The sequence below is a fragment of the Candidatus Fermentibacter sp. genome (assembly GCA_030373045.1).
GTDB lineage: Bacteria > Fermentibacterota > Fermentibacteria > Fermentibacterales > Fermentibacteraceae > Fermentibacter.
Window position 1 is genome coordinate 1 of record JAUCPW010000071.1, and the last position, 46434, is coordinate 46434.

Annotated in this window: 43 protein-coding genes and 1 tRNA gene; 32 read left to right on the top strand and 12 right to left on the bottom strand. The window is 67.2% G+C overall.

Going from position 1 to position 46434, the window contains the following annotated elements:
- Positions 1 to 67: 67 nt before the first annotated feature.
- The 6 genes from QUS11_11915 to rseP are packed head-to-tail and all read left to right on the top strand — an operon-like array spanning position 68 to position 4981.
- Entirely contained in the window at positions 68 to 577 is a 510-nt protein-coding gene (locus QUS11_11915) for a hypothetical protein (GenBank protein ID MDM7994001.1), read from the top strand.
- Entirely contained in the window at positions 565 to 1119 is a 555-nt protein-coding gene (gene frr, locus QUS11_11920; protein MDM7994002.1) for a ribosome recycling factor, read from the top strand. Before QUS11_11915 ends, frr begins: the two co-directional genes overlap by 13 nt.
- A 1-nt stretch (position 1120) precedes the next feature.
- Positions 1121 to 1822 (top strand): isoprenyl transferase, encoded by a 702-nt coding sequence (locus QUS11_11925; protein ID MDM7994003.1) that lies wholly within the window; start codon positions 1121 to 1123, stop codon positions 1820 to 1822.
- Complete coding sequence (locus tag QUS11_11930; protein MDM7994004.1) at positions 1819 to 2640, top strand: phosphatidate cytidylyltransferase; 822 nt, start codon at positions 1819 to 1821, stop codon at positions 2638 to 2640. Before QUS11_11925 ends, QUS11_11930 begins: the two co-directional genes overlap by 4 nt.
- A complete protein-coding gene (locus tag QUS11_11935; protein MDM7994005.1) occupies positions 2640 to 3731 on the top strand; it encodes a 1-deoxy-D-xylulose-5-phosphate reductoisomerase in 1092 nt (363 codons plus the stop codon). The genes QUS11_11930 and QUS11_11935 overlap by 1 nt, the downstream gene beginning before the upstream one ends.
- Positions 3725 to 4981: an RIP metalloprotease RseP gene (gene rseP / locus QUS11_11940; protein MDM7994006.1), complete on the top strand. Its 1257-nt coding sequence runs from the start codon at positions 3725 to 3727 to the stop codon at positions 4979 to 4981. Before QUS11_11935 ends, rseP begins: the two co-directional genes overlap by 7 nt.
- Here the strand turns inward: rseP and QUS11_11945 are convergent.
- On the bottom strand, positions 4956 to 5339 hold the full coding sequence (locus tag QUS11_11945) for a hypothetical protein (GenBank protein MDM7994007.1): 384 nt from the start codon (positions 5337 to 5339) through the stop codon (positions 4956 to 4958). The two genes, rseP and QUS11_11945, sit on opposite strands and share 26 nt — an antisense overlap.
- Before the next feature lie 79 nt (positions 5340 to 5418).
- Between QUS11_11945 and QUS11_11950 the strand changes: the two genes are divergently transcribed.
- From QUS11_11950 to QUS11_12030, 17 genes are all read left to right on the top strand, one after another.
- Positions 5419 to 8298: a BamA/TamA family outer membrane protein gene (locus tag QUS11_11950; protein ID MDM7994008.1), complete on the top strand. Its 2880-nt coding sequence runs from the start codon at positions 5419 to 5421 to the stop codon at positions 8296 to 8298.
- Positions 8299 to 8385: 87 nt separating this feature from the next.
- Entirely contained in the window at positions 8386 to 9168 is a 783-nt protein-coding gene (locus tag QUS11_11955; GenBank protein MDM7994009.1) for a hypothetical protein, read from the top strand.
- Between the two features lie 17 nt (positions 9169 to 9185).
- Positions 9186 to 9773: a penicillin-binding protein activator LpoB gene (locus tag QUS11_11960; GenBank protein MDM7994010.1), complete on the top strand. Its 588-nt coding sequence runs from the start codon at positions 9186 to 9188 to the stop codon at positions 9771 to 9773.
- Positions 9774 to 9780: 7 nt separating this feature from the next.
- Positions 9781 to 11088, top strand: a complete 1308-nt coding sequence (locus QUS11_11965; protein ID MDM7994011.1) for a hypothetical protein — start codon at positions 9781 to 9783, stop codon at positions 11086 to 11088.
- The gene (deoC, locus tag QUS11_11970; GenBank protein MDM7994012.1) at positions 11085 to 11846 is read left to right on the top strand and encodes a deoxyribose-phosphate aldolase; all 762 of its coding nucleotides are present in this window, start codon (positions 11085 to 11087) and stop codon (positions 11844 to 11846) included. The genes QUS11_11965 and deoC overlap by 4 nt, the downstream gene beginning before the upstream one ends.
- A 147-nt stretch (positions 11847 to 11993) precedes the next feature.
- Positions 11994 to 14171: a UvrD-helicase domain-containing protein gene (locus QUS11_11975; GenBank protein ID MDM7994013.1), complete on the top strand. Its 2178-nt coding sequence runs from the start codon at positions 11994 to 11996 to the stop codon at positions 14169 to 14171.
- Entirely contained in the window at positions 14158 to 14955 is a 798-nt protein-coding gene (locus tag QUS11_11980; GenBank protein MDM7994014.1) for a transketolase, read from the top strand. Before QUS11_11975 ends, QUS11_11980 begins: the two co-directional genes overlap by 14 nt.
- A gap of 79 nt (positions 14956 to 15034) precedes the next feature.
- On the top strand, positions 15035 to 15976 hold the full coding sequence (locus QUS11_11985; protein MDM7994015.1) for a transketolase C-terminal domain-containing protein: 942 nt from the start codon (positions 15035 to 15037) through the stop codon (positions 15974 to 15976).
- Positions 15977 to 16043: 67 nt separating this feature from the next.
- Positions 16044 to 16955 carry a D-2-hydroxyacid dehydrogenase gene (locus QUS11_11990; protein MDM7994016.1) on the top strand — a complete coding sequence of 304 codons (912 nt, stop codon included), beginning with the start codon at positions 16044 to 16046 and terminating at the stop codon, positions 16953 to 16955.
- A 28-nt stretch (positions 16956 to 16983) separates the two neighbouring features.
- Positions 16984 to 18303, top strand: coding sequence for a hypothetical protein (locus QUS11_11995; protein MDM7994017.1), 1320 nt, complete (start codon positions 16984 to 16986; stop codon positions 18301 to 18303).
- Between the two features lie 19 nt (positions 18304 to 18322).
- On the top strand, positions 18323 to 18967 hold the full coding sequence (locus QUS11_12000) for a hypothetical protein (protein ID MDM7994018.1): 645 nt from the start codon (positions 18323 to 18325) through the stop codon (positions 18965 to 18967).
- Between the two features lie 9 nt (positions 18968 to 18976).
- Positions 18977 to 19972, top strand: coding sequence for a hypothetical protein (locus tag QUS11_12005; protein ID MDM7994019.1), 996 nt, complete (start codon positions 18977 to 18979; stop codon positions 19970 to 19972).
- A 5-nt stretch (positions 19973 to 19977) separates the two neighbouring features.
- The gene (locus QUS11_12010; protein ID MDM7994020.1) at positions 19978 to 20607 is read left to right on the top strand and encodes a hypothetical protein; all 630 of its coding nucleotides are present in this window, start codon (positions 19978 to 19980) and stop codon (positions 20605 to 20607) included.
- Between the two features lie 390 nt (positions 20608 to 20997).
- Positions 20998 to 21156, top strand: a complete 159-nt coding sequence (locus QUS11_12015) for a rubredoxin (GenBank protein ID MDM7994021.1) — start codon at positions 20998 to 21000, stop codon at positions 21154 to 21156.
- A gap of 2 nt (positions 21157 to 21158) precedes the next feature.
- Entirely contained in the window at positions 21159 to 21416 is a 258-nt protein-coding gene (locus QUS11_12020; GenBank protein ID MDM7994022.1) for a hypothetical protein, read from the top strand.
- Positions 21409 to 22227: a TIGR02757 family protein gene (locus tag QUS11_12025; GenBank protein MDM7994023.1), complete on the top strand. Its 819-nt coding sequence runs from the start codon at positions 21409 to 21411 to the stop codon at positions 22225 to 22227. Before QUS11_12020 ends, QUS11_12025 begins: the two co-directional genes overlap by 8 nt.
- 299 nt (positions 22228 to 22526) lie before the next feature.
- A tRNA-Phe gene (locus tag QUS11_12030) sits at positions 22527 to 22602 on the top strand.
- 181 nt (positions 22603 to 22783) lie between these two features.
- Here QUS11_12030 and selD read toward each other — a convergent pair.
- The 6 genes from selD to QUS11_12060 form a co-directional block, all read right to left on the bottom strand.
- Positions 22784 to 23782, bottom strand: a complete 999-nt coding sequence (gene selD / locus QUS11_12035; GenBank protein MDM7994024.1) for a selenide, water dikinase SelD — start codon at positions 23780 to 23782, stop codon at positions 22784 to 22786.
- Between the two features lie 9 nt (positions 23783 to 23791).
- A complete protein-coding gene (locus tag QUS11_12040; protein ID MDM7994025.1) occupies positions 23792 to 23995 on the bottom strand; it encodes a hypothetical protein in 204 nt (67 codons plus the stop codon).
- Between the two features lie 77 nt (positions 23996 to 24072).
- Positions 24073 to 24564, bottom strand: a complete 492-nt coding sequence (locus QUS11_12045) for a GNAT family N-acetyltransferase (GenBank protein MDM7994026.1) — start codon at positions 24562 to 24564, stop codon at positions 24073 to 24075.
- Position 24565: 1 nt separating this feature from the next.
- Complete coding sequence (locus QUS11_12050; GenBank protein ID MDM7994027.1) at positions 24566 to 25216, bottom strand: hypothetical protein; 651 nt, start codon at positions 25214 to 25216, stop codon at positions 24566 to 24568.
- The gene (locus QUS11_12055; GenBank protein MDM7994028.1) at positions 25213 to 26154 is read right to left on the bottom strand and encodes a hypothetical protein; all 942 of its coding nucleotides are present in this window, start codon (positions 26152 to 26154) and stop codon (positions 25213 to 25215) included. Before QUS11_12055 ends, QUS11_12050 begins: the two co-directional genes overlap by 4 nt.
- Complete coding sequence (locus QUS11_12060; protein ID MDM7994029.1) at positions 26151 to 27146, bottom strand: Gfo/Idh/MocA family oxidoreductase; 996 nt, start codon at positions 27144 to 27146, stop codon at positions 26151 to 26153. The genes QUS11_12055 and QUS11_12060 overlap by 4 nt, the downstream gene beginning before the upstream one ends.
- A gap of 232 nt (positions 27147 to 27378) precedes the next feature.
- On the opposite strand from QUS11_12060, the gene clpB reads away from it, so the two are divergent.
- Positions 27379 to 29973: an ATP-dependent chaperone ClpB gene (gene clpB / locus QUS11_12065; GenBank protein ID MDM7994030.1), complete on the top strand. Its 2595-nt coding sequence runs from the start codon at positions 27379 to 27381 to the stop codon at positions 29971 to 29973.
- A gap of 214 nt (positions 29974 to 30187) precedes the next feature.
- A complete protein-coding gene (locus QUS11_12070; protein MDM7994031.1) occupies positions 30188 to 31420 on the top strand; it encodes an AI-2E family transporter in 1233 nt (410 codons plus the stop codon).
- A gap of 9 nt (positions 31421 to 31429) precedes the next feature.
- Here the strand turns inward: QUS11_12070 and QUS11_12075 are convergent, their stop codons facing one another.
- From QUS11_12075 to QUS11_12090, 4 genes are all read right to left on the bottom strand, one after another.
- On the bottom strand, positions 31430 to 31996 hold the full coding sequence (locus QUS11_12075) for a molybdopterin-dependent oxidoreductase (GenBank protein MDM7994032.1): 567 nt from the start codon (positions 31994 to 31996) through the stop codon (positions 31430 to 31432).
- A gap of 69 nt (positions 31997 to 32065) precedes the next feature.
- The gene (locus tag QUS11_12080) at positions 32066 to 33160 is read right to left on the bottom strand and encodes an efflux RND transporter periplasmic adaptor subunit (protein MDM7994033.1); all 1095 of its coding nucleotides are present in this window, start codon (positions 33158 to 33160) and stop codon (positions 32066 to 32068) included.
- A 34-nt stretch (positions 33161 to 33194) separates the two neighbouring features.
- A complete protein-coding gene (locus QUS11_12085; protein ID MDM7994034.1) occupies positions 33195 to 34484 on the bottom strand; it encodes a TolC family protein in 1290 nt (429 codons plus the stop codon).
- A gap of 13 nt (positions 34485 to 34497) precedes the next feature.
- Positions 34498 to 35082, bottom strand: coding sequence for a TetR/AcrR family transcriptional regulator (locus QUS11_12090; protein MDM7994035.1), 585 nt, complete (start codon positions 35080 to 35082; stop codon positions 34498 to 34500).
- Positions 35083 to 35242: 160 nt separating this feature from the next.
- Here QUS11_12090 and QUS11_12095 point away from each other — a divergent pair, with 160 nt between their 5' ends.
- The 4 genes from QUS11_12095 to QUS11_12110 all read left to right on the top strand — a co-directional run bounded on the left by QUS11_12095 (position 35243) and on the right by QUS11_12110 (position 39155).
- Entirely contained in the window at positions 35243 to 35488 is a 246-nt protein-coding gene (locus tag QUS11_12095) for a 4Fe-4S dicluster domain-containing protein (protein MDM7994036.1), read from the top strand.
- 1 nt (position 35489) lies between these two features.
- A complete protein-coding gene (locus tag QUS11_12100; GenBank protein ID MDM7994037.1) occupies positions 35490 to 36548 on the top strand; it encodes a 3-methyl-2-oxobutanoate dehydrogenase subunit VorB in 1059 nt (352 codons plus the stop codon).
- Positions 36545 to 37978: a 2-oxoacid:acceptor oxidoreductase family protein gene (locus QUS11_12105; protein ID MDM7994038.1), complete on the top strand. Its 1434-nt coding sequence runs from the start codon at positions 36545 to 36547 to the stop codon at positions 37976 to 37978. Before QUS11_12100 ends, QUS11_12105 begins: the two co-directional genes overlap by 4 nt.
- A gap of 94 nt (positions 37979 to 38072) precedes the next feature.
- Positions 38073 to 39155, top strand: coding sequence for a hypothetical protein (locus QUS11_12110; protein MDM7994039.1), 1083 nt, complete (start codon positions 38073 to 38075; stop codon positions 39153 to 39155).
- Between the two features lie 21 nt (positions 39156 to 39176).
- Here QUS11_12110 and ndk read toward each other — a convergent pair whose 3' ends face one another.
- On the bottom strand, positions 39177 to 39593 hold the full coding sequence (ndk, locus tag QUS11_12115; protein MDM7994040.1) for a nucleoside-diphosphate kinase: 417 nt from the start codon (positions 39591 to 39593) through the stop codon (positions 39177 to 39179).
- Between the two features lie 119 nt (positions 39594 to 39712).
- Between ndk and QUS11_12120 the strand changes: the two genes are divergently transcribed.
- Genes QUS11_12120 through QUS11_12130 form a run of 3 tightly spaced genes read left to right on the top strand, consistent with a single transcriptional unit; the run spans position 39713 to position 46081 of the window.
- On the top strand, positions 39713 to 42919 hold the full coding sequence (locus QUS11_12120) for a PAS domain-containing protein (protein MDM7994041.1): 3207 nt from the start codon (positions 39713 to 39715) through the stop codon (positions 42917 to 42919).
- A gap of 46 nt (positions 42920 to 42965) precedes the next feature.
- Positions 42966 to 45428, top strand: a complete 2463-nt coding sequence (gene leuS, locus QUS11_12125; protein MDM7994042.1) for a leucine--tRNA ligase — start codon at positions 42966 to 42968, stop codon at positions 45426 to 45428.
- The gene (locus QUS11_12130) at positions 45425 to 46081 is read left to right on the top strand and encodes a queuosine precursor transporter (GenBank protein ID MDM7994043.1); all 657 of its coding nucleotides are present in this window, start codon (positions 45425 to 45427) and stop codon (positions 46079 to 46081) included. The genes leuS and QUS11_12130 overlap by 4 nt, the downstream gene beginning before the upstream one ends.
- The last annotated feature ends 353 nt before the right edge of the window (positions 46082 to 46434 follow it).

Below are 46434 nucleotides of genomic sequence, written 5' to 3' on the forward strand. Positions count from 1 at the left end.
CGCTGTCTCGTGGGCTCGGAGATGTGTATAAGAGACAGCCTCCATCTCCCGGAACAGGGCCGACTCGATGGGGATGCTGGCCACCGTCATCAACGCAATCGCCCTGCAGGACGCGATCGAGAAGGCCGGCGGACGCGCGTCGGTGCTCACGGCCTTCACGGTGCAGGGCCTCACCACCTACTCCCACGACGAGGCGTCCCGCGTCCTCGATTCCGGGGCAATCGCGATCTACGCGGGCGGCACCGGCAACCCGTACCTCTCGACCGACACGGCCGCGGCGCTCAGGGCCGTCCAGACCGGGTGCAGGCTGCTCCTCAAGGGAACAAAGGTCGACGGCGTGTACGACATGGATCCGAAGCTCCATCCCGGGGCCAGGCGCTTCTCGCGGCTCTCCTGGGACGAGGTCCTCTCGAGGGGGCTCGGCGTGATGGATGCGGCGGCCGTGGCGGTCTGCAGGGACAACTCGCTGCCGTTCCTCGTCTTCGACTCAACGGATCCCGCCGGCGTCTCAAGGGCCCTGCGGGACGGTTCCACGGGCACGCTCGTAGGAGAGGGGTCGCTGGAATGTCAGGACTGAACGACGAGATCCGCCAGAAGATGGAGAAGACGGTCACCAACACGTCCCGCGAGATGACCGGCATCAGGACGGGCAAGGCCAGTCCCGCACTCCTCGACAACATCAGGGTGGAATGCTGGGGGTCGGCCATGCCTCTCAGGCAGGTCGCGGGGATATCGGCCCCGGAGCCGCGGATGCTGGTGGTCCAGCCCTGGGACCAGTCCACCGCAGCCGCCATCGTGAAGGCCGTGGAGTCCAGCGAGCTGGGCCTCAGGGCCGCGATCGACGGACAGGTGATCCGCATCCCGATCCCCAAGCTCTCGGAGGAGAGGCGGAAGGACCTGCTCAAGATGGTCCGCCGGATGGCCGAGGAGGGCAGGACCGCGGTCAGGAACCTCAGGAGGGACGGGAACGATGCCGTCCACAAGGCGCGGAAGAACGGCGAGGTCTCCGAGGACGAGGAGAAGAGGCTGCTCGAGGAGGTCCAGAAGGTGGCCGACGGCTCCGTCTCCGAGATCGACCGCATCCTGAAGGCGAAGGAAGAGGAGATCACGGAGGTCTAGGTTGAACCCTCCGGTCCACATAGCTATCGTGATGGACGGCAACGGGCGGTGGGCCCGGAGCCGTGGGCTCGCCAGGACCGAGGGGCACAGGGCCGCCGAGACCTCGATCCACCAGGCCGTGGAATGGTGCGGCGAGAACGGGGTCCGCCACCTCACGCTCTTCGCCTTCTCCACCGAGAACTGGAGCCGCCCCCGGGCCGAGGTCTCTCTCATCATGAGCCTCCTGCGCTCGTTCATAAGGCGCAACCTCGAGGAACTCGAACGCAAGGACGTCAGGATAAGGGCCATGGGCAGGCTGGAAGGCCTGCCGGCAGGGCCGCGCAGCGACCTCCTCTCGGCCATCCGGCGCACCGAGGGCAACGGGGGCCTGCAGCTCATCCTCGCGCTCAACTACGGAGGCCGGGCGGAACTCGCCGACGCCGCCCGCAGGATTGCCGCCGAGGTCGCCTCGGGCGCCCTCGATCCGTCGGCCGTCGACGAGGAGGCGATCTCGCGGAGGCTCTACCTGCCCGACGTGCCCGACCCGGATCTCGTCATCAGGACCAGCGGCGAACAGAGGATATCCAACTTCCTGCTCTGGCAGAGCGCGTACTCCGAGTTCTACTTCCCGGAGGTGCTGTGGCCCGACTTCAGGAAGGAGCACCTCGACGAAGCCCTGAGGGTCTACTCGGCGCGGCAGAGACGCTTCGGCGGACTCGCGTGACCGCCCGGTTCCCCGCCCTCGCGAGGCGCTCGGCCGGAGCCCTCGCCGCCCTGGCGGCCGTGCTCCTGGCCATCCTGCCCGACTGGCCGGGATCCGCCCCGACCATCGTGCTGTGCGCCCTGGCCGCCGCGGGCGCCGGCTGCGAGATCTCGAGGCTCTCATCCCCCTCCGCCGGAGCCGCCGGGCGCATCGCGCAGGCCGTCTCCACCGCAGCAGCGGCTGTATGCTTCGCCATGCTCCCGCGGTTCGGGGCCTTCGCCCTGCCGCTGCCCGGCCTGATCCTCTCGATACCGATGATGAGGAAGGGCAACCCCGGCGGATCGATCCCCGGGGTGGCCGGGGCAGGCTGGATGTCGATGCTGTGGGCGCTGGGCCTCGGATCGATCGCAAGGCTGCGGGCGGGCTCCGAAGGCCCCTGGCTCGCACTGCTGCCCCTGGTCTCGTGCTGGGCCGGCGACACGGCCGCGTACTTCGCGGGCTGCGCCTTCGGCAGGCACAGGCTGGCGCCCGGCATAAGCCCGGGCAAGACCGTCGAGGGTCTAGCGGCGGGCCTCGCCGGATCGACGGCCGCCGCGATGTCGCTCGGCCTTTCCGGGGGCATGCCTCTCGGCACGGCGACCCTGGCCGCAGCGGGGTTCTCGTGCGGCCTCGCCGGCGCATTCGGCGACCTTCTGGAATCGGCTTTCAAGAGGGACGCCGGCGTGAAGGACTCGGGAACCTTCCTGCCCGGGCACGGCGGGATCCTCGACAGGACGGACAGCATCGCCACGGCCGCGCCGGTTGCGCTGCTCTTGGCGATGGCGGCGGGGGCCGTCTAGTGAGGAAGGTGGCGATCCTCGGGTCCACCGGGTCCATCGGGGTTCAGGCGCTCGACGTGGTGCGCGCGAACCCCGGCCTTCTCTCCGTCCACTCGCTGGTCTGCGGGTCGAACACGGCGCTCCTCGCCCGGCAGTCGGCCGAGTTCCCCTCCGCATTCCCGGCCGCGATCCGTCCCGACGGTGCATCCGACGGGGAGGGCATCCTCGAACGGGCGCTCGACGGCTGCGACATCGTACTCAATGCGATCACGGGGTTCGCAGGGCTCCGGGCCAGCCTCATGGCGGCCTCGCACGGGCTCCCTCTGGCCCTTGCCAACAAGGAGAGCCTCGTCACCGGAGGGTGCCTGCTCGAGGGGCATGTCGCCAGGGGGCTGGTGGAGCCCGTCGACAGCGAGCACAGCACCATCGCGAGATGCCTGGCGGGAGAGGCCCAGAGACCCCTTGGCATCATGCTGACCGCGAGCGGAGGCGCCCTCCGCGACTCGTCTCCGGAGGCCGCCGAAGGCGCCGGCCCCGCGGAGGTGCTGGCACATCCCACATGGAGGATGGGGCCCAGGATCACGGTGGATTCCGCGACGCTGGTGAACAAGGCGTTCGAGGTCCTGGAGGCCGAGTGGCTCTTCCCCGGCATCCCCGTCGACGCCGTGCTCCATCCCCAGAGCATCGCGCATTCGCTCGTGAGGCTCGCTGACGGCTCCTGGAAGGCGCTCATGGGCACCCCGGACATGCGCCTGCCCGTCCAGTACGCGCTCCTCGGCGGGGGCGCCCCCGGGCTCGTCGCGGACGACTCCCCCGCGGACTGGCCCGCCCTCCGTTTCGGGGCGATAGACCCCCGGAGATACCCCGCCTTCGGGCTTGTCAAGGGGGCCGGCAGGCTCGGGGGCACGGCACCCGCCGCCGCCAACGCCGCCGACGAGGAGGCCGTGGCGGCCTTCCTCGCGGGAAGGATACGCTTCGGCGGAATCGCCCGCGTGATCGAGCACGTTCTCGAGCGCACGGCTCCCCGGGCGGCAGGCTCATATCGTGATCTGGTCGATGCTGACGAGGAGGCCAGGGCCGTGGCCCGGGCCTTCCTGGAGGGCTCATGCTGACGGTGCTGGCGGCCATTGCCGGATTCGGTGCGATCATCTTCTTCCACGAGCTCGGGCACTTCGTCGCGGCCAGGCTCTCCGGCCTGCCGGTCGAGCGGTTCTCGATGGGCTTCCCCCCGCACATCGTGAAGATCAGGGGGCGGAAGACCGAGTACTGCATCGGCGCGATCCCGCTCGGGGGCTACGTGAAGGTGGACCTCGGAACATCCGGCGAGACGGCTCCCGACGGCCCCTGGTACCTCCGGCTGCTCACGGCCGCCTGCGGCCCTCTCTTCAACCTCCTCCTCGCGATCGTCCTCTTCTTCCTCGTCCTGGCAGTCGTGGGACAGCAGGTCTCGGTCTTCTCGAACATCGTCGGGGAGGGCGGGAACCTCCTCGGCCTGGCGCCGGGGGATACCGTGCTGGCGGTGAACGGCGTCCCGACCGCCGACTACGCCGCCGTGGCCGCCGCCATGTCCGGGGAGCTGTCGGGCGAGATCACCGTCGGGACGGCCTCGGGCAGGATCACGGCCGCATACGGCCTCGGCGGGGTGGAGGAGACGCCGGGTTTCGTCCCCATGCTCCCCCCGGTGGTGGGGGAGAGCCTCATCGGCATGCCGGCCTACGAAGCCGGCATCAGGGCGGGCGACAGCGTGCTCACCGTCGACGGCAACACGGTCGGCTCATGGTCCGACCTGCTGGGGATGGTCGAAGGCGCCCGCGGCCGTGAGATGACGATCAGGTACATGCGGGACGGTTCGGTCTACACCGCCAGCCTGCGCCCCGTGGAGATCGAGGGAATGGTCAGGATCGGCGTCGTGGCGAGCACCCCGGTCACGAATCTCAGGTATCCCGTGCCCGACGCCCTGCTCTACTCGGTGAAGTCGGCCACCGGCGGAGCCGTGATGATCTTCAGGTCGCTCGCCACCGTCTTCTCTCGCCCCAGGGAGCTGGTCGAGATGTCGGGAGGGCCGATCTTCGTGGCCGAGACCCTCGACCAGGAGGCCGGAAAGGGGCTGGGCAGGCTCCTGGAGGCCGTGGCGGGCATCTCGCTGGCCGTCATGTGCTTCAACCTCCTCCCGATCCCGATCCTCGACGGGGGGCAGATGCTGCTGCTCCTCTACGAGGGGATGACGAGGAGGAGGCTCTCGGGGCGGGCGATCCAGGTCATGCAGCAGGTGGGTGTTCTCTTCATACTGGCTCTGTTCGTGCTTATAATGTGGCGCGACGTCGCCCGGCTGTTCCTCAGGGTGAACCAGCCCGGTTCGTGAGCGAATCGGGGATCCGGATCTCCGGTACGCTGTCGGTCAGGCAGCCGGGGTCCGGGGGCGTCACCGACGAGATCGAATCCTTGAGGCAGCCGTAGAAATAGAGATAGTAGTCCGGGTTCGCATCGCACAGGGCTATCAGTTCGGAGATGCCGGCCGTGTCGGGCGCAGGCGCGCAGACATCGGGCAGCACCATCGAGGGGGCCAGCCTTGATGCCCAGTTCTCCAGGTACTCCCTGTCCTCCCCCGGGATGGCGTTCCCGTCCGGCTTCGAGCATGCGGAAGCCGCCAGCACCGCCGAGAGGGCGGCAGCCAGGGCGAACCCGGGTGCTGCAGAGCGGATCGGGGCGTCGGTCGTCATATTCCCTTTCCGGGACCTTTTCCGTCGGGCGTCAGTATAGCCTCGTCGAGAGGTCCGGTACAGCCAAGGGAGGCGATGAATGAAAGTCTGCACCACCGCTCTGCTCGTCGCCTGCTCGGTCGCGTCCGCCACCTCCTACGGGAGGAGCAAGATCCAGATCGAGGGGTACGAATGGTGGACGATCTCCTCCCCCCGGGTCGACCTGTACTACCCCATGGGATGCGAAGCCCTGGCCGAGAGCGTGCTCGCCATATCATCCGCAGAACTGGACGAGCTCTCGGCCGAGTTCGGATTCCTGCCCGAACATCCCGTCCCCGTGGTCGCATACCCGTCCCCCGGATCGTTCCGCCAGACCCCGATCATCGATTCCGAGATAGACGAGGCCGTGGGGGGCTTCACCGAGTACTTCAAGGGCAGGGTCGTGGTGCCCTTCACCGGTTCGTGGACGGAGTTCAGGCATGTCCTGACCCACGAGATCAACCACGCCTACGTCTTCGACATGCTCTACAGGCGGAGCCTGCAGGACATCATCATGAGCACGACCCCGCTCTGGACCATCGAGGGCCTGGCGGAGTACACGTCCGCCGGCTGGGACCCCGCCTCCGAGGCGGAGTTCCGCGACATGATCATCACGGGCCAGATCGTCTCGATAGAGGAGCTGTCCAACCGGGGCGACTATCTCGTCTACCGCGAGGGGCAGGCCATCTACCGCTTCATGGTCGAGAGGTACGGGCTCGACCGGTTCCACGAGTTCGTCCGGAACATCGCCGACAGGGGCGGGCTCCCGGATGCCGTGGAGGAGGCGTTCGACATGAGCCTGGCCCAGTTCGACGCGAGGTTCCAGGAATGGGCGAGGGAGACCTACTGGGCCCAGCTCGCGACGCGCGAGAACCCGTCCGACCTGGGAAGGGTCATCGAGGACGGAGACCACGGCAACCTCACCCAGGCGGTGACCGTCATCTCCCGCGACGGCTCGATGGTGGCCGGCGTCGAGGGCTACAGGGGCGGCTATTCGGTGGTGGTCAGGTCGGCCGTGACGGGCGAGGTGATAAGGCGGTGCGTGTCCTCCGGCGGGCTCTCGAACACCGGCATCTCTCCGGCCTACAGGGTCTGCGGGTTCTCGCCGGGCGGCGACTCCCTCGCGATCGCCGTCCACGGCGTCAGTTCAGACATGCTCCTTATCTCCACCCCTGAAGGCACCGAGGAGCTCCCCTTCCGGATGGACCTGATCCGGGACCCGGTCTGGTCACCCGACGGCAGGGCCATAGCCTTCTGCGGCATGGACGGATCGGCGGCGGCGACGGACGTCTTCGTCTGGGACGGGGGCCTTCCGCGGCGCGTGACGGACACGCCCGACGGCGAGCGCGACATCTCCTGGTCCGGATCGACCATCCTGGCAGCGTCGGAGGAGCCCGGCAGCGGTTCCTGGGCCGTCCTCCGCATCGATCCGGTCGCCGCCGGCGGAGAGCCCTCGTTCGAGGTCGTCCACAGGGAGACCAGCGAGATCAGATATCCGGCGGACACTCCGGAAGGCATCGCCTTCCTCGGGAACCCGGGCGGCCTCCCCGATCTCTTCCTGTACGATTCGACCGGGGCGGTGAGGCGCCTCTCCAACCTCTACACATCCATCGACTCGCCCTCCTGGGCCGATTCCGGCAGGGTGCTCTCGTTCACGTCGGTGAGCTGGCCGGGCTACGGGGTCTATCTGGCCTACGGGGTCCTGGACCGGATCGCCCCGGCACCCGCTCCCGCCGATCCGCAGGACGGCGCCTCGAACCGCGCGGGCGCGATGCAGGCCCTCGTGGAGGAGGCCCCGGCCCAGGCGGCCCCGGTGGAGGCCGTGGCCGGGCAGCCCGTCAGGATCGCTCCCTACACCCCCACTCTCTCGACCGACTACGTCAGCGCCCTGGCCGGCTACGACTCCTACTCCGGTTTCGAGGGCTACACGACCTTCGTGTTCAGCGACGTGCTGGCGCACCACCAGGTGGTGCTCAACGGCAACTTCAACGGGCCGGTCGAGGATGCCGACGCGGCGGTCTACTACACCTACATGCCCCACAGGGCCGACTACGGCGGATACGTCTTCCGTGAGTCGACCCAGTACCTCTTCAGGTTCCCCGACGACCATCTCGAGCAGGTCCGCGACGTGGACACCGGAGGCGGGGCGGTGGTCAGGTACCCGTTCACGATGGCCGTGAACGCCCTGGGCGGGATCGACTTCAGGCACATCACGAGGGACGGGGTATGGAACTCCGACGCCGACTACGCCTCCGACATCCTGTCGTTCTTCGCCAGGTTCGTGGTCGACACCGCGCTGTGGGACCACGTGGGCCCCAGGCTCGGCGAGAGGCTCTCCGTCGGCGTCGAGACGGCCCCCGGCTGGGACGGCATGGTGCAGTACACAACGGTTTCGACCGACCTCCGGAAGTACGTCTGGATGAGTTCGCGGAGCTCCCTCGCGCTCAGGGTCGCAGGTGCGTCGAGCTGGGGTTCGGAGCCCCAGAGGTTCCTCGTGGGCGGCGCCGTGCCCCACAGGGTGATGACCGGCGAGACGGAGGAGTTCGAGGACATCCTCGGGTTCTACACGAACTACGGCGACATGCTCAGGGGTCTCGACTACACCGAGCTCTCCGGCAGGAACTACGTCTCGACCTCCGTCGAGCTGAGGGTGCCCTTCGTGAGGACGCTCTCGATCGACGCGCCCCTCCCGATGACGTTCTCGAGCATCAGGGGCGTCATCTTCGCCGACGCGGGAACGGCCTTCGACGATCCGTCCTCCTTCGTAGGGGTCGAAGCCGACGACGGGTTCCGGCTGGAGGACATCGGCATGGGCTTCGGCTTCGGTTTCAGGGCGAATCTGGGCATATTCCTGCTGAGGGAGGACACGGCCTGGGCCACCGACCTCTCGGGCGTCTCGGAGAAGCCCGTGCACTACGTCTCGCTGGGGGCCTCGTTCTGACGGCCCGGAAGCGCTGGAACCGCGCCCGGCCGGTCAGGTAGTACCGGCGGGCGGGCCCGGCAACTGGCCCTGGAGGTGCTTGGAGACTTGACTGCCTTCATCCTTCTCGTTCTCTCGGCGGCATGGGTGTGCCCCTCGTGCGGAAGCGGAGTCGACGAAGCTTTCTGCCCGCGGTGCCTCATACCCGAGCCTCCATCCGGGATGGCCTTCGTGCCGGGCGACACCATCACCGTAGACGGGGTCCCGTGCACCGTTCCGTCCTTCTACGTCGACTCCGCGGCCGTGTCCTACGAAGATGTCCTGCCCTGGCTCAACGGGGCCTTCGCGGACGGGGAGGGGCTCGCGGCCGTCATCACCGGTCAGTATGACGAGAACTTCCAGTTCCTGAGATACACCCCGTTCACGGGCGACGCCTCGGGCTCGGGGCTCACCGTGCCCCAGGCCTGCATGGCCCTGCCGGCGGCCTCTGTGACCCTCGAGGGCGCCAGGAGCTACCTGGCATCCGAGGGCAGGAGGCTGCCTTCCGCGGCCGAACTCGCCCTAGCAGCCCGGAACGGCCTGGTTGCCGAAGTGGACGTGTTCTCCGTGATGAGCACGTATGCCGATATGATGGAAGAGTCGATGGGATCGTTGCTCGGAAGGCTGTCGACGCAGGCCATGTTCGCCGGGTACAGCACCGCCTCCGAGCGCGTGATGTGGGAGTGGACCGGCTCGCCCCCGGGTTCCCCGGCGGACGTGGCGCGTGGCGCCGACGCCCCCTGCGCGACGCTTTTCCGCCCGGGCGGCACCGGGATCGCCGATGCCGGAAGCGGTTACTTCAACGTGGCCTTCAGGGGAGTGGTGCCACTGCCCCTGGCGGCATCGAGATGAGAGAGGACGGTCGACCCGTGGAAAGAAGGCTTCTGATCGCTCTGGCCTCCGCGACCCTGCTCGCCGTGTCCGGCTGCGGGCGGACGGTCACCAGGACCGATCCGGAGACCGTCACCGATCTGAGCGGCTGGTGGAACGACACCGACGCGAGGATGGTGGCGGACTCGATGATCGAGATCTGCATGGCGGGCTCCTGGCTCACCGACTTCAACGGCGACCAGCGCGGCGACAGGCCGGTGATAGTCGTCGGCAGCGTGCTCAACCGCACCACCGAGCACATCTCCACCGACGTGTTCATGAACGAGATAGAGAGGGCGTTCATCGAGTCCGGCAGCGTGGACGTGGTCGCCGCCAGGACGGAGCGCGGCGAGATCCGCGGCGAGCGCGAGGACCAGCAGCGCTTCGGCTCCCCCGAGACTGCGGCCGAGTTCGGGCGCGAGCTGGGGGCCGACTACATCATGATGGGCACGCTCGACTCGATCATCGACGAGAGCGGGGACACCAGGGCCGTGTACTACACGATCTCCCTCGACCTGACCGACGTCGAGACCATCCGCAAGGCCTGGATGGGCAACCTGGAGATCAAGAAGATAGTAGAGTGGTGAGAGCCGGATGAAGGCCCTCGCAGCGCTGCTCCTCCTGCTGCCCCTGGGCTGCGCCGTGGACTACACGGAATCCATGAGGCCGGTCAGGTCGAGGCTCGCGTCGGACATGCCCGGAGAGGCGCTCAGGGCGTTCGACGAGCAGTTCCCCGACAGCACCGGGGGTGACAGGCTCCTATTCCTGATGGAGAAGGGGAACCTGCTCAGGCTGGCCGGAAGGCCCTCGGAGGCCATCCCGCTCCTGCTCGAGGCGGACAGGCTCTCGGACATGCTGGTGGGCACCGACCTGGCCGAGGAGGCCGGCGCGCTCCTCACCAGCGACCTGACCCGGGCCTACAGGGGGGCCGACTACGAGAGGGTCTTCATAAACTACTGCCTGGCATCGTGCTATACGATGCTGGATCAGCCCTCGGAGGCCATCGTCGAGTGCAGGCGGGTGGGGTACAAGCTGGGCGTCCTCCGCGAGCGGTACGAGGAGGCCTCGCGCTACAGGGACGACGCGTTCGTCCGGTATCTCATGGGAGCCCTCTACGAGAGCACCGGTGATCTCGACGACGCCCTGGTGGCCTACCGTAACAGCCTCGAGATCTACGAGTCCGACTACGAAGGGCTCTACGGGCTCGGAGCGCCGGACCGCGTCAAGGCCGACATCCTGCGGATCTCGGCCGCCCTGCCGGGTTTCTCCGACCTGCATGACGGATTCGCGCAGAGCTGGCCGGGCATCGCCTGGCACGGCGGGGCGGACAGCCTGAACGGCGAGTATGTCGTGATCGTCGAGGAGTCGATGATACCCTGCCGGCAGCCCAGCACCGTCCAGTCATGGGGCGAGGACAGGCTCGTGAGGATAGCCGTCCCCTCCATCCACTACTACAGGTACGACTCGCCCAGGCTCGTCGTGCGGTCGGGAGGGCTCTCCGAGGAGGGCTTCCTCGCCGAGGACCTCTCCGCCATAGCCTCGAGGAACCTGGAGGACCTTGCGGCGAGGGACCTGGCCCGCGCTGTGGCCAGGGCCATCGTCAAGACAGCCGTCGCGGAGGGGGCCGAAGAGGCCGTCGAAGAATTGACAGGCGACGAGGACAGCCTCCTCGCCGAAGGCGCCGGTTTCATCGCGAGCCTCCTCGGAGCGGCGACCGAACAGGCCGACCTCAGGGCGTGGCTGACGCTTCCGGCACGCATCCACGTCGCGAGGATGACGCTGCCCGCCGGACGCAGGGATCTCTCGGTCGAACTGGGCGGAGTGGCGGTCTGGAGCGGTACCGTGGACGTCGCGGCAGGAGGCGTCGACTTTCTGTTCACGAGGTCCGCGGGATGGAAATGACGCCCGCCCTCCTGGCGGGCATGATCGACCACACCCTGCTCTCGCCCGGGGCAACCTCGGCCGACATCGGCGCGCTCTGCGCCGAAGCTGCGGAGAACCGCTTCCATACCGTCTGCGTCAACCCCTCCAGAGTCGCGCTGGCTTCATCCCTCCTCGGGGGCACCGGGGTGCTGGTCTGCTCCGTGGTCGGCTTCCCGCTCGGAGCCTGCAGGTCGAAGCCGGTCGAGACATCCCTCGCCGTCTCCGACGGCGCGGGCGAGATAGACATGGTGCTGGACATCGGGGCCCTCAGGGACGGGGACACCTCCGCGGCCGAGGCGGACGTCGCGCGCGTGGTCGAGGCCGCATCGGGCATGCCCGTCAAGGTGATCATCGAGACCTGCCTGCTCACGGATCCGGAGAAGCTCGCGGCGTGCTCCGTCTGCGAGGCCGGAGGCGCCTCGTTCGTGAAGACCTCGACCGGCTTCTCGAGCGGGGGCGCCACTGTCGGCGACGTGAGGCTGATCAGGCGGGCGGTGGGGAACAGGCTGCGCGTGAAGGCCTCGGGCGGCATAGCCGACCTGGACGCCGCGCTCGCGATGATAGAGGCCGGAGCCGACAGGCTGGGTCTCAGCCGCAGCGTCCGGATAATGGGTGAAATGAGGTTGCGGGCGGCTGGTGGGGTCGTCCAGCCGCCCGCCGAGGGTTCTGGTTCCGATTCCTGCTCTGCGGAGACGGCCCTGGAGGGGTCAGACCGGCATCCGCGTGAGAAGGAATAACGCCGGAACCAGCAGGCAACCGAGGAACAGTATGATCCAGCTCACGAGGCCGGGCCTCATGGCCTCGGCTCCCCTGAATCCGGATCTCCTGTTGGAAGTGTTCATGCCACATATGAAAGCAACTTACTTGCCAGCCGGAGCCCCGACATGCACGGAACCGGACTGAACCCCGAACAGGCTGAAGCCGTCGGCTATCTCGGAGGGCACCTGCTCGTGCTCGCCGGCGCCGGCAGCGGCAAGACGCGCGTCCTGACGTGCAGGATCGCCCATCTCCTCGATGCCCGCGTGGTGGAGCCCAGGAGGATACTGGCCGTCACCTTCACCAACAAGGCCGCCGGGGAGATGACCGAGCGCGTGGCGAAGCTCTCCCCGTCGGACGCGCCGAAGGTCAGGATGGGCACCTTCCACTCGGTCTGCGCGTGGATCCTCAGGCGCGAGGCTTCGGCCGGGGGCTGGCCCGAGAACTTCTCCATCTACGACGCCGACGATCAGAAGTCGCTGCTGCGCAGCCTGCTGAAGGGATCCCCGGTGGAGGCCAGGGTGACCCCGGGGTCGGCCCAGTCGTGGATATCGAAGTGGAAGAACTCGATGACCCCGCCCGCGACGGCGGTCGAGGAGGCGGGGAACGACATGGAGCGCGAGATCGCGCTCATCTACTCCGCCTATGACGGGGCTCTCCGGAGGAACGGAGCGTTCGACTTCGACGACTTGTTGACGGTGGTCCTCGGATTCATCCGTCAAGATGCCGACGCGGGCAGGCGGTACTCGGGCATGTTCGGGCACATCCTCGTCGACGAGTACCAGGACACCAACCTGGTGCAGCGGGAGATACTGCGGAGCCTGGGCGGTCCAGGGAGCATGGTCTGCGCGGTGGGCGACGACGATCAGGCCATCTACGGGTGGAGGGGGGCGAGGGTCTCGAACATCCTCGACTTCCCCGACGACTTCCCCGGGACCAGGATCATCAGGCTGGAGAGGAACTACAGGTCCACCCCCGCCATCCTCAGGGCAGCCTCCTCGCTCGTCTCATACAACAGGGGGCGCCATGGCAAGGTCCTCTGGACCGAGCGCCCGGAAGGCGAGCGGGTCACGGTCGCGAGCCTGCGCAACCCCGAGGACGAGGCCGCCTGGATCCTGCGCGAGGTTTCCGACCTCGGCACGCGCGGCGTGAGGCCGGGCGACATCGCGGTGCTGTACCGGACGAACGCCCAGTCCAGGGCCTTCGAGAGCGCGGCACTGCTCTCGGGCATACCGTACCAGGTCGTCGGCTCCCTAAGGTTCTACGAGCGCGAGGAGATAAAGGACATCGTGGCGTGGCTCCGGGTGCTCGCCAACCCCGGCGACGCCGTGAGCCTGTCGAGGGTCATCAACAAGCCCGCCCGGGGGATAGGCGACAGGAGCAGAGACCTGTTCTTCACTCATCTCTCCTCCTCGGGCGGCCTTCCCCACGAACTGATGAAGCGGGCCGACAGGATCGCGGGGCTCCCCAGGGCCGCCGCGGCATCGCTCGCGAACCTCGGCTCTTTCCTCGCCGGCGCATCCTCCCTGGTGGCGGACGGAGCCCCGGCCTCCGAAGTGGTGGACGCCGTGGCCGCCGGGTCCGGAATGCTGGAGGCCCTCGATCCGTCGAGCGTCGAAGGCTCGTCCAGACTTGAGAACATCAACGAATTCAGGCGCTCCGCCGCCGAGTACGACACTCTCCATCCCGGGGCCGGGCTGCCAGGCTTCCTCACATCCATAAGCCTCATGACCACTTCCGATTCCTACGACAGCGGATCGGACAGGCTCTCCCTGATGACCCTGCACTGCGCCAAGGGGCTCGAGTTCGGCACCGTCTTCGTCGCCGGCGTCGAGGAGGGGCTCCTTCCCTTCATAAGGGCCGGGAGGTTCGGGCCGGACGATCTGGAGGAGGAGAGGCGGCTGCTGTACGTCGGCATGACCAGGGCCATGGAGAGGCTGTGCCTGACGTGGGCCCAGCACAGGGCCAGGCCCGGGGTGAGTGCGGGCGGACCCTCCAGGTTCCTCGGCGAACTCTCGCTCGAAGGTTCGCAGGATTCGGGGGCGGGCGGCGGACGCGACGGCACCGGGGCGCCCGCAGCCTTCGCGGAGGTGCAGGCGGCGCCCGCGATCGTCACCTACGCGAAGGGGAACGTGATCCACCACCCCAGATACGGCCTCGGCCTCGTGGTGAAGGCCGCCAGGCGCGGGGGGGAGTGGCAGCTCACGGTGGACTTCGGCATGGACGAACCCAAGGTGCTCCTCACGGGTTATGTTCCCATCACGATAGTAAGGGAGAAGGGCGGTTTCCCGGGTGGAGATTCCTGATCTTCCGAACCTCGCAGCCCGGATCAGGCTCGACGTGCTCGAGATGATCCACGCGGCGGGGTCCGGCCATCCCGGCGGGTCGCTCTCGGCCGTGGAGATACTCGTCCAGCTCTTCTTCCGCGAGATGAAGGCCGGGGCCGACCGCGACCGGTTCATCCTCTCGAAGGGCCATGCCGCGCCCGCGCTCTACGCCGTGATGGCCGCCCGGGGGATGCTGCCCCGGAGCGAGCTCTCCTCTCTCAGGCGCCTCGGCTCCAGGCTGCAGGGCCATCCCGACATGCACAGGCTCCCGGGGCTGGACTCCTCCACGGGGAGCCTCGGGCAGGGCTTCGCCGCGGCCGTGGGGCTCGCGCGCGGCCTGCGGCTCTCGGGCTCCTCCGCAAGGGTGTACTGCCTGCTCGGCGACGGCGAGCTGCAGGAGGGCGCCGTCTGGGAGGCCGCAGCGGGGGCGGCGCACGCCGGGCTCGGGAACATCGTCGCCATCGTCGACTGCAACGGAGTCCAGCTCGACGGCCCGGTCGACTCGATCAAGCGGCAGAAGCCCGCATCGGAGAGATGGCTGGCCTGGGGCTGGCATGCCCTCGACCTCGACGGCCACTCGTTCGAATCGCTCGAAGAAGCCTTCCGCGAGGCCAGGGCGGTCTCCATGCCCGTCGCGCTCTGCGCGAGGACGGTCAAGGGCAGGGGAGTGTCGTTCATGGAGGGGAGCTGCGCGTGGCACGGCAGGTGCCCTGACGCCTCCGAGCTCGAGAGGGCCCGGGGGGAGATCGGAGCGAACCCGTGAAGACGAAACCGACCAGGGAGGGCACGTATGTGAGATTCTCCGAGTCGGTGAAGATGACCGTGGGGATCGGAGCCGGATCTTGAAAACGAAACCGACCAGGGAGGGCTGGATCGAGGGCCTTCTCGAAGCCGCCGGCAGAAACGACAGGATCGTCCTCCTCGACGCCGACGTGTCGCGCTCCATAGGCGGCGAGAGGTTCGCCGACAGGTTCCCGGCGCGGCACTTCAACGTGGGCGTCAGCGAGCAGGAGATGATCTCCGAGGCGGCGGGCCTGGCCCTGGCCGGTTTCGTGCCCTTCGTGCAGAGCTACGCCGTGTTCTGCGCGGGCCGCGCCTGGGAGCAGATCCGCACGAGCGTATGCCACATGGGTCTCGGCGTGAAGATCGGGGGAGCCCATGCCGGCCTGAGCGCAGGCCCCGACGGGGCCACCCACCAGGCCCTGGAGGACGTGGCGGTCATGCGGGTCCTGCCCGGGATGACCGTCCTCGTCCCCGCGGACTCGAACCAGACCAGGGCTGCCGCCATCACGGCCGCTGAGACGGAGGGGCCCTTCTACGTGAGGTTCGGCAGGAACCCCGTTCCCGAGATCTATCCCGAGGGATGCAGGGTCGTGCCCGGCGGGGCCGACGTTCTCAGGGAGGGATCCGACGTGCTCCTGGCGGCGGCCGGGGCGATGGTCGGGGTCTGCCTCGACGCAGCCTCGATGCTCCAGGCTTCGGGGATCTCGGCCGCGGTCGTCAACGCCTACTCTATAAAGCCCCTTGCCTCGGATCTGCTGGTCGAGCTCGCCTCCCGCTGCGGGTGCGCCGTGGCCGCCATGGACCACCAGGAGGCGGGCGGGCTCTTCGGAGCGGTGTCCGAGCTCATGGCCCGGCGCTGCCCGGTGCCGGTCGAACCCGTGGGAGTGCCGGACAGCTTCGGCGAGAGCGGATCGCCGGAGGAGGTCTTCGCCCGCTTCGGCCTCACGGCGGAGGGAGTTGCCTCCGCGGCCGTCAGGGTGGTTTCGAGGGCGTCTCGTTGACTTTCACGGCGCCCGTGGATAGGTTGATGCGCATTTGCAGTCCGTGGACCCAGCCAGGAGGATTGAAATGGCAAGGATTCTCGTCTGTGACCCCATCTCCCCGGATGCCGTAGCCGAAATCAGGGCTGCGGGTCACGAAGTGGTGGAGAAGCCGGGCATGACGCCCGACGAGCTCGTCGCGACCATCCCGGGTTTCGACGCAATGGTCGTCCGCAGTGCGACGAAGGTGACCAGGCCCGTGCTCGAGAAGGCCGCCGGCACGCTCAAGCTCGTTGTCAGGGGCGGCGTGGGCATGGACAACATCGACGCCGAGGCAGCGAAGGAATTCGGGGTGAAGGTCATGAACACCCCCGGCGCCAGCTCCGTGGCCGTCGCAGAGCTCGCCATGGCCCAGATGCTCGCGTGCTGCAGGTCCATCTCCCGCGCCGACCGCACCTGCAAGGACGGGAAGTGGGAGAAGAAGGCCTTCAGCAAGGGCATCGAGCTGTGGCACTCCACCCTCGGCCTCGTCGGCTTCGGCAGGATAGCCCGCGAAGTGGCGAAGAGGGCGCTCGCATTCGAGATGAAGGTGATCTTCTACGATCCCTTCGTGAATGACGCAGGTGGAATGGACGCCAGGAAGGTCGACCTCGACACGCTCTGCCGCGAGGCCGACTTCATCAGCCTGCACATCCCCATGTCCCCCGAGACCAGGCACATCATCTCGAAGAAGCAGTTCGACATGATGAAGGAGGGTGTCGTGCTGGTGAACTGCGCCAGGGGCGGCACCGTGGACGAGGTCGCGCTCGGCGAGGCTCTCAGGTCCGGGAAGGTCTTCGCGGCCGGCACCGACGTTTTCGAGAAGGAGCCCCCCGAGGACCTCTCGCTCGTCTCCTGCGAGAACCTGATCGCCACCCCGCACATAGGCGCCGGCACGGCGGGCGCCACCGCGCGCGTGGGCGGCGAGGTCTCGAAGATATTGATCGAGTACTTCAAGTAGTCCGCAACAGTCCCACCGAAAGGCGTCTATGCTGAAACACCTCGAGCTGCTGCTCCTGGTGGCGGCGCTGCCCTTCGGTACCGCCATGGCCCAGACGGCCTCGCCCGGGGATCCCGGCGAGGCCGCCGCGGCGGTCACCGCTGACAGTCTTGCCGCCATCCCGACCGTGGAGCCTGAGGTCGCGGCCCCTCCGGAGGTCGGGCCCGCGACGGTGCTGACGATCCAGGACTTCCCCAACGACGCGGGCGATCACCTGATCCTCTCCTTCTGCGAATCGCCAAACCCGGAGTGCGTCCTGGGATACCTCGTCATGCGCAGGACGCCCGGCGCGCCCGACAGCCTCGGCGGGCAGTGGGCGGCCGTCGAGAACGTCCCCGCAGGAGATCCCACCGAGATAGTCGACGGCTACGACCCCGACTTCCTCGTGGTTCCGGGCACGCAGTACGAGTACCGCGTCGACGTCCTCACGATCGACGGAAGGCAGATCGAGGGGTCGGCGGTGGCGGCGGACTTCACGCCCCGCGGCGAGCTGTTCCACACCGGGAAGCTCAAGGTCCTTGCGGGCTGCATCGTCTTCATCGGGCTCATCTTCTACTACTTCAAGAAGGCGCAGATGGGCCACGAGCTGTACCTCAGGCCTATCCCAGGCATCGACGCCATCGACGAGGCGATAGGCCGCGCCACCGAGATGGGCAAGCCCATCCTCTACGTCCCCGGCCTCTCGTCGATCGAGGACGTCGCGACGATCGCGAGCCTGACGATCCTCAGCCGCGTGGCCAGGAAGGTGGCGGAGTACCAGACCCCCCTGAGGGTGCCCAACCGCGACCCGATCGTCTACACCGTGGCCGAGGAGACCGTGAAGCAGGCCTACATGGAGGCCGGCCGACCCGATTCCTACGAGAACAACTCGGTGTACTTCGTCACCGACAGCCAGTTCGCGTACGTCGCGGCCGTCAACGGCCAGATGATGCGCGAGAAGCCTGCCACCAACTTCTACCTCGGCATGTTCTGGGCCGAGTCGCTTCTCCTCGCGGAGACCGGTTCGCTCTCCGGGGCCATACAGATCGCGGGCACCGACGCGATCACCCAGCTCCCGTTCTTCATCACGACGTGCGACTACACGCTGATAGGCGAGGAGCTCTATGCCGCCAGCGCCTACCTCGGGCGCGAGCCCAAGCAGGTCGGAGCCGTGAAGGGCCAGGACGCCTGCAAGGGCATAGTCATGGCCTTCGTGACGATCGGGATAGTCCTTTCCATTGTCGACATCTTCACGGGCGGAGCCGCCGACCCGTCGAAGTCCCTGCTCCTGAAGCTCCAGGGGCTCGTCGACGTAACGAGCCTCGAGTAGGGCGGAGGGAGGTGCAGACATGAAGAGGAACGTCCCGCTGATGATCGCCCTCCTGGGCGGTCTCTTGATGATCATCCAGTACTTCATCCCCCACCAGGCGTCCCAGGACGTCTTCAACTACTACACCGAGTGGGCTCCGCTGGTGGGCGCCTTCGCCCTGATACTGGGTGTCGGCAGCATCACCAGGGTTCATGTCCACAAGATCAGGGCCAGGGCCCCCAACTGGCCCTACAGCTACGCAGTCCTCCTGCCCCTCTACCTGATGCCGGTCTTCGGTCTCATGCTCCCCGTCATTATGGGTGGCGGAACCGACGGCCCGGGATTCTTCGACTTCATGTACTCCAGGGTGCAGATCCCCATACAGGCCACGATGTTCAGCATGCTGGCCTTCTACATCGCGAGCGCGGCGTTCCGCGCCTTCAGGGCCAAGAGCGCCCTCGCCACGGTTCTGCTGGTGACTGCAATCGTAGTCATGCTGGCGCAGGTGCCGATAGGCGACCTGCTGGGCCGCTGGCTGCCCGACACCGGCCTGTGGATCCTGAGGTTCCCCAACCTCGCCGCCAAGAGGGCCATCGAGCTGGGCGTGGGATTCGGCATGCTCGCCACCTGCCTCAAGATCATCTTCGGCGTCGAGCGCGGCTGGCTCGGCGGGGCGGGAGAGTAGGTGAGCGGCATGACTAACAGATGGGAAAAGATGCTCAACATAGACAGGAGATGGCTCTATCTCCTGATCGCGATCGTTGTGATAGTGCCGTTCTTCATCAGGATGGGCCTGCCGGTCGTGCCCACCCAGGAGGTCCGCAGCGTCTACGACCTGGTGGACAGCCTTGGGCCGGACGACGCCATCTTCATCGGCTGGGACTTCGACCCGGGCACCGAGGCCGAGAACATGCCCATGGGCGTGGCCGTCCTGAGGCACGCCTTCGCGAGGCATGTCCCGGTGTTCATCACCGCAGTCTCGCCTCTGGGACAGGGTCTTGCCGAGCAGGGAGTGGCGAGCGTCTTCGACACCCGCGTCCCCGGCAACTTCGTCTACGTCCCGTGGGCGGAGTGGGAGTCCGTGAGGGAAGCCGGATACGTCGGGCGTGACAGCCTCGAGTCGGCCTGGGAGGCCGCAGGCAACCCGCTCCCCGAGGGGGCGAGGGGCTGGGTGTTCGAGGGCGTCGACTACGCCCACCTGGGCTACCTGCCGTACTTCTCGCTTGTCATCCTCGGCATGGGGACCTCGATAGCCAACCAGTACCCGACCGACGCCTATGGCAACAACCTCCACGACATGCCCATGCTGCAGGCCCACAAGAATCTGCGTGAGGTGGACCTTGCGGTCACGCTCGCCGGGTCCTCCGCCTGCATGTGGTGGATTCTCTATGGCACGTCCCGCGTCGGGCTGCCGGTGGCGTTCGGCGTGACGGCCGTCATGGCGACCGACTACTTCCCGTACATCCAGTCCGGCCAGGTCGTGGGCATGATGGGCGGGCTGCGCGGAGCCGCCGAGTACGAGGTGCTGGAGACCGAGGGAGGCTACACCGAAACCACGGGCAAGGCCTACCGTGGCATGGACGTGCAGTCCCTGGCGCACATCCTGATCATCCTGCTCGTCATCCTCGGCAACATCGCGTACTTCGCGGGCGGCTTCCACAAGAAGACCGCCCTCAAGAGCAGGAGGTAGCGGAGATGTACGAGACCATCGGGCTCTGGGTCGCGGCCATCTTCACGCTGGCCGTGTTCTCGTTTCTCTACAAGGAGAACCCCCTGTACAGGCTGGCCGAGCACCTCGTCGTCGGTACCTCACTGGGCTACTCCATAGTGCTGACATACCAGCGGGTACTCGTCCCCAGGCTCATAGATCCCGTCTCGCACGGCGAGAACCTGATAATGATCGTCCCGGCCATTCTGGGATTGCTCTACATCACCAGGTTCTTCCCGAAGGTCGCCTGGCTGTCGCGCTACCCCATCGCGTTCCTGCTCGGAACGGGCATGGGCGTGGCCTTCCCCTACGACATGCAGACCTACATCCTCAGGCAGATCCAGGCCACCATGATCCCCCTGTACACGCCGGGCGCTCCGTGGTACGACACTCTCGGCGCGATCGTGATCGTGTTCGGGACCCTGGCCGGGATCATCTACTTCTTCTTCTCGAAGCCCCACAAAGGCCTGTTCTTCGGCTTCGGGTCGAAGGTGGGGATCTGGCTGATCATGATCGGGTTCGGGGCGACGTTCGGTTTCACGGTGATGGGCCGCATCAGCCTCCTGATCGGCCGCGTGCAGTTCCTGCTGGGTGACTGGCTGGGGCTCTTGAACTGAAACAACGGGCCCGCCCCAGGGCGGAGGCTGATGAACAGGGCACTCCAGATGGTCCTCGCGGAGCTCCCCGTCACCGACGGGCTCACCTGCACCGAGGACCTCCGCTTCTTCTACGAGGGCAACCCCATCGCCGAGTGCGAGGCGGTGGGCGACACGCTCATACTCGACATACACTGCCACGAGCTGGACGTGCCGATCCTCATCGACGAGTTCGAGTTCTGCCGCCCCGCGAGGGCCAGGGGCCCGGAGTGGGTGCGGATCGTCCTCATGATCTCACCGGGGCGCGAGGAACTGTCAGCCGTGAAGGAAGCCTTCATGTCGGCCATCGACAGGGTGGCGCCCGGTTTCGACGCTCCTCTCGACAATCCATTCACGAAGGGGGCCAAGGACATGGACAAGTACGTATGCGTCGTGTGCGGCTGGGTCTATAACCCCGAGCTGGGCGACCCCGACGGCGGCATCCCCGCCGGAACGGCGTACGCCGACCTCCCGGACGACTGGGTCTGCCCGGTCTGCGGCGCTCCGAAGACCGAGTTCGAGAAGGAGTAGCCATGAAGAAGACAGTGGTGCTCATCATGGTTTCGAGCCGCAAGGAGTCCGCCGCGAAGGTCCAGCAGATCCTCACGGGCTGGGGCTGCATGATCAAGACGCGCCTCGGCATCCACGAGGGAGTGCTGGACAACTGCACGGAGACTGGGCTCATCATCCTCGAGATCGTGGGCGAGGAGGAGAAGAAGGCCGAGATGGAGCGCAAGCTGAACGTCATCCCCGGCGTCGTCGCCAGGAGGGTGGACCTCGAGCTTGCCTGACCCGTTCCCGGCCGGTTCCCTCTCTCTTTCCGACTCGCTCGAAGGGCTCTACGGACGCTACAACACAAGGGCGTTCGTAGAGCCCGATCCGCTCCAGTTCCTGTACCTGTACGACGATCCCGCCGACCGCGAGCTGGCAGCCCTCGCAGCGTCATCCCTCGCCTACGGGCGCGTCGAGCAGATCATCCGGAACGTGTCGAGGCTGCTGGACGCGATGGGGCCTTCGCCATCGGCCTTCCTCGGGAGCTGCCGGACCCCCGGCGACGCCTCGGGGGCCTGCTCCTTCAGGCACAGGTTCACCCCCGGCGAGGAGATGTCGGCGGTCCTGTTCGCGGCCTCGAGGATACAGGGGCATGCCGGTTCGCTGCAGGAGACCTTCCGCGGTGCCGCCGGCGCGCATGAGGCCGGCACGTTGCTCGTGGAGGCCATTCTTCGGGAGGCGGGGCTCGGGAGGTCGAGCATGCTGCCTCATCCCGGGCTCGGGAGCGCGTGCAAGAGGCTCAACCTGATGTTCCGCTGGATGGTGAGGTGCGACGACGTCGATCCGGGGGGCTGGGATGCCCTCGGGCCGTCTCAGCTGCTGGTGCCCCTCGACGTGCACATGCACAGGGCGGGCCTGCTGCTGGGCATGACGGAAAGGCGTCAGGCCGACGCGGCCACCGTTGCCGAGATAACAGAAGGCTTCCGGCGCATCAGGCCGGACGATCCCGCCAGGTACGACTTCGCGCTCACGCGCTTCGGGATCAGGCGCGAGCTCTCGCGGGAGGACCTTCTCAGGGAGCTCGCCCTGCCGCAGCCCGCCGCCCGCTGACATACCGGTGCCGCAGCACCCTTCCGGCCCATTGTCCATCCCGTTGTCTTCATGCGGGTTCTCGTTCAGGCCCGGCCTGAATTGCCGGAACAGTCCTCACCTGGTGTGCCGCATCTGACGGGATCTGCGGGTAGACACGTCGATCATCGCAGGACCCGAAGATGCGTTCCATCACTCTCGACAGTGCGAGGATTGACACGTCGATCATCGCAGGACCGAAGATGTGTTCCATCACTCTCGACAGTGCGAGGATTGACCGCATCGGCCCGTGTTTTGTAGATTGGCAGCCTTGCCCCGGTGCCGAGGTAGCTCAGTTGGTAGAGCAACGGACTGAAAATCCGTGCGTCGGCGGTCCGATTCCGCCCCTCGGCACCACCCCCCAGTCCGGTGTCAGAGGAAAAAATGTAAAGTAATCAGAATCAGTGCCTGTAAGCATTGATTTCTTGCAGCAGCTACGTTGAGAGACTTTTCGTATCAGCAATAATGTCAACAATATATGGGCAGTGAACCATTTTATAGGTAGGATGCATGTCCGGTAATCAGGCAGGAACCCTGATTACTTTACATTTTTTCCTCTGACACGGACCGGGAAGGGGGAGGGGGGGAGGAGGCGGCCGATGACGGAAGCGCGCGTGTCGCCGCATTCCCTGAGACGCTCGACGGCGTCCTCCGCCTGACCCGGGGCAACCGCCGCCAGCAGGCCGCCCGAGGTCTGCGAGTCCATCAGCACCGCGAGCATGCGCGGATCGACGTCCAGGGGCATCTCCACGTTCGCCCTGTCGTAGTCCCAGTTCCTGCCCGAGCCACCGGGGAGATACCTGTCGGCGAGCTCCATCGCGCCGTCCAGCACCGGGACGAGATCCGGATCGACTTCGATCGTGACGCCCGAGGTCTTCGCCATCGCGACGGAGTGCCCGAGCAGGCCGAACCCCGTCACGTCGGTGAGCGCGCTGACGTCGAAGGCCGCCAGCGCCTCCGAGGCGTACCGGTTGAGCCTCTCCATGAACGACACGGCCTCGTCGAGGGCGGAATCCTCCACATGCCCCTCCTTCAGGGCCGTGCAGAGAATCCCGGTTCCCAGGGGCTTCGAGAGGATCAGGGCGTCGCCGGCCCGCGCCCGCGAGTTGCGTATCGCCCTCGCCGGGTGGATCACGCCGGTGACGCTCATGCCGAACATCACTTCCTTCTGGTCGACGCTGTGGCCACCCACGAGCGCAACGCCCGCCTCGACCATCTTCTCGGCCGCGCCCGACAGCAGCTCCCGCACGACCCCGGGGGGCAGCTTCGACGCGGGGAAACCGAGGATGTTCATGGCCGTCAGCGGCCGGCCGCCCATCGCCCAGATGTCCGACAGGCAGTTGGCGGCTACTATCCTGCCGCTCGCCCTGGCGGAATTGACCGCGGGAGAGAAGAAATCGACGGTCTGGACGAGCGCGGTGTCGTCGGAGATCCTGAAGATCCCGGCGTCGTCCATCGTCTCCATCCCCACGATCAGGTCAGGAGTCTCGAATTTCGGTATCCCCGACAGCAGCCCGGACAGCCTGTCCGGGGGCAGCTTGCCGGCTCAACCCGCACAGGGCGAGAAGTCGAGCAGCCTCACCGAATCGGCCACGGCCCGGACATTCCTGTCGGCGAGGCTCGGCACTCCGAGCTTCCGGCAGGCGGTGGGCTCGCCCGTCCCGGAATGCGCCGCCATGCAGGAGGCACAGTCGCCGTGATTGGAGCAGCTCGCCGTGCACGGGCATCCGTCTACGCTCTTCTCCGCCATCGATCCATCACCTCCCTCCGTGCAGTGCAGTGTCGGCACGTCCTCCGGAAGATCACCGGGAGGACATGGAAGTGCGATTATCGGGGATCGGTCCCCGCGGCGCCATCTCCCCGCGCGTCCGGCAGGGGCGTCTCCCTCGTGCCTGCGCAAGGATCGCCCGACAGGACCTTGCTCATGACATGGATGTCCTGCCTGACCCGCCAGCCCAGCCTCTCGTAGAAGGCGACGGCGGGGTTGTCGCGGTAGATGAAGAGGTGGACCTTCTCTATCCCTTCATCGAGGAGGGCGCGCTCGACCCTCTCCATCAGGAGCCTGCCCCCGCCCGTTCCCTGGAGACGTGACGAGACGGCGAGATGGTAGACGTATCCCCGCCGGGTGTCGTGGCCCGCCATGACCGAGCCCGCGACCCCGGTGCCGTCGAGGAGCACGAAGCAGAGCGGCCCGTTGGCGCCGAGGAACCTCTCGAAACCCGCGCGCGAATCCGCCGCGGTCATGGCATTGCCCGGGAAGCCCGACCAGAGGGCCGCCAGGGCGTCGTAATCGCCTGCCTCCATGAGCCTTGTATCCATGTCAGGAGCCTCCGGGCCGCCCGACGCGGTCCCTCGTGCCGGCCTCGGCGTAGACGGCGGCAGCTGCGAGGAGCACCGAGGAGGCGACGTACATGTCGGGGTGTACCGAGGCGGTCCCCATCCCGAGGATCCGCGGGAGGTGCCCCGGCGAGGCGAGCAGGGCCGTGAAGGCCCCCGGGGCCGGGATCACCGAGAGCGCCGCCAGCATGACCAGGATCGATGACGGGAGGCTGGCGGAACGGCGGCCCAGCCCCGTCGAGATGCACGACACCTGGAGCGAGGCGAGGGGGGGCATCGCCCAGGCCTGCCAGGGCAGGGGGCCCCCCGGCAGAAGCGCCAGGGCGGCATATCCCGCGAGCGAACCGAGGGCGACCCCCAGAACCGTCTCCGAGAGGGCCAGGCCGCTGCGGCCGAAGGGTGTCCTCTCCAGGAGCCTCGCGAGGTCGGCCCTGCCCTTCGACGACCGCCAGCCCAGGCAGCAGAAGGCCGCCACCGAGGCCGGCAGGGCGCCGAGTGCCGACCCGGTGAAGCCGGACGTGGCGGAACCGTGGATGCCCATCAGGACAGGGAATGCAACCAGCGCGAACCACGAGCCTGCCGATGCGGACGCTCTGCGGAGCATCTCGCGCCAGACGAACACGGGGGGGATCACTCGCCGGGATCCTCGTCGAAGAGCGTGCGAACCCTGCCGGGATCGGTCATGTCTATCAGGTCCGAGACGCTCGGAGGTCTTATCTCCAGGCCCGAGACCGTCCTGGCGTTGGCCCTCGCGAGCGTCAGGAGCCAGGTGACGGCAGAGAGCGGAGTCCTGTGGCGGAGCCTGTAGCCGGTCTCCGTGCCCTGCAGGACCTCCATCCCGGGCATCTCCTCGATCAGGCGCCTGGGGAGCGCCGGGCAGAACTCGACCCTTATCTCGCTCGCGCCGGAGGCCGCCTCGACGAGCTCGGTCCTGACAAGGGTCCTCACAAGGTCGGTCGACGTGCAGAGCGCCACCCTGTCGGTACAGGGGGGCAGCTCGGCCAGCCCCCTTCCCGTCACCACGATCGCCTTGCCGGCGTCCTTCATCGCGTCGAGATGCGTGTAGAAGGCCTCCGGAACACGCGGTTCGATTATCAGGACCGACGGATTGTGCATGAGCGCCAGGGCAAAGGCGGTGGCGAAAGCCGCATCGGGGGGGAGATCCTCCAGCCTGCTGCCGGAGAGGGATGCCAGGCCGCACCAGTCCATCATCTCGCGCACTGCACCCGAAGCCCTGCCGGGCCCGATACCGCCCGCGGAGGCCGCGAGCCCGAGGAGGCCCCCCGGCGTCATGCCCGCCGGGCCGACCGGAGGGGAACCGACGAAACCCACGATCTTCCGGGCGGCCTTGTCGGTCACCGGGATGCTGCGCCTGCCGGCCGTTATCCTGCCGCACCAGGGCTTCTCGAGGCCCGCGAGCATGCCCGCGAGCCTCGAAGGAAAGGCCCTTTCGTCGGCTATCAGGGCGAGGACGGATCCTCCCATCACGGCGATCGAGCTGTCCGAGACGGACTCCCGGAGCGGCAGGAGATCGCCGGCTTCGAGGAGTATGCCGGGCCCGGTGGAGGTCACCTGCGCATGCTCTCCTGGAGGGACCTGTCCGCCTTCTCCAGGGCCCTGACCACCGCAAGGCCGTTCCTGCCGTCGGAAACGGGCCTCGCTCCGGAGGCGATGCACCCGAGGAACTCCTCGATCTCGGCCGCCAGGGGTTCCGTCGTCCCTACCTTGGGCGAGACTATGTCGCCGGAGCGGTAGGTGAGCTGGTACTCGCCGAAGGAGGATGGCTCGATGATGTCGACCCGCTTGTCGTAGATCTTGATCTTCTCGTCGGGCTCGGTGTCGTCGTAGACGAGCATCTTCCGGCTCCCGACCACGACCGTCCTGCGCAGCTTGGAGGGGGAGAGCCAGGATACCTGGACGTTGGCTATCACGTTGCTCGGGAAGTGGAGGTTTATGAATGCGACGTCGGGTATGCCCGAGAGCACGTACTCGTTGCCGTATGCCTCGATCCTGTCGGGCTCCTCGCCGAGCCAGAAGAAGAGCATCGAGAAGTCGTGCGGCGCGAGGTCCCAGATGACCGAGACGTCCTTCTGGTGCAGCCCGAGGTTCACCCGCGTGGCGGTGATGAAGTAGATGTCGCCGAGCTCGCCCGACTGCACTATCTCCCTGGTCTTCAGGACGGGCGGCGAGAAGAGGAACGTGTGCCCGACCATGGTGACCAGGCCGCGCTCCTCGCCCAGCTCCACCAGGTGCCTCGCCTCGGCCTCGCTCGATGCGAACGGCTTCTCGACGAATACGTGCCTCCCGGATTCCAGGACGCGCCTGGCCAGCGGATAGTGCGACATGACGTCGGTGGCGATCACCACGCCGTCGATGGAGGGATCCGCGATGACCCCGTCGAAGCTCGCACATGTCTGCGCCCCGGGGAACCTCTCGGCGTGCATGGCCAGCCTGGCGGGATCGGAGTCGCAGAGGACGAGCCCGGTGCACTTCCGGTTCGTGAAGAGGTTCCTCGCGAGATTGGGGCCCCAGTATCCGAGGCCAATGACGGCAATCTTCGACATCGCGCCTCCATGTTGTTTCGGGTAGCTTACACTAGCCAAAGGGCGCGCTCCGGTAAAGAACCGGGCCATTATGGCGCGCAGGGCGCACTCTGCCGCCCGGGCCGGCGGGCCCGGCCTTCTTCGGCGACGGCAAGAGGCAGTGCCGCAGCATGATGCGATGATGGAACGCCGCCGCGCCGCTGGCCTCCATGTTGCTTTGTCGTAAGCGTACAGGACCTGGAGGTAAGGCGACATGAAACTCGACAAGTACACGATAAAGGCGAGGGAGGCCGTACAGGATGCAGCGGGGCTCGCCTCGGGGAATTCCGAGGTGACGTGCCTCCACCTGGCGTCCGCGCTCCTGGCCGATCCCGACGGCACAGTCGGCGCCGTCCTGACGAGGATGGGCGCCGATCCGCGGGCGGTCCGCACAGCGGTGGACGAGGCGCTCTCGAGGCTTCCCCGGATCGGGGGAGGCAGCGGCCCCGCGCTCTCGAGACCGCTGGACGGAGCATTGAAATCGGCCGAGCGCGCCGCGGCCCGGCTGAAGGACGAGTACACGGCCCTGGAGCACCTGTTCATGGGTCTTCTCGATTCCGGAGACGAGCAGTTCTCTTCCATCATGAGGTCGCAAGGCATCACGACGGACGACTTCCTGAGGGCCCTCGCGGAGGTCAGGGGCTCGAGCAGGGCCGGCACCGAGAACGCCGAGGACCATTACGAGGCCCTGGAGAAGTACACGAGGGACCTGACGCGCCTGGCCGGGCAACAGAAGCTCGATCCGGTCATAGGCCGCGACGAGGAGATCAGGCGGGTGATGCAGGTGCTCGGCAGGAGGCGCAAGAACAACCCCGTCCTCCTGGGCGAGCCTGGCGTCGGCAAGACCGCCGTCGTAGAGGGCCTGGCAAGCCGGATAGCATCCGGCGACACCCCGGAGAACCTCAGGGACAGGCGGGTGCTGGCCCTGGACATGGGCGCCCTCGTGGCCGGCACAAAGTACCGGGGCGAGTTCGAGGAGAGGCTCAAGTCCGTGCTCGCAGAGATCACCTCCTCCGACGGCAGGATCATCCTGTTCATCGACGAGCTGCACACCCTGGTGGGCGCGGGTGCGGCCGAGGGGGCCGTGGACGCCGCCAACATGCTCAAGCCGGCGCTGGCCAGGGGCGAGCTTCACTGCATCGGCGCCACGACGCTGGACGAGTACAGGAAGCACATCGAGAAGGACGCCGCACTCGAGCGAAGGTTCCAGCCCGTCATGGTCGAGCCCCCCTCGGTACCCGACACGGTGAGCATCCTCAGGGGACTGCGGGAGAGATACGAGGTGCACCACGGCATCAGGATCCAGGATGCGGCACTCATAGCCGCGGCAACCCTGTCGGACCGCTACATCACGGGCCGGTTCCTGCCGGACAAGGCCATCGACCTCGTCGACGAGGCCGCGAGCAGGCTGAGGATCGAGATAGACAGCATGCCGGTGGAGGTGGACGAGACCCGCAGGCGCATGACCCAGCTCGAGATCGAGAAGGCAGGCCTGGAGAGGGAGCGCGACGACGCTTCCAGGGCCAGGCTCTCGGGGATAGGCAGCGAGCTCGCCTCGCTCGGCGAGAGGCTGACCGCCCTGGAATCCCGCTGGAGGAGCGAGAAGGACCTGATCGAACAGCTCAGGGACTCCGCGCGGGAGACCGAGGAGCTGAGGACGGCGGAGGCCCTCGCCCAGCGCGAGGGCGACCTCGGCAGGGTGGCGGAGATACGGTACGGGAAGCTGAGGGAGATCGAGGAGAGGACTTCCGCGCTCAGGGCGCGCCTGGCGGCCGTACAGCAGTCGGGCGCGATGCTGACCGAGGAGATCACGCCCGAGCGGATAGCCGAAGTGGTCGCGAGCTGGACGGGGATCCCCGTGTCACGGATGCTCGAGAGCGAGAAGGACAGGCTCCTGCGCATGGAGGAGGCCCTCGGCGAGAGGGTGGTGGGGCAGGACGAGGCCGTGTCCGCGGTGTCGGAGGCCGTGCGCAGGGCCAGGGCCGGGGTGCAGGACCCCGACAGGCCGCTGGGCAGCTTCGTCTTCATGGGCCCGACCGGGGTCGGCAAGACCGAGCTCGCGCGGGCTCTCTCGATGTTCCTGTTCGACTCCGAGGCGGCGATGATCCGGCTGGACATGAGCGAGTTCATGGAGAAGCACTCAGTCTCCAGGATGATCGGGGCGCCTCCGGGATACGTCGGATACGAGGAGGGAGGGTACCTGACGGAGGCCGTCAGGCGCAGGCCCTACTCGGTGGTGCTGCTGGACGAGATCGAGAAGGCTCATCCCGATGTCTTCAACGTTCTGCTGCAGATCCTCGACGACGGGAGGCTCACCGACGGGCAGGGCAGGACCGTCGATTTCAGGAACTGCCTCCTGGTGATGACGAGCAACCTCGGGAGCGACTGGATCGCCGCCTCGGCCGGCACGATGCCCCCGTCGGAGATGGCCAGGCGGGCCAGGCAGAACCTCGAGGCGCACTTCAGACCCGAGTTCCTGAACAGGATAGACGAGGTGATAGTCTTCAGGCCCCTTTCCGAGGAGGACCTGGGCAGGATCGTAGGGATCCAGCTCGGGAGGCTCAACAGGCTTCTCCAGGGCGCGGGCGTGGAGGTCCATGCGGACGTCCAGGCCCTTCACCTGCTGGCGGAGAGGGGATTCGATCCCGTGTACGGGGCCAGGCCCCTGAAGCGCGTGATCCAGAGGTCCGTCCAGAACGTGCTGGCGAGGATGCTCCTGGAGGGTACCGTGCACGCGGGGCAGGTGGTGGACATCACCGAAGAGGACGGCGACCTCGCCTTCCATCCCCGCGACGCGGAAGGGGAGTGAACGGCGGGAGCGGCGCGGCGCAGTGTTAACTCGGGATGCCGGCATGCAAGCATATGGGGTCCAATGTCCAACGTGCGCGGCATTTCGAGTTAACGTCATCCAGTAAACACCCCGCAGCCCGGGCCGGGCGTGCGGCATGCCGCACTGGTGGACCGGCCGGGCAAGCCGCTATAATGAAAACGGAACGGGCCGGAACTCTCCACGGGAGGCAGGCATGGCCGAGGATATCCATCCCGGAGGAGGACAGCGGGAGCCCGACCGGCTCCAGGGCTGGATGGCTCTCCTGCTGGGCGCGCTGCTCTGCGCGGTGTTCGTCACCACCACCGACAGCATCCATCATCCCCTCATCCTGGCCGGCGCAGTGGTCTTCCTCCTGTTCCCCTGGATGCACGACCGCAGGGTTTCCCGCACAGTCCAGACCATGCTGGGCCTGGTGGCCGTGTGGTTCCTCTTCACGATCCGTGACATCCTCACGCCGCTGCTCGTGGCGGCCGGCCTCGCCTATGTGTGCTCTCCGCTCTTCCTCTGGCTCCGCGGCGAGAGGGGCCGCTTCAGGCCCTTCAGGCTCAACGCGACAGTGGCCAGCCTCGTGGTCACCGTCCTGCTGTTCGGCTTCCTGGGGGTCGTAGGGGCCCAGACCGGCACCCTCGTGGTGAGCCAGGCCACCGAGCTGTCGCGGATCATCGAGGAGTCGGTGGACAGGGTACAGGACCTGTTCCCCGATACGTGGAGCGAGTCGCCCCTCCTGAGCAGCCTGTCCGACGGGATAGTCCAGATGGTCGGCGAATTCGGCGCATGGTTGCCGGGCCTCGCGGGCGAGGTGGCCGGCGGCATGGGCTACGCCCTCAAGGGCATGCTGGGCCTGCTGATGGTGCTGGTGTTCTTCTTCTACGTGCTGCGCGACTCGGGCGAGCTGATGCGCGGAGTCGTCAAGCGGTACCTGCCCGATTCGATGCATTCCTTCGTCGACAGCAGGATGCATAGGGTGCTGAGGATACTGGGCAACTTCGTCGAGGGGTTCTTCCTCACCAGCTCGGTCGTCTTCATCCTAACACTGGCCCTCCTCCTGGTGGCGGAGGTGAGGATGGCGTTCCTCCTCGCCCTCTTCGCGGCCCTCCTCAACATCATCCCCGTCATAGGCTTCTGGGTCAGCACGGCCCTGATACTCGTCATCGCCCTGGCATCGGGGATGTCCACGGGCGACGTGCTCGTGATAGGGGCCGGCCTGGCGATCATCAATGTCTTCGAGGGAAACTTCCTGCAGCCCAAGATAATAGGCCGCAAGGTGGGGCTCCATCCCGTGGTGGCCATCCTGAGCGTGGCCATCTTCGGCGCGATACTCGGGTTCTTCGGGTATCTGCTGGGCATTCCCCTGGCGGCCGTCATCACCAGCGAATGGGAGGACTACCTCGCGAGGAGGAGGGCGGAGGCCGTCCTGAAATCCTAGCCTCTCCGGTCAGGGGTTCCCGTATCTCTCCTCGAGCCATGGGTCGCCCCTGGGATGATACCCGCGGCTCTCCCAGTATCCCGGCAGGTCATCCGGCATGAATTCGAGACCCGTCACCCATTTCGCCGCCTTGTAGGCGTAGAGCTGCGGTACGATGAGCCTGACCGGGAATCCGTGCTCGGGCGCGAGCGCCTCCCCGTCGAGCTCGAAGGCCAGCATGACGCCATCCCTGCCGAACTCCTCGAGAGGTACGTTGGTGGTGTAGCCGTCCGCGCAGTGCACCATGACAGAAACGGCCCCCGGCAGAGGACGGGCCAGTTCGAGGATCGCCCTGGAGGGGATCCCCGTCCACACGTCGCCCCGCCTCGACCATCCCGTGACGCAGTGGAGGTCGAGGGTGTCCGTGACGGCACCGAGCGCGAGGAATCCGTTCCAGTCGAGCACGGTGTCGACTTCCGCGAGGCCCAGTATCTCCAGCCTCCAGTCCTCGCGCGACAACGAGACGTCTCCTGCGAAGGAATAGACCGGGAATCGTTCCGTCCAGACCTGGCCGGGGGGGAGGGCCGGAAGGCCCACCCCCCTCCCCGCCGCAGGAGGAGCCCGGGAACATCATCGACAGCGCGGAGAGGACGACACCGGCCGTCCTCACTCGGATGCGGGCTGCCCGGAAGCGGCTCCGTCCTCCGCCTCGCGGACGGGGTCGCCGTCCGCGACCCTGAGCTGGCCCTCGACGATGACCCTGTCGCCCGGGTTCAGACCCTCGACTATCTCCACCAGGCCGTCATTCATGATGCCGGTCACCACCGGGACCATGCGGGCGACCCCGTCGACCTCGAGGGCTACTTCGTAGCCGTCCGCGAGACGCCTCAGCGCGACGTCCGGGAGGACCATGGCGTTCTCCGACGTCCTGACGGATATGGCCACCCTGCCGCCCATGCCCGGGTACAGGCGCCCGTCGGGATTGCCGAAGGCGACCTCCACCGGGACCAGCCCGGAAACCGGATCGACAGAACGCGCGGCGGCCGTCACGATGCCGGGGAAGCTCTCTTCTCCGTAGGCGATGACGCTGACACGCGCGGTCTGGCCGGGTTCGAGCATCGCGAGGAACCTCTCCGGCACGAGCACCTCGGCTCTCAGGTTCTCGGCGTTCGATATCGACACCGCCGGCCCGCCGCCGGCCATGTTGCCCTCCCGGACCCAGATCCTGCCTATCCTGCCGTCGAACGGAGCCACTATGAGGGAATTGTCCGCCGCGCTGTAGGCCTGGCTCGCACCCGCCACGGCCTGCTGCCTCGCGGCCTCGGCGGAGGCGTACATTGTCTCGGCCGTCTCCAGCTCCTGGACGCTCACCGCCCCGGCCTCGTAGAGCGAGCGCATCCTCTCGAGGGCCCTGGCGGCATTCTGCTCGGCCGACCTGGCGGCAGCCACTCCGGCGCTGGCCGCCGAGGACCCGGCCAGGAACTGCGCGTCGGAGGAGAGCCTCACGAGGGGCGTTCCCGCCGTGACGCTGTCGCCTTCGCTGACCAGCACCTCCTCGACGCGGCCCCCGGCCCCGGGGTACACCAGGGCCTCGTCGAGGCCCTCGAGCCTCGTGGAGGCCACCACCTCCTCGGAGATGGGGGATGGTGCCATCGTGACAACCCGCACCACCACGGCCTCTCCCGGCCCCGTGCCTTCTCCCGGGCCGCAGGCCGCCGTCGACAGCACCGCTGCAGCGATAATGACTCCGGTATGCTTCATGGTTTCTCCCGACGAGTGTATGCCGACTCGATCTCTAGAATTCCAGCGTGCCGGTCGCCCTGGCGAGCGCCGCCTCGGCGACCCTGAGCCCGTACAGCGCGTTGGCCTGGTTGGTCCTCGCGGCCGTCAGGGCCAGGAAGGCCTGGTCCATCTCGAGCCTCGTGATCACGCCGGCCTCGTAGGAGACGCTGGCTATCCCGGCGCCCTCCTCGGCCGAGGCCACCGTCGCCGTCGTGGCCGAAACCGACTCCCTCGCGAGCATCAGGTTGTTCCATGCCTGGACCAGGCCCAGTTCGCTGTAGTCCTCGATGGTGCCGGCCCCCGCATCGGCCGAGAGCCTGCCGGCCCTGGCCGCCTGGTAGGAGGAGACGTCGGTGAGCTGGTCGAATATGGGAACTTCGATCGCGAGCGTGGTGGACCATGCCCGGTCGTAGTCGCCGGCCTCGAATCTCCAGTCCTCCCGCGCGGCCTGCCAGGCATACTCGGTCTGCAGGATCACCGTGGGCGCGAAGGCGCCGCGCGCCAGACCCACCGAGGCGTCACCCGCCCGCCTCATCGCCTCGGCCGTGCGCAGCTCCGGGCTGTTGTCGCGCATCAGCGCCTCCGCCTCCTCGAGGGACGACGGGAGATCGAGGGGGAGGGGGTCGGAGAGGCTGCCTTCCGCCGGCACTTCGGACGTGCTCGTCATGCCCACGGCCACGGAGAAGGCCGAACGGGCGTCGATGACCGCGCTCGAGGCCGCAAGGGCCTCGGGCTTCCTGTTCTCGTATGCGACGCTGCTCTGGAGCAGCTCGAACCTCGATATCGTGCCGGCCTCGTATCTGCGGCTGGCGATCCCGTAGCCCGCCTCCGCTATCGAAAGGGCTTCGGAGGCCACCCTCTCCAGTTCGACGGCGAGGAGGACGCCGTGGAACGACCGAACGACTTCGAGGACGGCATCCTGCCGGGATGCGTCGAGTGATGCGGAGGCGATATCCTCGGAGGCCTCCGCCAGGCTCGAACCCGCCATGCCCTGGGCCGTGAAGAGCGGGACGGCGGCCGTGATCCCGACCTGGGAAGCGTACTCGGCGCCCGTCGGGAACGATCCCACACCGGGGATCTCCATCACCGAGACGTCATGGTTCCGCACGAAGGCGGCCCCGAAGGAGACGGATGGCAGGAACCACAGGTCCGCGCTGCGCCGCTGCCACTCCGCGGAGGACAGGTCCGACCTGGCCGCGGCGACGTCGTTCCTGTTCTCCAGGGCGTTCCGCACGGCCTCGTCGAGGGTCATGGAGAAGGCCGGCACGGTACACAGGGCGACGAGCAATGCTGTTCTGTTCATTGGATCTCCCGGGCTATCTCCCGATGCCCCGCATCAGGATTCCGACCATCTCGCCGGCTGACGGAGCGGTCGCCGTTCCGGCCGACGGATCTTTCAGGGTCATGTGCAGGATGGACGTGAACGTCCTGCACAGGATCTGGACGGGAACGTCCTTCCGGAACTCTCCCCTCTCCACTCCACGCTTCATCAGATCGGACATCAGCTCCTCGATCCTGGCGAACCTGCCCATCATCGAGGGGAAGAGCGCCTTCACGCCGGAATCGGCATGGCATGCGAGATGGGCCCTGGCGAAGTCGGGATTGTCCCTGTGGGCCAGGATCATCGCCGCCGCGATCCTCTCCAGGGAGGCGCTCACCGGTCCGTCGGACAGGAGCTCCCGCTCCAGGAAGCCCTCTATGAGTGAGTTCACGTGGTCGACTATCGCGAGGAGCAGGCCCTCCTTGTTTCGGAAGTAGTAGTAGATGGTGGGCTTGGTGAAGCCGCTGGCCTCGGCCACGTCCTTCATCGACAGGTCCGAGTAGCCCTTCTCGCCCAGCACCCTTATCGCCGCCTTCAGGATCCCTTCCTTGGTCCCCACGGCATCGTTCCGTTCCGTCATCGTTCCTCCCGTTCCTCATCGAGGATCGGGCGATTATACCTAACGGTAGGTAAGGGTCAATCCCGGTCTCCGGCTTGTTGACTTGGAAGCGGCCCTGACCCATTTTTTACGACCAGGATTCGGAAAACGCAGGGTCTCAAAGACTGTCAAGGAGGTTGCCGTGGACGGTCCGAAGAAGTACCCCTTCTGCGAGATCGACCAGGAGGAGTGCAAGGGTTGCGGGCTGTGCGTGAACGCATGCCCCGCGAAGGTCCTCGAGCTGTCGACCCATCTGAACTCGAAGGGGTATCATCCGTCGGGATACAAGGGATCCGGCTGCATCGGGTGCGGGAGCTGCTTCTACTCCTGCCCGGAGCCCGGGGCCATCACAGTCTATCTCAAGGACTACGTCCCGGAGGGGGTGTGACATGGCCAGGAAGCTGATGAAGGGCAACTATGCAGCCGTCTACGGCGCGGCCCTTGCCGGGTGCGAGGCCTATTACGGATACCCCATCACCCCCGCGAGCGAGATAGCCGAAGCCGCGGCAGACCTCTTCCCCAGGCTCGGCAGGACCTTCCTCCAGGCCGAGTGCGAGACTGCGTCGATCAACATGGTCTACGGCGCCGCAGGCTGCGGCAAGAGGGTGATGACCGCGAGCTCGGGCCCCGGGATCAGCCTCAAGCAGGAGGGGCTCTCCTACTGCGCCGGCTCGGCCCTCCCGTGCGTCGTGGTCGACGTGATGAGGGGAGGCCCCGGCCTCGGCAACATCGGACCCGAGCAATCCGACTACAACCAGGTCGTCAAGGGCGGCGGGCACGGCAACTACAGGGTGATCGTGCTGGCCCCCAACTCCTGCCAGGAGATGTGCGACCTCACGATGCTGGCGTTCGAGCTGGCGGACAAGTACCGCAATCCCGCCTTCGTCCTCACGGACGGCGTCATCGGCCAGATGATGGAATCCGTCGAGATCCCCGAGCCTGTCTCCTCGCTGCCCGACAAGTCGTCCTGGGCCGTGAAGGGCGACGCCGGCACGAGGCACCTCATCAACTCCATCTACCTCGCGCACGACGAACTCGAGGCCTGGAACAACCATCTCCTCGAGAAGTACCGGACCATCGAGCGCGACGAGGTGAGGTTCGAGGAGTACCGCATGGAGGACGCCGAGTACGCCGTGATCGGGTACGGCTGCATCAGCAGGGTCCTCAGGACCGTGGTCGACGAGGCGAGGGAGAAGGGCGTCAGGATCGGCCTGTTCAGGCCGATCACCCTCTTCCCGTTCCCGAAGGCCGCCATAGCCGGGCTCCCCGGCAGGGGGGTGCGGAGGGTCCTGACGATCGAGCTCTCCACCGGCCAGATGGTCGACGACGTGGATCTCGCCCTCGGCGGGAAGCTGAAGTCCGACTTCTACTACAGGGTCGGCGGGAATGTGCCATCTGCCACCGAGATACTCGGCAGGATCTCGGAGATGTACGGGGTGGGGATATGAAAGGCGCCGTTCTGCGCAAGCCCGGCGGCTTCATGGATGTGTACGAGCACAAGCCTGGAGCCGAGAAGGACAGGACGCACTACTGCCCGGGATGCGGGCACGGGATACTCCACAAGCTGATAGCCGAGGCGCTCGAGGACTTCGAGATCACCGAGAGGACGGTCCTCATCAGCCCCGTCGGCTGCAGCGTCTTCGCCTACTACTACTTCAACACCGGCAACCTGCAGGTGCCGCACGGCCGTGCGCCGGCCGTGGCCACAGCCGTCTCCAGGGCCAATCCCGACAGCGTCGTGATCAGCTACCAGGGCGACGGCGACCTCGCGGCGATCGGCGGTAACCACATCGTCCAGGCCGCCAACAGGGGCGAGAACATCACGGTGTTCTTCGTGAACAACGCTATCTACGGCATGACCGGCGGTCAGATGGCCCCCACGACGCTCGAGGGGATGAAGACCACGACGACCCCGTTCGGCAGGAATCCCGCCACCGACGGCTATCCCATGAAGGTCGCCGAGCTCCTGAACGCGCTGTACGCACCGGTCTTCATCGCCAGGACGTCGCTGCACGACGTCGCCAACATCAGGAAGACGAGGGCGGCCGTCCGGAAGGCCCTCCAGTACAACATGGACAAGAAGGGCTTCTCGCTCGTGGAAGTGCTGAGCATGTGCCCCAGCAACTGGAAGATGGGCGCAGTCGAGAGCCAGAACTGGATCAAGGAGAGGATGCTCGACGTCTTCCCGCTCGGGACCCTCAGGGACAGGGGGGCCGAAGTCGAACCCAGGCAGAGGCCCGTTCCGGCCCTGGACCCCGACAGCGTGCGCAAGGCCATGGGCACGGAGAAGGGAGCCGGCAAGGCTTTCGCGAGGCCCGGGGCGGTCCCCGGGGTGTCGAACCCCTCGGTCCGCATCGCCGGCTTCGGCGGGCAGGGCGTGCTGTCGACAGGCGTGGTGCTGGCCAACCTCGGCCTCGAATACGGCTACAACGTCTCCTGGCTGCCGTCCTACGGGCCCGAGATGCGCGGAGGAACAGCCAACTGCTCGGTGAAGATCCAGGACACGACCATCGGCGACACCGAGGCCACGAAGCCTGACGTGCTCATCGCGCTGAACAGGCCGAGCCTCGAGAAGTTCGAGGGCATAGTGAAGCCTGGCGGCATCCTGATCTACAACAGCACGCTGATCGAGGTCCAGCCGACCCGCGGGGACGTCTGTGTGCTGGCGGTGCCCATCACCGGCCTCGCCGACGAGCTGGGGAACACCAGGGTGCAGAGCATGGTCGCCGTGGGCGCCTTCGCCGCGGCCACGGGGCTCTATGCCATCGAGGACATTGTCGCGCTCATGCCGTCGCTTTTCTCGGGCGAAGCCATCGTGAGGCTGAACGAGAAGGCGGTCAGGGCGGGCCATGACTTCGTGAAGGGTATCAGGAGCTGACACTGGCAGGGGGGGGCGGGGGCCGCCCCCCCCCCCCCCGCCCCCCCCCCCCCCCCCGGGCCATGGCCGCCCGCGGGCGGATGGAGGTTTCCGTATGAAGGCGCGGGGTCTTCTGGCACTGGTGCTCGCACTGTCCGTCCATGCCGTCTCCGCCTTCGGCTACGAGGACGCCCTCGACCAGGGAACCGTCATCCCAGGCATCAGCGCCCGGAGCCTCCTCATGGGGGGCGCGATGGCGATCGGGTACGGCGATCCGACGTCCGTGCTGCTCAATCCGGCCAACCTGGGCCGGGTGTCCGCCCCGGGGATCGAATTCAACGTCGGCCCCGGGATAGCCACCGAGAACATCGAGGACAGCCTCGGGCGCCACTCGCGGAGCTACATAGGGCTGGGCCCGACCTCGATAGCGGCCAGGATACCCGCCGGCAGGTCCCTCACCTTCGGCGCGGGGATGGCAAGAGTCACCGACTACAGCTACGACGGGCTCCACTACCTTGCCGAAGATCCACTGATGCCCGGATTCATCACCGGCGAGGAGCGCTTCAACTCCTCCGGAGGGCTCTGGGAGGCCGTGGCCGGGGGTTCCTTCCGGGTCGCGAGATGGCTCACCCTGGGCCTTTCCGCCGGCCCCAGGTTCGGGTCCGCCGATCTCGAGTACGAGTTCATCGACAGGGTGGGAGAGGAGGATTCTACCGAATCCTGGAGCGTCGACGAGAACGCCCTCTGCATCCATGCCGGCGCCACCCTCCCGCTGGGCCTCAACTCGTTCTCGGTAGCCTGGATTTCCGGTTCAGACGATTACCCGTCGCGCGTGGCCGCCGGCGCCATCTTCCACTCGGGCGGAACCGCGGAAGGCTTCTCGGTGGGTCTGGAGGGCGAGGTACGGTCCCCCGGCGATTCGTCGACCGTCATCGGGCGCGTGTCCACCAGGTTCACCCCCAATCCCGGGTTCATCTTCGGCGCCGGCCTGTCCTTCGCGGACAGGGGTTCGGGATCGGGCTCTAGCAATCTCGGGCTCAGCCTCGGCGTGTCCATTTCGCTCGGGAAGGCTGTCCTGAACGGCAGCTTCGCATTCCTCAACTCGAAGAGGGACGAGACGGCATTCGGGTTCGAGGGATTCGACGAGGTCGAGGACCGGATCGGCTATTTCGGGCTGGGGCTCGACTGGACCCTCTGAGTCGGGCCGGGTTTCAGGGGATCAGCCGTTCCCGGCATCTTCGCCGAAGAACAGCGCGATCTCCCTCGAGGCGCTGGCGGCCGAATCGGATGCATGGATGATGTTCTGCCGGGTCGTGGTGGAGTAGTCGCCGCGGATCGTTCCGGGCAGCGCACATGAAGGGTCCTTGTCGCCGACCATCATCCTGGCAAGCGCCACGGCGTCATCGGCCGCGAGCACCATCAGGACGGACGGCCCGCTCGTGATGAAGGAGACCAGGTTCTCGAAGAATGGCTTGCCTTCGTGTTCGGCATAGAGGGCGCGCGCATCCGGCCCGCTCACCACTGCGGTCCTCATGGACGAGATGACGAATCCCCTCCGTTCGAAGCGCGAGATGATCTCGCCCGCCAGCCCCCGGAGGAGGGCGTTCGGCTTGAGGATTACGAGCGTGCGTTCCAACTCCGTGAACCTCCCGGGCTTTCATGCCTTCTCGAAGATCGCAGCGGGCGCGCCCCGGTGCAACCCGGGGGACTGCGGCCCGGGGCTCGAGCCATCGGGGCGGGGGGCAGGGCGCGGCCGTGAACGGTGACCGGTTCTCGGAAACCGCGACCAGGTCCTGGGCGAGGTTCGTCTGGAGCCCGGCGACCGGCATCTCCCAGGCCGCGGGCGACTGCGAGAGGCTGCTCGGGATCCAGGCCAGGGCCCTCGTGGAGAGCCCCGATCCCGTGCGCCTTCTACCTCCGGGGCTCTCGGCCGCACTCATGTCCGCTATCCCCGAGACACCGACCCTGGCCGGCCTCGGGAGCCTGCTGTTCACCCTGGATCCTTCGCCCGGCGGGACGGTGGTCACGGTGTTCGAACCCGTGGAGGCCCGCACCAGGGGCGGCTCCATCCTCGATGACATCGGCACCGGGGTGGTCGGGGTGGACGCCTCGGGCATCATCAGGCTCTGGAACAACGCCATGACCTCCATCGTCCCGGTCAAGTCCGAGGCAGCTCTCGGCAGACCCATCGACTCCCTGGTACCTGCGCCCCTCCTCTTCGCGTGGAACGGTGTGATGAATGCCGTGGCCGACGGCCGCATCATCAGGGCGGAACTAAGACCCGGCGTACAGAGGAGGGTCGAGGCAGTGTTCTCTCCCGGGGGCCCGGGGATGATAGGCGTCTTCCTGGACACTTCCGACGGCTTCGAGGCCGAGCGCCGCCTCAGGTCGGCCAGGAGGATGAACCAGACATATTTCCAGAGCATCTCCTCGGGCCTGGTGATGCTCGGCTCCGACCTCCGCATCCTCGTCTCGAACCGGGCGTTCGGACGGATCTTCGGGGTGAGGGAGGGCCTCCCCGGGATGCCCGTGTACGAGGTCCTGCCCCCCGAGAGCTTCGCCTCTCTGGACCAGGCGGTGAGGAGGATCCAGTCGGGGGAGCTCGAGGTCCCGTCCTCCTCCGTCGTCTTCTGCATGCCCGGCGGGGAGAGGAAGGTCGTATCGCAGACCTTCCGCCCCGTCCGGTCCGAGGACGACGAGAATCTCTACATAGTCGGCATCTTCGAGGATATCACGGACAGGTTCGCGCTAGCTGAGATCGTCGAGAGGAACGCCGGGAAGACCGGCAGGATGCTCGAGCTGGTCGACGGGCTGGGGCATGCCGAACCGTCGGCGATGCCGGATCTCGTGGTGTCCTCGATGGTCGAGATCGCGGGCGCCCTTGCCGCCGCGCTGTTCAAGCCGGACAGGCACGGCGCCGGGCGCCTGGCCGCTTCCTACGGCGACTGGCCCTTCGTGCTCCCCGACGACTTCCTCGAACTGAGGATCCCCAGGTCGGCCTGGAGCGGGAGCCAGGGGCTCTGCCTCAGAGTGGACGAGCTCAGGCAGGGAGTCGAGGCCGACCTGTGCCTCGATGTGATCCCGATCGGGTCGGGGCAGCTCGAGAGGGGCTTCCTGGTCCTCCTCTTCGACTCCCAGGAGGCCGCGCATGCCTTCCTGGCGGAGGCCTCGATCCCGGCCTTCCTGATCGGCTCATCTCTGGAGGCCGCGGTGCGTGCGGCCCGCAACGCGCAGATCGAGACCCTCCTGGAGAAGGAGAAGAGGTTCTCGTCCGACCTCCTCGGGGGCATCGGCATCCCGGCGGCCGTCTTCGGAGAGGACTGGCGGGTCCTGATGTGGAACAGGGAGATGTCGGACATCACCGGCCTCGACGCGGAATCCGCCAGGAAGAGGCCGGGGGCCGTGATCGAGTTGCTCTTCGGCCCCATGGGGGGGATAGCCGAGGCCAGGAAGCTTGCTTCCGCCCCATACTCCCCGCCCGTCACCTGGGCCGTGCGCCACTCCGACGGGACCGTGACCGAGTGCTCCTGGCGCATCTGCAGATCCGAACTCGCCGAGAAGGACTCGACCGAGAGCGTGAGCATCCTCTCCGGGGTCAGGCTCGGAGGACAGCAGGAGGAGCGCCTCGAGGGCAGGAGGCACGAGGATGCGATGCTGCTGGCCGGAGCCGTGTCCAGGCTCTCCTATGCCGCCAGCCCCAGGCAGTTCGCCTCTGCTCTTGCCGACTTCGCCGCTGCGGTGACCGGCGCGTCCGGAGCCACTGCGGTGCTGCCGATGCACGAGGGCGTGATGGAAGCCCGTGCAGGCAGGGCCCGGGAGGACAGGACCGTCTCCATCCCGGTCCCTTCCGCCGACGGGCTCCCTTCCGGTCCCGCCAGGCTGGATCTGACCGGGGATGCCTCCAGGCGCAGCCTGGAAATGATAGGATCCATAGCCTCCGGTGCCCTGTCGGGCTCCCTGGCCTGCTCTCTGGGAAGAGGGCTCCTGGACTGCGGCGCACCTCCCGAGACGACCACCGTGCTGTTCTCCGACGAGGGCGGGATGGTCACCTCCCCAGGTCTCGTGAACGGCGTGTGGGTGGAGGGAGGGACGCATGTCGCGAGGCTTCTGGGTATCCCGACGGAGGCGGCGCTGGATGCGATGCGATCCGCCTCTCTGCTGGGCGTCGTGAGCATGGGCGCCGGCGCCGGCACCGCCCCCGCGATCCGGGTGAGCCCGTACCATGCCGGCAGTCTGAGGTTCGTCTGGCATTCCGACCCCGAGGCCATGCACCCGGGTTCCACGATATGGCTGAAGGCCGTGCGCGATCTCTCGGTCTGGCTGCCGGCGAGGCTGAGGGAGGCCAGGGGCAGGCTTTCCGCGCTGTCCCACGTGCTGGGGCGGGAGAACCCGGTCCGCCCCGCCCTCATGTCGCTCCTGCTGGACATGTCGTCCCTCGCACGCGTCTCGGCCCATCTCGGGTTCCTCGGGAGGGCTCTGCTGGCGAACCCCGTCAGGGTGCCCGCATCCGAGGTGATCGGCCTGGTGGTCCAGAAGTGCATAGGCAAGGGCCGGAGGCCTCCGGACCTGGACATGGGCAGCGGGCCGCCCGTGGTGAGGGTCGACGCCGAGCTGATCTCGGACCTGATAGAGGCTTCGATGTCGGCGGGCGGACCAGGTTCTGCCCCTGCAATACGCGTCGGGATGATGCAGGGTGGAAAGGCCGATGGTTCCTACATACATCACGGCCCCGGGGGGCTGGCCGTCTTCGAGATCCTGTGGGACAGGCCCATCGTACCGGTCATCCCGCAGGAGGAGGCCGTGGAACTCGCGGCTGGCGGAACCATGTCCGCCTCGGCCGAACTCGCCATGGTCTCGATCGCGGCCGGGCTCGCGGGATGCATATTCCAGGCGGATGCCAACGGAATACGAATCGTGACTCCGGCTGCCCAGGACGAGGAGTCCTGGGAGCCGGACGCCTGATACCGCCGTTTCCGGGCAACCGGAGCGCGACATGGAGGATGCTGAGTTGGACGGCTACGATTTCGGCTCGATCGAAGAGAGATGGCGGGGCACCTGGGAGAAGGCCGGGCTCTACCGCACCGGCACCAGACCCGGGGCCGAACCCTTCTACTGCCTCGACTTCTTCCCGTACCCTTCGGGATCGGGGCTCTCGGTCGGGCATTGCAGGAACTACATACCGACCGACGTGATCAGCCGGAAGAAGAGGATGTCCGGCTTCAACGTGCTGCATCCCATGGGGTGGGACGCCTTCGGCCAGCCAGCCGAGGAATACGCCATCAAGACGGGTGTCCATCCCAGCGTCGTCACCGCCGCCAACACGGACACGTACCGCAGGCAGATGAAGCTGGTCGAGTGCAGCTACGACTGGGATCGCGAGATCAACTCCAGCTCCCCGGAGTACTACAGGTGGACCCAGGCCTTCTTCCTGCTGCTCTACGACCGCGGCCTGGCATACATGGACGAGAGCGAGCAGATGTGGTGCCCGTCGTGCAGGATCGTCCTCTCCAACGAGGAGGCCGCCGGCGGCGTATGCTGGCGATGCAGCGGCGAAGTGACGCGCAAGCGCCTGCGCCAGTGGTTCTTCAGGATCACCGCATATGCCGACAGGCTCCTTGCGGACCTCGACGACCTGGCCTGGCCCGAGGGCATCAAGGCAATGCAGCGGAACTGGATAGGCCGCTCGGAAGGGGCCGAGGTCGGCTTCACCGTCGAGCTCCCCGGCGGAGGAACCTCCGTTCTGCCCGTCTACACGACGCGGCTGGACACGATCTACGGCGCGACGTTCTGCGTGATCGCCCCCGAGCATCCGGATCTGGGGCGCTTCTGCACCCCCGACCGGCTCAGGTCGGTGCTCGACTATGCCGAGCTGGCCCGCTCGAGGACCGACAGGGAGAGGACGCTTGCGGCCGACAGGGAGAAGACGGGAGTCTTCACGGGCGCATACGCGCAGAACCCCTACAGCGGAGAGCGGATCCCGGTCTGGGTCTCCGACTACGTCCTGTCAGGGTACGGGACGGCCGCCATAATGGCCGTGCCTGCCCATGACGAGAGGGATCACGCCTTCGCGAGGAAGTTCGGCGTCCCCATCCGGGAGGTCATAGCCCCGGGAGGGGTTCCCAGGGGGGTCGAGGAGGCCGCGACGGTTGCCGACGGCCAGCTCATGGAAAGCGGCCCGTTCACCGGCATGGACTCCGCCGATGCCCGCGACGCGATGGCCTCGTACGCCTCCGGGCGGGGCTTTGGCCGCAAGGCGATGCGCTACAGGATCCGCGACTGGCTGGTGAGCCGGCAGAGGTACTGGGGCGCCCCCGTACCGATGATCCACTGCCCGGCCTGCGGCATCGTCCCCGACCGCGACCTGCCCGTCACCCTCCCGGACATGGAGAGTTACGAGCCCGACGAGACCGGACGCTCGCCCCTCGCCAGGGTCGACTCCTGGGTCCGCACGACATGTCCGGAATGCGGCGGCGAGGCCATGCGCGACACGAACACGATGGCCGGCTTCGCCTGCTCGTCCTGGTACTTCCTGCGCTTCGCCTCCCCGAGGCACGCCCAGGCCGCGTTCGATCCGGAGGCCGTGAAGTACTGGCTCCCCGTGGACCTCTACGTGGGTGGCGCCGAGCACGCGGTGATGCACCTGCTCTACGCGCGGTTCTGGACCAAGGTTATGTACGACGCGGGCATGGTGGACTTCACCGAGCCGTTCGAGGTCCTGCTCAACCAGGGCATGCTGCTCGGCGCCGACCACCAGAAGATGTCCAAGTCGAGGGGCAACGTCGTCACACCCGACGAGATGGTGAAGAAGTACGGGGTCGACGCCCTCAGGCTCTACATCCTCTTCATGGGGCCCTTCGAGGCCGAGCTGGAGTGGAGCGAGGAGGGCATCGCCGGCACCTACAGGTTCCTCAAGCGGGTGTGGAGCATCGTCATGGAAACCCAGGCGGCCCCCCTGCTGCCGCGCGACGCCGACTTCGAGCGGGAGCTCAGGTACCACCTGGCCCGCACGGTGAAGAAGGTGACGCAGGACGTCGACACCTTCCAGTTCAACACCGGCGTTGCCGCCATGATGGAATTCGTCAACTTCCTGGCCGCGAACCGCGAGGAGGCGGGCACATGCCTCCAGGTGTGGCGCGAGGCGCTGCGCGACCTGCTCGTCATGCTCGCGCCCATGACCCCGTTCATCTCCGAGGAGCTGGGCAGGAGATGCGGCTTCGTCCCCGAGGGCGGATCGATCCACACGTCGCAGTGGCCCTCGTGGGTGGAGGCCGACCTGGTCAGGCGGAGCGTCGAACTGGCCGTGCAGGTGGCCGGGAAGGTGAGGGCCCGGATCACGGTGCCCGCGGATGCCCCCGAGGAGGAGGTCAGGGCGGCTGCGCTCGCGAACGAACGCATACGCGAGCTCCTCGGCGGCCGGGAGCCCGGGCGGGTGCTGGTCGTGCCCGGAAGGCTCGTGAACATCATCCCGTGACGATCCCTCCCACGGCATCCACCGGCCAGGGGCAGGACGCCCGCAGGACGCCTTCGCCTTCGACGATCGCAGTCGTCTCCGCGTGCTATCTGGCCGCACAGATGCTCTCGGATATCGCGAGCCTCAGGATCGTGACGCTCGCCGGGCTCTCGATGGATGCCGGGACGCTGGTCTATCCACTGACCTTCACACTGAGGGACCTGGTGCACAAGACGGCCGGGAAGGCGGCGGCCAGGGCGCTCATCTTCACGGCGGCGGCCGTCAACGTCTTCATGGCCGGGCTCTTCTGGCTGGTATCCGTCATGCGGCCCGATCCCACAGTCGGCCCCCAGGAGGGTTTCGGCCTCGTGCTCTCGCCGGTCTGGCGCATCGTGGCGGCCTCGATCATGGCCGAAGTGCTCTCGGAGCTGCTCGACACCGAAGTCTACTCATTCTGGGTGAAGAGGTTCGGAGAGGGTCGGCAGTGGATGAGGGTCCTGGCGAGCAACTCGGCGGCCATCCCCGTGGACAGCGCGATCTTCTGCGTGGCGGCCTTCGCCGGGGTGCTGCCCGGTGCGACTCTCGCCGCCGTGATCCTGGCCAACATCCTGATGAAGTTCGCCACCACCCTGGTCTCCCTTCCCGCCATCTACGCCGTCCGGCAGGGCTCGTAACCCGCTGGAGGCTGACACCGGGCACGCCCTCTCTAGATTCGCTTCGCGAATCATGCTGACGGGCTGCGTATCGATTCCGCTGCGCGGATGAGAGGACCCGGAGCGTGCTTCCTCAGATGGGAGTCCGGATTCACCCTCGTGAATCCGGGCCGCATCGATTCCGCTGCGCGGATGAGAGGACCCGGAGCGTGCTTCCTCAGATGGGAGTCCGGATTCACCCTCGTGAATCCGGGCACGCCCTCTCGCAGATTCGCTTCGCGAATCATGCTGACGGGCTACGTATCAATTCCGCTGCGCGGAATTGATGAGATAAAAGTGTTCTGGAGAAGAGGGAGGGGGGGGGGGGGGGGGGG

Coding starts and splice junctions, on each gene's coding strand:
- QUS11_11915 (MDM7994001.1), top strand. CDS start 68: ATGGGGATGCTGGCCACCGTCATCAACGCAATCGCCCTGCAGGACGCG.
- frr (MDM7994002.1), top strand. CDS start 565: ATGTCAGGACTGAACGACGAGATCCGCCAGAAGATGGAGAAGACGGTC.
- rseP (MDM7994006.1), top strand. CDS start 3,725: ATGCTGACGGTGCTGGCGGCCATTGCCGGATTCGGTGCGATCATCTTC.
- QUS11_11945 (MDM7994007.1), bottom strand. CDS start 5,339: ATGACGACCGACGCCCCGATCCGCTCTGCAGCACCCGGGTTCGCCCTG.
- QUS11_11950 (MDM7994008.1), top strand. CDS start 5,419: ATGAAAGTCTGCACCACCGCTCTGCTCGTCGCCTGCTCGGTCGCGTCC.
- QUS11_11965 (MDM7994011.1), top strand. CDS start 9,781: ATGAAGGCCCTCGCAGCGCTGCTCCTCCTGCTGCCCCTGGGCTGCGCC.
- deoC (MDM7994012.1), top strand. CDS start 11,085: ATGACGCCCGCCCTCCTGGCGGGCATGATCGACCACACCCTGCTCTCG.
- QUS11_11975 (MDM7994013.1), top strand. CDS start 11,994: ATGCACGGAACCGGACTGAACCCCGAACAGGCTGAAGCCGTCGGCTAT.
- QUS11_11990 (MDM7994016.1), top strand. CDS start 16,044: ATGGCAAGGATTCTCGTCTGTGACCCCATCTCCCCGGATGCCGTAGCC.
- QUS11_11995 (MDM7994017.1), top strand. CDS start 16,984: ATGCTGAAACACCTCGAGCTGCTGCTCCTGGTGGCGGCGCTGCCCTTC.
- QUS11_12000 (MDM7994018.1), top strand. CDS start 18,323: ATGAAGAGGAACGTCCCGCTGATGATCGCCCTCCTGGGCGGTCTCTTG.
- QUS11_12005 (MDM7994019.1), top strand. CDS start 18,977: ATGACTAACAGATGGGAAAAGATGCTCAACATAGACAGGAGATGGCTC.
- QUS11_12010 (MDM7994020.1), top strand. CDS start 19,978: ATGTACGAGACCATCGGGCTCTGGGTCGCGGCCATCTTCACGCTGGCC.
- QUS11_12015 (MDM7994021.1), top strand. CDS start 20,998: ATGGACAAGTACGTATGCGTCGTGTGCGGCTGGGTCTATAACCCCGAG.
- QUS11_12020 (MDM7994022.1), top strand. CDS start 21,159: ATGAAGAAGACAGTGGTGCTCATCATGGTTTCGAGCCGCAAGGAGTCC.
- QUS11_12040 (MDM7994025.1), bottom strand. CDS start 23,995: ATGGCGGAGAAGAGCGTAGACGGATGCCCGTGCACGGCGAGCTGCTCC.
- QUS11_12045 (MDM7994026.1), bottom strand. CDS start 24,564: ATGGATACAAGGCTCATGGAGGCAGGCGATTACGACGCCCTGGCGGCC.
- QUS11_12060 (MDM7994029.1), bottom strand. CDS start 27,146: ATGTCGAAGATTGCCGTCATTGGCCTCGGATACTGGGGCCCCAATCTC.
- clpB (MDM7994030.1), top strand. CDS start 27,379: ATGAAACTCGACAAGTACACGATAAAGGCGAGGGAGGCCGTACAGGAT.
- QUS11_12070 (MDM7994031.1), top strand. CDS start 30,188: ATGGCCGAGGATATCCATCCCGGAGGAGGACAGCGGGAGCCCGACCGG.
- QUS11_12080 (MDM7994033.1), bottom strand. CDS start 33,160: ATGAAGCATACCGGAGTCATTATCGCTGCAGCGGTGCTGTCGACGGCG.
- QUS11_12085 (MDM7994034.1), bottom strand. CDS start 34,484: ATGAACAGAACAGCATTGCTCGTCGCCCTGTGTACCGTGCCGGCCTTC.
- QUS11_12090 (MDM7994035.1), bottom strand. CDS start 35,082: ATGACGGAACGGAACGATGCCGTGGGGACCAAGGAAGGGATCCTGAAG.
- QUS11_12100 (MDM7994037.1), top strand. CDS start 35,490: ATGGCCAGGAAGCTGATGAAGGGCAACTATGCAGCCGTCTACGGCGCG.
- QUS11_12105 (MDM7994038.1), top strand. CDS start 36,545: ATGAAAGGCGCCGTTCTGCGCAAGCCCGGCGGCTTCATGGATGTGTAC.
- QUS11_12110 (MDM7994039.1), top strand. CDS start 38,073: ATGAAGGCGCGGGGTCTTCTGGCACTGGTGCTCGCACTGTCCGTCCAT.